Raw genomic sequence first — 57671 nt, 5'->3', positions numbered from 1 at the left:
ACAATTGCTTGGGCTAAGGGGTGCTCGGATTGACTCTCTAAACTGGCTACTAACGCCATGACACAAGACTCTTGACGTTGTTCAAACGTTGATATGTCGGTTACTTCGGGCTGGCCTTGGGTAATTGTTCCTGTTTTGTCCAGCAGCATAGTGGTGATTTTTGAGGCGCTTTGTAATGCCTCGCCATTCCTGATCAGTACTCCAGCCTCGGCCGCTTTACCAATTCCTACCATAACAGACATAGGTGTCGCTAAGCCGAGCGCACAAGGACAAGCAATAATCAGCACGGTAGTCATAGCCGTTATGGCATAGGCAATGGCTGGCTGAGGCCCAAAATTGAGCCAGGCCAAACCTGTTATCACTGCTAAAATCATGACAATTGGTACAAAGTAACCAGAAATCACGTCCGCTAAGCGCCCTATTGACGGCTTCGAATTTTGCGCCTTTTTAACCATATTAATAATATGAGATAGAGTGGTGTCTTTGCCCACATGGGTCGCACTAAACAACATACTCCCGGTCTTATTAATACTGCCGGCAACCACCTTGTCGCCCACGGTCTTGCTAATCGGCATGGGCTCACCGGTTAACATCGATTCATCCACTGTGCTTTGCCCATCTGTCAGTTCGCCGTCCACAGGGATTTTTTCACCGGGTCGCACGCGCACGATATCGTTAAGTTGAACTTGAGCTATGTCAACGTCTTCTTCTTCCCCATTTCTCACCACTCGTGCGGTATTGGGTTGCAAGCCAATCAGTCTTTTAATCGCCTCAGATGTGCGCCCTCTTGCCTTGACTTCAAACGCTAGCCCGAGATTAATAAGCCCTATGATCATTGCTGATGCTTCAAAGTAGACGTGTCTCGCCATTTCAGGTAGCAGGTTGGGTACTAGTATGACCAACATAGAGTAAGCCCAAGCAGTGCCCGTCCCAAGTGCTATCAAGGTATCCATATTTGCTGAGTGATGTTTGAAGGACTGCCAAGCACCAATATAAAAGTGTTTTCCCGTGCCTATCATTACGCTTAACGTAACAAGCCCTACAATCGCCCATCCGATGCGCTGATTAGACGTGTTAACACTCATATCGCCAATAAATAAGCCATACAGCATTAAAGGGATACCGAGGCCCAAAGCAATTACCATATTGCGCATCAAATTGTTGTAATGCGCTTCATCGGCTTGGGCTTTTTCAGCTAATGCATCCTGCTCTGACCCCGAATTCATCGGTGTGGCGTTATAACCAATATCCGTCACAGAATGGATTAATGAATGACTGTTTACATCGCCGTCAATCGTGACGGTTCGTTGCGCAAAATTCATTTCTACACCGGTCACTCCCTCTACACTTGCTAACGCTTTCTCAATCTTACTCACACAACTTGCGCAGCTTGCTCCCTCAATCATAAAGGATTGTGTTTTTACTTTGCTTTTACTGCTCATTTTGGGCCTCCATCGCTATGGGGTCGACAAACGATTCAATCAAACTACACACCTGTTCTGCACTGGCACCATCAGGTGCCTGGTCCCATTGTGCTACAGCTGATTGCATGCGATTACGCAGCGCTAACGTTTCGTTAAACAGCACCTCAGTTTCAGCTAGTCGTTGGGTAATGAGCTTTCTTGTTAACGGGCACGGACAATTGCCCAGCTCCGATTCGCTAATAATGCTGTGTATGTCTTTTACCGAAAATCCCAATTGCCTTGCACTTAAAATAAAACGCAAGCGGCGTAGATCGCTAGCGCCATATGAGTGATAGCCATTCGTGTCACTAATGACAGGGTTTAGTAGCTTCACCCGAGTGTAATAGCGCACTGTGTCGGATGTTACACCGACAAGATCTGCTAATTGCTTGACCAACATATTGTGCTCCTCTGCGTAGGCTGACTTTGAGCGAGTGAATGCATGTTAAACCTATGTGCCACTCATAGGTCAAGTACAAAGTGTTGGACGACAATCAGATCTATGCTGGAAGCCTAATGCACTGAGCCCCTCGAAGGTAAGACAGTGTGAGTGTGCTTGACTTAACAGGCCAGAATGCTTGAGACAACAAACGAGAATGAACAGCAGTGAAATGGTGAAGTCTTATACGACCTTGTTACGCCCTGTGTGTTTGGCTTTATATAGGTTTTTATCTGCTATAGAAATAAGATCACTAGAATAATTCTGGTCTGGCAAGATAGTAGATACACCTATACTGACCGTCAAAATTTGATGCGGTGACAGCCGATGAGAGATTTTAAGTTGGTCAACAGCCTGTTGAATCTTTTTAGCAACATGCTTTGCGCCGCGTTCGTCTGTGTTAGGTAACACGCACGTGAATTCTTCACCACCATATCTTGCCGCAATATCAGTTGGGCGATTTAAACTGCTCCTTACCGTTAAGGCCACAAGTTTCAACTGGTCGTCGGCCACTAGATGGCCGTATTCGTCGTTGTACTGCTTGAACAGATCAACGTCGACCATGAGTAAAGAAATTGGCTGATTAGTCCGTTTTGCTTGCGCTACCTGCTTCGCCAAATACTCGTCCAAATAGCGCCGGTTGTACACCCCAGTTAGGCCATCAAGGTAGGCTAGCTTCTTAAGAACATCAGCTTGAAATTTTAATGTGAGGTGCGCCCTAACACGGTTTTTCAACGGCAACGGATTCACCGGCTTGGTCATATAATCAATGCCACCGGCTTGCCAGCACGCGTTTTCTTCTTCTGAGCGCTGCAATGAGGTAATAAATACAATAGGAATGTCACTTATTTCAGGATCGTTCTTAATAATTCTACAGGTGGTAAGGCCATCTAAATTCGGCATAATAACGTCCATCAGGATCAGATCCGGTGCGTCACGTAAGCAAATATCTAACGCTTCTTGGCCCGTTTTAGCGAAGTTTAATTGGTAGCTATCCCCCAGTATCTGGTTGATCACCTGAATATTAATAGGTTGATCGTCCACCACTAAAATTTTTGCATTCGCTAACGAGTCGTTAGTCAGGAATGTAGTGGGTTGATTCAAAAGTAAACTCCTTTCTAGTGAATAAAAAACATCAGTTCTGCTTTTTCAATAGTAATTATTAAGCAAAATCCATTCCTAAACTTGGGAACAAAATAACACGGCAGTGGCTTATAAAAAATATCACGTTAACTGAATAAAAATCACTACAAGATATGCTAAAAGCGACGAGCAATTCATATTGTCGACGCTCTATTTGAGTAAGTTAATCTAAATATTATATAGATAAATCTTAAAAAAAATTATAATAAAAAGGACGAGTAAAAAAATGAGAAAATTGCTCACTATCAATTTGTCCGAACAGACAATGAGTACAATATTTTTTTGCTAACGGGTATCACGCTTAAGGAACAAATTGATGAAAATTGCTTTTTATAATACCAAAGCCTACGACCGAGAATATTTTACGCAAGAAAACAAAGAGCATCATCACGACATTCGCTATTTTGAACCGCATTTAAATGCTCAGACGGTAAACTTGATAACCGACGAAGTAGCAGTGTGTGCCTTCATTAACGATTGCCTAAATGCCGAGGTGCTTAGCGCGTTAAAAGACAAAGGCATTCAATTAATAGCTCTTCGCTCTGCGGGCTTTAACCACGTTGATTTAGCATCTGCAGAACAGCTGGGTTTAAGCGTGGTTCGCGTACCTGCATACTCACCTTACGCCGTTGCTGAACATGCTGTCGCCTTACTGATGACCCTTAACCGGCGGGTTCATCGAGCCTATAACCGCGTCCGAGAAGGTGACTTTTCACTTAATAATTTAATGGGTTATGACATTCATGGCAAAACGGTAGGCGTTATTGGTACAGGCAAAATTGGCCAAATTTTCAGCAAAATAATGCTTGGCTTTGGCTGTCGTGTTATCGCCTATGATGTGCAAAAAAATGACTCATGTATCGATGGCGGCGTTGAGTACGTGTCGCTAGAAACACTGTTTCAACGAAGTGATATTATCTCACTGCACTGCCCCCTTAATGATTCAACTCATCATTTGATTGATGAAGCAGCATTAACAAAAATGAAACCTAACGTAACGATTATCAACACGAGCCGTGGTAAGTTAATTGATACTAAGGCGGCGATTAAAGTGCTTAAAGCAGGCAAGATCGGGTTATTAGGATTAGACGTTTACGAGGAAGAAGAAGCACTCTTTTTTGAAGACTTATCAGACAGCGTCATTCAAGATGACGTGTTTTCGCGCTTGACTACCTTTCCAAATGTACTCGTGACTTGTCATCAAGCTTTTTTCACCAAAGAAGCAATGACAAAAATCGCACAGGTCACCTTAGATAATATCGATCAGTTTGAACACAATGGAGCCGTCGTTAATGGCGTTACTAACCCACAATAACCTGCGCGTTGGAATATTGACCGGCGGTGGCGACTGTCCTGGTCTAAACGCGGCGATACGTAGTGTCGCGAAAACACTTATGCTGACATCAAACGCTGAAATCGTAGGCATTGAAGATGGATTTTTAGGCTTTATTGAGCGTCGTAGTCGACCCATAAGCTATCAAGATTGCAGTGGAATCTTTGCGTTAGGCGGTACGATAATCGGTACCTGTAACCGTGCAGATCCCTTTAACTATAAAGGCAAAGACTGCTCTGGTGAGGTTAAAGCCTATTACGATCTACTGCAATTAGATGCTCTGGTTATCATAGGCGGAGATGGTACGTTAAGTATTGGCTATGAGCTGAGCAAATTAGGCATCAATGTCGTTGGCGTCCCTAAAACCATAGATAACGACTTGATGTGTACTGAGCGAACATTTGGTTTTGACACAGCGGTTAGTATTGTTACCGATGCTATTGACCGTTTACGCACCACAGGACAATCTCATAAGCGGATCATGATTGTTGAAACAATGGGACGTAACGCCGGTTGGATAGCCCTTCATGCTGGAGTTGCAGGGGGTGCAGACAGCATTCTTATACCTGAATATCCTTACGATATACAACGTGTTGCCAAAGCGTGCACTGAACGTATGGGCTCCCATCACTTTTCTATCGTGGTGGTTGCAGAGGGAGCAAGGCCAGTCAATGGCCAAGTAAGCGTAAGAGAAAATATTGTGGATAGTCCAGAGCCTTCCCGATTAGGGGGGATCGGAGAACAATTGAAGGTGCAATTAGGCGAGTTTATGGATGCAGAGATACGAGCAACTACCTTAGGCCATATTCAGCGTGGCGGCTCCCCTACATCTTTCGATAGAGTATTTGCCACTAATTTGGGCAGTTATGCCGCCAAATTAGTGGAAAGTAAACAATTCAACCGCGCTGTGATCCAAAAAGGCAATAGACTTTCCCACGTCGCACTTGAGAGCGTGGCAAACAAGACGCGTAATGTACCTGTTGATGACTTAACACTTCAAACCGCTATCGCGATGGGAATTTGCTTCGGCACCCCGGACTTGACACCCAACACAAGTCGAGACTTAATATTGGACTAAACGCCTCTTCCTCGAATGATCAAGCATGGGCCTGAATGATATTTTTTAATTCTCCAGTCACTACATAGAGATGGGTATATCCTACTCGGTGCAATTGCTCCGCACTCAGTGCTGCGCGCACCGCACTGGCACAATGTAAATATATAGGCCGGGATCTATTCGGCTCTAAGGTGAGCATTTTCATTTCTAATATGCCACGAGGAATATTTATTGCTCCTGTGACACTTTCTGTTTCATGCTCTGATGGCTCACGAACATCAATCAGTAAACCATTGTCTTTTGCTCGATTAACTGCAGCCGTATCGCAATCAAAATGTGGGATATGCTGTTTAATTTCTTCAACTATTTCTAATAATGTTTTAGCCATATCTAACCTTAAATTCATTGAAAATGATCTGATTAGCTTAACCCAACGTCCTTAGTGAGTCATTGATGGTTTTGGGTATTACTGGATCATGGCTTGCGAAGTATACGAATTCGCATGTAATAACGCCGTATTGGATTGCATAAATAATGAATCGTTTTCTTCTACTTCAAAACGACTCAATGCTTGTAATTTAGGTATATCCAACAAGGTAACTTGGCGTCTTTGAACTTGAATAAGGCCTTGTTGTTGCATCGTCGTAAGCAAACGACTAATGGTTTCGATTGCCATGCCAAGGTAATTAGCAATATCGATACGTGTCATACTTAACGTTAGCTGGTTGCTAGACAGCCCTCTTTTAGCGAGTCGAGCCGAGAGATCTAGTAAAAATCCTGCCACGCGCTGTGCAGATGTCATACAGTGATAGCTCATGGTTTGTTGTTGTTGCATCAGTAAGCTTCGGCTCATATTACCCAAAAGCTGTTGACGACCCTGCTCGGAATTCGCCAGCAAAGCATTCACTGAATGCAGACTGATATAGCACACACTGCTAGTTTCTAAAAATGTGACCGTTTGCGCGTGTTGCAGTTGTGCAAAGCCATCAGTACCTACTAAATCGCCCGGAAAGCAGAAGTCAACGATTTGCTCTTCAGCATCCATAGATGAAATACTCGCTTTAGCTGAGCCAGAGCGCACAATATATAAAGCGTTAAACGCATCACCAGCACAAAACAGTTTGTCACCCTTATGGTAAATTTTGTGGGTCAAAACCGGATTATTTGATTTATTTGCTAGTTGTTCCGCTTTTTCTGTACAGTTTCTTGATAGAGCGCAATGTTCACACGTTGGGCCTTGTATAGAATGAGACTGGGTCATAGTGAATTCCTTATAAACGTTCTGGCTAAGCAGGTAGTGTTTATTATAATAACCACCTGCTCAGCTATTCGATATGCGGTGTTGTGCGTAATCGGTTTCGGTTTATACCTATAAACTCAAGCGACGACTCTTTTAAACCCGCATGGTTCGATTTTATAAGGTATTACACGCCCAACTTTCGGCCTACTATAGACCATAAATGATCACTTAAGAATGAAGGTGTTTAGGCTGTGAATAACGTTGAATCGCATGCTCCCAGGGCGCTTGTTCCCGCAGGTTTTCAAGCATGTTCTGGGTAACCAATACAATGCCATTCGGACTTACCCTAAAGCCACGTGCTTGATCTTCGTCGTGATCAAACCCAATGTTCATCCCACTCGGAACACTGCAATTAGCAGCAATAATGGCGCGATGAATATTCACATCACGACCAATCTCTACGTTGGGCAAGATGACTGACTCTGTTATTTTGCTGTAGGAATGAACACGCACATCTACAAAAAGCAAAGAGCGGTCAATAGTCGCCCCCGAGATAACACAACCGCCCGAGACCATTGAGTCAGTTGCACTACCTCGTCGATTGTCATTGTTAAACACAAATTTTGCTGGGGGGGATTGTTTTTGATAAGTCCAGATAGGCCACGAATCATCATAAATATCTAATTTCGGTGTCACCTCAATTAAATCGATATTTGCCTGCCAGAAAGCATCCAATGTACCAATATCTTTCCAATAAGGTTTGAGTCCGTAAAGAGAGTCAGTGAAGCGAAACGCATGCACTTCGTAATCGGCAATACATTGAGGAACGATATCATTACCAAAGTCATGCTCCGAGGTTAAGGAATGAGCATCTTTTTGTAATTCGTTTAGCAGAAATTCAGTGTTAAACACATATATACCCATTGACGCCAATGCCAGGGCGGGATCCTCGGGCAAAGGCGACGGCGAGTCAGGCTTTTCATCAAAAGACACAACACGCCCTGATTTATTTATTTGCATCACACCAAAAGCATTCGCCGCCTCATGGACAGGTACTTCAATCCCCCCTATTGTAACGTCCGCACCACTTTGCACATGCTGAGCTAACATGTCTGCATAATCCATCTTGTAGATATGATCACCCGCAAGCACCAATACATATTTGGGGGACTGCTCTTTGATAAATTCAATATTTTGAAACAAGGCGTCTGCAGTACCTTGGTACCAACGCGATGAACATTGCTGACTCGCTGGCAACAATTCTACGAATTCACCCATATCACGATTAAGGTGGCTCCAGCCTTGTGACAAATGACGTAATAGTGAGTGCGATTTATATTGGGTGGCAATACCAATTTGCCGAATGCCTGAGTTAACACAATTTGACAAAGTGAAATCTATGACACGGAATTTGCCCCCAAAATGCAATGCGGGTTTTGACTGATGCTCAGTTAACTCTTTTAACCGCGTGCCCTTGCCACCGGCAAGCACCAATGCAAGCGTATCTTTCGTTAACTGACTAACATATCTCGATGCGGCATAAACCATGATTTAACCTCCTTTGATGAGCAATAAACACATAGCAGAATAAGCAGCCAACAGTATGCGCCTCTTCATCTTAAAGTAAAACGACACGACACATTCCCCTGCCCGTTAGCATTCTACCTATATAAAAACAACGTTTTAATGCCAAATACTGAACAAATCGTCTGTTCAATGTTATACCTGGTGAAGTTTATTTACCATTCATTTACTGCAATTTAATGCGCAGACCGTTAATGCTTGAATATGTACTGCGCAGGTGTTCTTAACCCAAGGCGTGAAACATACGCCTAAAGTACAAGTGACTATTTTGCGTAAAAGATTACTCTGAACGTAAGTAGATAGGAGTAGGTAATGTTATGCAGAGCTTAATAACAGTGTGTGTCGCTTTAATTGTTTTGAGTTTCCCTGCATCAGCAGATGATCACGGTAAGCATCGTGTTTCAATTAGGCAGATCAGTCATCAACTTAACCAGCAGTTCCCATTTGCATTGGATTTTAATGGCATTAAAGCCGCGTTTTTTGCTCCCAAATTAGTATTAAACGTTTTAGAACAACACGTGACCGTTGAGTTTTCAATGCTTGCTCAGCGCCATGGTGAGAGCATTAATATTCCGTTTAAATTAACCGGCAATATTGTGTTTGATCCAATCAATAGACAGCTAATTTTAAACGGCCTGTTATTCGACAATGCGCTAGCGAGGAGCGAACTGGTAAGTCAATCTTCCAAAGTAGTAGAGATGATTGAGCAAACCATTGTGGAGCATTTTCCTGATATCACGCTGGCTGATTTTAATTTTTTAGGCGCCTCACTGGCCCCCGAGACAGCGATTGGATTACTTATTCAGCCCCGTCACGTGCAGCTCAGTTATTAGCACTGACTGAGCGGTAATCAGCTCGACAACCCGACTACTGACGCCACTTGGATGACATATTTTGAATATTGAACACATTGTTAAACAAAAGATTAGGCGTTGCTATGTCATTTACGCAGTCGTGAGCTTGATATTACTTTGTCTGCCTTGGTTGTATGCTTATTCCAGCGCACAAGATAGAGCTAAAGCGAGTGAGTTTGTTCAATTATCCTCTCAGCAGTCACTGCTTGTTCGTGACATCACGCTAAATTTATATCGTTTTGAACAGCCGCTCGCCATTAAAGAAAAGCGCGTTTTGAGACGTCAGAGTATCGTTTTGATGAAGCAATTTAGTGATAATCACAGTTACTTTTTAATTGCTGACTTACCACGGAATGTCTTTCAAGGAGGTAATCACTCCGTTCATGATCTGTATTTTTCTAACTCAGCTAACATCGATAGCCTGTCAAAAGCGTTTTTTGCTTATGTTGAACAAATTATTACATCAGGATTGATCGAAACCCGAAACAACCAAGCCATTGAATCCAACAAGTATAATCCGCTAGTAGATCATTTAGATCAAGCAGAAGCACAATTTACTGAAAATGAAAAACAAGCCCGTCGACATATGGTTAACGTTAGCATTCTTGCTAGCATTATCAGTTTGATTGTCTTTGCAATAACGATCGTGGCCCTAATCTATCCTATCGAACAAATGCTTTTTAAACTGATAAATCGGTTTTCTCTTAATACCAAGCGCGCATATCGAGTAAAGCGAGATGCCGGATTGGACCAACAAACAAAGAATCAATTTCTGTCAAATATGAGCCACAAACTACGCTCTCCTATTAGTGGCATGTTTGGCATGCTCGAGCTAGCCAGCCAAGAAACAGATATAGATAATCAAAAAGCTTACATTCAAAAAGCGCAAAAAGCGGGCAATCAACTTTTGTCCCTCGTGGATGAGTTATTAGACATATCACGCATCGAAGCAAAAGTACTAACCTTTGACAAAATTGATTTTGAACTGCTGACCGTATTAGATTCAGTTATCGCCCCTACTGCTTCTAGTGCTGAAACGAAAGGCTTAACCTTTTCCTACAATGCGGCTTCCGCCCTTCCTCAATTCGCTATAGGAGACCCACTTAGGCTCACTCAAGCATTAAAGAGCCTGCTAGATAATGCAGTAAAATTTACGGTAAACGGTGGAATTTCAGTCAACGTTAAACTTAGTATCGTTAACAAGCATTACATGCTGGACGTTTTTATAAATGATACTGGCGTTGGTATAGAGCAAGACAAGCAAGATCAAATTTTTAATAAATTTTTCCAAGTCGACAAAACAAAAAACATTGCGATGAGCGGTGCGGGGTTGGGATTAACCATTGCGAAAGAATTTGCACAAGGAATGGGCGGGGATCTTGCGTTAAGCAGTACTTTGGGAAGAGGCAGTACGTTTACACTTTCTGTACCACTTGGGCGAAGTGAAAAGTGTGTTGGGTCAAATACGCCACTGAACCTTAATCCTAAAGCGAAGTTCGCCGTAATTGATGATCTAGAAACTAGCCGTTTACACATTTCACATATACTGCAAGAAGATGGTTTCACGGTAGATTTGTTTGACTCCGCTACCCAATTCTTGCTTATGAAAGACGAAATTTTAGATTATGCAGGGTTAATTATTGATATTCATATGCCTGGGTATAACGGCTATGAATTAGCGGAAACTATCCATGCGATGTTTGGTACCAGTGCCCCGCCCTTTATCTTCATATCAGCTTCGCCTGAGTCCATTCGTCATGATCGATTTAATACCGAACATATGTGGCAAGGTTTCGCAAAACCAATGGATAAAAATCGATTTATTGACTCAATCAGAGTGCTGTCTGACAAAAGCTCTTTAAAAACAGAAGCCTTTGAGCCTGCTAGCGTACTTCTTGTGGAAGACGAGCCAATTAATGCAGAGGTCGTTAAAACAATGCTCGAGCGAAACGGACACACAGTCGAAGTGGCAACGACTGGTGCAGCGGCTCTTCATTTAGCAACAACGGTACCTTTCAACTTAATCTTAATGGATATTAACCTGCCCGATATGAGTGGTATTGAAACAACAAGATGCATTAAAGCCCAAGGTGTGGATACTGAAATTGTAGCGCTTACCGGCAATGCCTACGAAGAAGACAAACTAAAAACAAAGGAAGCTGGCATGAGCTATCACTTGGTGAAACCCGTTATGTATCATGAATTGAACAACGTGATTAAATTAGCTCTACGCGTTGCACATTAAGCTAGTGAGGACAAAATGCGTTAGCATGCTTAGAATTTAAGCTAACCGCCCACTTTATCACGCAGAGCCATTTGCCCACTTCACTTATAACCAGTTGGTAAGTTTAACCCCAAGACCCAAGCGTTGAGTATGTTGATTGTAATAGATTAAGCTTTCTCCGTATCCATTGAAGTACTCCACATACCCTCTGAGATGACGAGTGATTGGAAAGGTCCAACCCAGTTGCACTGCGCCGCGATTATCACTTCTAAGGTTATTTCTCAACAAGAGTTCTAAGGTGTGATTGTCAGATATACTCCATACTCCGCCAATTTCACCATACCCCATGTAGCGCTCGATATACGGGTTGTCGTCTCCGTCTGGATCATCAAAAGACTGCTTATCTTCTTCTGGTATTCGCCACCATGTTCGTAAACCCCAAGTGACATTCGCATTCTGCGCAAAAACAACACCACCAATAATACGATTCCAACTTCTGGATAACTCGCCTGTTTGACCATTAGATTGATGGTTTAGCGATACGAAAGTTTGCTCTATCGGTAACCCGAGCAAACTCCATGGACGGCTATAGTTAAAAATAATTTCAGGCTCGTAATTTGTTTCTCGAAATGGTGCCGATATCTCCCCATTGTAAGCTTGCCAATAGCTAGCGACCGTAAAGGCAACTTGTACATCAAGTCCATCCCACATTAAATCTTCAACCGCTAAATATTTCAAAGAGATTTGAAATTTTGCTTCTGTGTCTTGGTATTTTTCAGCTTTAGGATCTCCCTCGTAGGGCCGCTTGCTGATATTGGCAAAAGTAACGGGTAATAAGTAATTCGGTTTGTGAGGTAAGAGCGCAAATGGATTGAGTGACGCTCTATGTTCGAGGCGATCTCGTTTCTGCACACGGTTGGCGCTGTCTTGTGAGCAGAGTGCTCGTATCTCCCCGAGCGTTATTTCATCGGCAGATAATTCCATTTGTTTGAGCATACATTGCTCCAACGATTTTTCACCAGAAGCAAGCTGCTGCGCCGTGCTTATGCATGGAATTAACGCTAAAGCGCAGGAAAATGAATAGGTTAAAAAGATTTGCACAATAAATACCTGTGTAGAGTTATCGTTTTATACAGTTCGCAATGTTAATGCTTATTCTGCAAATAGTATGTCATAAAAAAGGCACTCATTAGAGTGCCTTTAGCATAAATATCCATATCACGACTGCTTTTACAGTGCTAATTAGTTAATGCAGTGCACAGCAAAAGACAAACGTGTTTTATTTTGATACTGCAATCTTGACCGTTGCTGTGACATAAGCTTCTATACGACGGTTTTTCTGATGCGCTTCTCGGGTATTGGCCGAGTCCAATAATTTCGTTTCACCGTAGCCGACTGCTTCTAAGCGCGAGCCAGCAATGTTGTACTGAGCGACTAGATATTGACGAACATTTTGTGCTCGCTCAACTGACAATTTCATATTGTATGCATCCGTGCCTGGCGCTGAAGCGTAACCTTCTATTACAGCGTTGGTTGTTCCGTAACGGCGCATAAAATCAACAAACTCTTGCACGCTAGCACTATCAATATTCTTCAACTTACTTGAATTATTGTCGAACATAATTTTTAGCGACATTGTTTTAGACTCTTCAGTGAAAATACTGCAACCTTTGTCATCTACTTTGTCGTTCATTGGCGTGTTAGCACACGCATCTTTGGCATCGATTACACCATCATTGTCGCTATCAACCGCTGTCATCGGGCAACCATCAACATCAACGCTTGTTCCATAAGGTGTATTTGGGCATAAATCGCGTTGGTCAATGACACCATCGTTATCTGAATCTTTACTGACTCGCTTACCACCGGTTTTACCAAAACTATACGCTAAACCAAGTTTGGCGCTGTACTCAGGGTTACCTTGACCAAAGTCATAGTACCCTGCAAGTTCGGTGATCACTTTCCATTTGTCGTTCAACTGCCAATGGGCACCTAAACCTAGATCAGCCATACGGTAGCTTTCGTCAAAGCGCTGGTTTTTCAGACCACCAAAAATGTAATAGTTGCTCTGATTGATGAAGTACATCGCATCTACACCGATACGCTCACCGGTTATGTTGCCATTACCTGTGTCGGCATCTATGTCTAACTTAGCCACTTCAAAACGAAAACCCCAATCTGGATTTAGTTTAACTCCAATTTCGCCGCCCCAGCCTAACCCACTGTCATAATCAGTGTTAGGCTCAAATTTGTCAGGATAAACTGAGTAATACTCACCAAATACGCCGCCCCAAATCTCTTTTTCAGATGATGATTGAGCGTGAGCAGTTGCGCCAATCAAGGCACAAGAAATGGCTACTGCTAGCGTGTGTTTTTTCATTATTATTTCTCCATTAAGTGTTTATATTTTTATTTTTTAACGTCGCCAACACAGCTAAGGCTGCATTAGCGAGATAGTTGCTGAATAGACGCTGCCTATTCAAAAAAGTCACTGAATTGCCGTTTATTTTTTCTGGGGCAGTAATTTTCTAAATGGAACGAGGGCCCCTATAATAATGCCGACAAGCAGCGTGCTTAAAATTAAAAGTAATCGCGGCATCGCAAAATCCCAAAAGAGAAAAGATACATAATCTAACTGCATATTTTGCAACACAAATATGGCAAATAGGACGACCAACACTATGTAAGTGTTGCGTTTAAAATGGCCTTTGAATAAATTCACTGAATCACTCCTGTGCTAGTCAATATTGCGCGTTAACGTCGCGCAAAGGTTTCTATATACCCTTGCTGTTAACCTGCTTTGAGAAATAGACGCTGGTTGTAACCAAAAAGTCACAAATTCAATGTAAATGCAGAGGTTTATGAACAGAGGGGTTATTAATGGAGGAAGTTATAAACAGCGAAAATTATTAATCAATGTTCATAATATTATGACTTTGCTTAATGGTGATGGGTCTTATGAAGGCAGATGTCACTGCTGGGATAAATCGCTTTTCACTTTGTCGAGTGCGCGATAATAGCGCATCTTACTGGCACTTAACGCTAAACCTAACTGCAAGCTTATTTCGTCAAATGAGCACTCTAGTATCGCTTTCATGACCACTATTTCCCGGTCTAGGGGCTCCAAGCTTGCGAGCATTTGTTCAGTTGCTCCAAGGTCGAGCTCTTCCTCGGTTTCGGACTCTTCTTGATTTAACAGATGACTGATATCGTCTACGCGCTTTTTTTCACGTAATACATCCATAGCGGTGTTACGCGCGATGGTAACCACCCAAGGAAAAAACTTATCATGCTCTTTGAGTTGCTCTAGCTTGTGCCATGCAGTCATGAAGGTGTCTTGCAGTACATCGTCTACTAACGACGAGTTGTACAGAACCTTCGCTGCAATATAAGCGGCGATTTTCCCTTGATATCGTCCATACAGCTTAGCAAAGGCCATCGATGCATCGCCGCGGCGTTGCAAAGTACGTTTTACTAGTTGAACATCCGTTAAGTCATGCACATTAATTAACCGCTACATCAGGCTTAATGTATGGTCAGTCCGTCCAAAAACACTTTGTTATCAATTACTTTTAGGCTTTCGTCCGATGTACGAATAATGGTGACCACGGCCGTAATCTCTACCACGTTGCCCTTAATACCGTCCTTTGTAGTGACGGTATCTCCAACTTTGACCGTGTCTGATATATATAAAGAGTAAATAATGTTCTGCGAAGCTTCACGGCTTCCTAAACCTAACGAGATAGCAGTACCAACCCCTAGCGTCGCAAGGGCAATGGCGATGATCGTATCCAGTATCACAGTGTCAATATCAAGCTGATTGATAGTCAAAGACAAGGTTAAAATAGCGACCAATCCATATGCCGCTTTTGACAACGGCCGAGCGAAATCAAACTCTGCGGCTTTGGCGGCATTGAAAATAGCGTTTTTAATTAAGTTGGCAGCCGCAAGTCCAAAAAGCAGGATTAACGTGGCAGCAATGATTTTAGGAATAAAACGTAGGAACTGATCCATCGTTTCGCCCAATTGTGATAAGCCTAATGAATCTGCGGCGGTTACGATAAAGACCAAAAAAGTAATCCAAAATACCAACATGGCGAGTGTGCTAGATACAGACACGTCTTTACCAAACTTGGTCAACTGCTGATCTATACCAGTGGCCTTCGCTAATTTGTCTAGGCCCACTTTATTCAATACTGCAAAGACTGCGAAGCGCAAAACCCGTGATATAAAATAGCCCACAAGCAGAATGACGAGTGCTGCAAATAACGAAGGGATGAATGCGGCGATTTCTTCTAGCAGCGCTGCAAGGGAGCCCGACACCGCTTCAAACCAAATACTAATATTCTCTTTCATTGAGGTTTAACCTTTTTCTTTAATAGTTTTTTACTGTGGCTCATCATCAGTGGGGCAAAGAGCGTTAACAACATAGAGAAAACACCATGCACGCCTAAGCGCACGAGTTCTTTTGATTTATCGTGCTTCACCACTTTCGCTGCCATGGCCTCAGGCTCTGGAAGCACTTGATTGGTCAATGCACCTTTAGCAAGCTGACGCTCAAGTGCTTTATATTCATCATCACTCATGTATTTTCTCCTACGTGCAGATGTACACTTTATCACCCGAACAGATCCCAACTAGGAACGTGTAACACTTTCCAGATAAGCGCTAGAGGCGATGTATTATATATTGGACGAAGTGCGACGCTAAAAAGTCACACATTTAATTTAAATTTCTGCACTCATCAGCAAGTTACTCATTAAGGCAAGTAAATATGGCGTTGTGTGATTTTATTCCCGACTATGCTGTCTTACGACACCACTGCTATTATACTTGCTGATTAACGACACTGAACGGAGTGTCGACTGTATCATTTTAGCCACGTTTTCTGCGCGGTTAAGAATCAAGATACAATCATCAATTATTCTCATTTCTATTATCTATCTATATGAAATAAAAGGTTTTTTTTGATTTGCTCGCAATAGTATTCTATACTCCGCGCATTCGGTTACAGATAGGGCTGCTTTGCACCTTATCACACGATTCAATAGGTGAAATTATGTTGCGCAGCAAAAAAGTTGTTTCTGCATTAAACGATGTGTTAACTGGCGAGCTTACGTCAATTAACCAGTATTTTCTGCATGCTCGAATGTATAAAAACTGGGGCTTAAATGCGCTAGATAAAAAATGCTATAAGAAGTCTATTAAGGATATGAAACAAGCGGATGCAATCATCGAGCGCGTATTATTCTTACAAGGCTTACCCAACTTGCAAATGTTAGGCAAGTTGTTGATCGGTGAAGACACCGAAGAAATGTTGCAATGCGATGCAACGTTTCAAAAACATCAGATCCCTGTGCTCAAAGACGCCATTAGTTTATGTGAGCAGGAGCAGGACTATGTGTCGCGCGAACTATTAGAAGATATTCTAGAGTACGAAGAAGATCATCTAGATTGGATTGAGACGCAAGAATATCAAATACAACACATGGGCTTGCAAAACTATCTTCAAGCTCAAGTGATTGAAGGGGAAGACTAATGAAAGGTAAAAGTAACGTTATTTCAGGCCTTAATGCCCTACTCGCTTACGAATTAGCTGCGATGGATCAGTACTTTGTACATTCACAAATGTACTTAGACTGGGGCTTAAACAAATTATATGAACGTATCAATCATGAGTTTGATGATGAAAAAGGTCATGCAACTAAGTTGATAGAGCGTATGTTGTTTCTTGAAGGCACGCCGAACATGGTTGATCGTGACGGTTTGGTGATTGGTACTGATGTTCCTTCGATGCTGGAAAGTGATTTGCGCGTAGAATATGCAGTGGGTGACAAACTAAAAGAAGTCATCGCTCTGGCAGAAACTGAACAAGATTATGTCACTCGGGACATGTTAATGGTTTTACTCGATGACACGGAAATGGATCATGCCCATTGGCTAGAGCAACAACTTGGTTTAATTAAACGTATTGGTCTGTCTAATTACTTGCAGTCTCAGATGTAAACTACAGCAGCAAATTATTTCTGTCATCAATGCCTAGTCAGCCCCTGTCTAGGCATTTTTTTTGAGTCTGACGTGTACAACGAGTTCTCGGTTGCTTACTTTACACTTAACATTATCATCGTGCTTGAACCGCCCAATGACTAACCTTCGACATTATCAATAGCCACTCAATAATGTGTTTCAAAGTTAAAGAACACTCGTTTCTCATCCTCTGTGGCTGGATTGACAAAAAGTAACACTAGTTGCCAGCGCATATCTCGTTCACTGCATGCCCCTAGAAACAACAAATTTTCTGAGACGGTTTTATTGTCTACGGTCGCGACTCTGGTATTCAATAATGCAGTCTGCCCCATATACATATTCACACCTTGCACGTAACTCTGCTGTAAATCGTATTGACTTGGGTAGACCAATTCTATGCTCAGTTCTTCTTCAACTTCAGCATTTTGTAAAAAACGCCCAGAAAATTGAACGCCATTTAGATCTACTTTGCACTTGTTTGTGCCGCTTAACTGACACTGAGCTCCCTTTTGCGCACTCACATTAACGACTGAATTAACGTAAACAATACAAATGATGAGTAAAATTAATGCAAATGGCCAAAAACGAGTGATAATCATACGATTCACGAGCTGCTATTTTAATAACTTGATTTGTATCAAGTTTGCAATATAGAAACACGGCTTACAAGTGTGTTTGAGCCTATCTTTTTGGGCTCATTTTGATTATTATACGCGGGTTTTTAGTATGCTAATTTTGTGTATGGGTATTGCTTACCTTAAATGATGTACTTATACACAAAACGAACATGCTTTGAGACACACACGAGACACACATACATCCTTATTGAAGTGGAAGATTCATTAAAATGAGTGAAGCGATTCAAGTACACCCTGACTACAACTACAAAGTTGTTCGTCAGTTTGCAGTTATGACGGTCGTCTGGGGCATTATTGGCATGTCGTTAGGCGTGTTTATTGCGGCCCAGTTATATTGGCCAGCCCTTAATTTTGACACACCATGGTTAACGTTTTCACGTTTAAGGCCTTTACACACCAATGCGGTTATTTTCGCGTTTGGTGGGTGTGCATTGATGGCAACCTCATTTTATGTGGTTCAACGTACCTCTCAGGTACGTATATTCAGTGACAAGCTCGCAGCATTCACTTTTTGGGGATGGCAAGCGGTTATTCTTTCGGCGGTAGTCACCTTACCTATGGGTTTGACCTCAACCAAAGAATACGCTGAATTAGAGTGGCCTATCGATATCCTCATCGCCTTAGTGTGGTCCGCATACATGATTAACTTTTTCGGAACGATGATTATCCGCAAGGTTTCTCATATATATGTAGCCAACTGGTTCTTCGGTGCATTTATCCTTACCGTGCTTGTACTTCACATTGGTAACAGTATGGCCGTGCCCGTTTCGTTGTTTAAATCTTATTCAATGTATGCTGGTGCGGTAGATGCCATCATGCAGTGGTGGTATGGACACAACGCTGTTGGTTTCTTCTTAACAGCCGGTTTCTTAGGGATGATGTACTACTTCGTACCGAAGCAAGCTGGACGTCCGGTGTACTCTTACCGTTTGTCAGTTGTTCACTTCTGGGCTTTGATTTCACTTTACATTTGGGCTGGTCCTCATCACCTTCATTACACTGCCTTGCCAGATTGGACCCAATCTGTCGGTATGGTGATGTCCATCATCCTGTTCGTTCCTTCATGGGGCGGCATGATAAACGGTATTATGACCCTATCAGGCGCTTGGCATAAACTGCGCACCGATCCCATTTTGCGCTTCTTAGTGGTTTCATTGTCATTCTACGGGATGTCTACGTTTGAAGGCCCGATGATGGCAATCAAAACGGTTAATGCACTGTCTCACTATACTGACTGGACTATAGGACATGTTCACTCAGGTGCATTAGGTTGGGTAGCGATGGTGTCTATCGGCTCTATTTACCACCTTATTCCTGTGCTATTTAATAAACCCAAAATGCACAGCATCTACCTTATCAACGTTCACTTCTGGTTAGCGACAATTGGCGTGGTGTTATACATAGTAGCGATGTGGATGTCAGGTGTTCTACAAGGTCTAATGTGGCGCGCGGTGAATGCTGATGGCACACTTACCTATAGCTTTGTTGAAGCGCTTGAAGCGTCTAAACCTTTCTACTTTGTACGCTTCCTAGGCGGTGTCTTTGTTGTCGTTGGTATGCTGATTATGGCTTACAACTGCTACATGACCATCCGTTCTAAGTCTGAAGACGAGACTGCTCGTTCAGACGCCGAAGTTCAACCAGCGTAGGAGTCGCATAGATGAAGAATGCACACGAGATAGTAGAAAAGAACGTTGGTTTATTAACAATCTTAATTTTGGTCGCCATCAGTTTTGGCGCCATGGTTGAAATCACCCCGTTAATGTTTCAACAACAAACAATGAAACCAGTGGATGGTCTTGAGCCGTACACTGCCCTAGAAATGGAAGGTCGTGACATTTACATTCGAGAAGGGTGTGTTGGTTGTCATAGCCAGATGATCCGTCCTTTTCGAGCTGAAACTGAACGCTACGGCCACTACTCTGTTGCTGGTGAGTCAGTTTGGGAACACCCATTCCTGTGGGGCTCAAAGCGCACAGGTCCTGATTTGGCCCGTGTGGGTGGTCGCTACAGTGATGAATGGCACCGTGTTCATTTAAGAAACCCACGTGATGTGGTACCTGAATCGAATATGCCTGGTTTTCCGTGGTTATTTGAAAATCAGCTTTCGGGCGATTTAACGGCGAAAAAACTTGCTGTATTTCGTGACTTTGGTGTGCCTTACACCGACGAAGATATTGCAGGGGCGAAAGCTGCGGTTGAAGGTAAATATGAGATTGATGCGTTGGTTGCATACCTACAGTCTCTTGGAACTGCGTTGAAGTAATATGGATTACGCAATTACAGGAACCATATTTACCCTAATCGTATTCGTTGTATTTATAGGTATTGTTATTTGGGCCTACAGCAAACGTTCTAAGGCCGGCTTCGACGAAGCCGCCAATTTGATTTTTGCTGATGAGGACAAAAAAGAAAAGCGGGAGTCAGGCACACATGAGTAGCTTTTGGAGCATTTGGATCACAGTTATTACACTGGGAACAATTATTGGATGTTTTTTGTTATTGCGGTGGTGTTTAAGCAACAAAACCGGCGTTGCTGAAGGTGAAGATATGCATCATGAATTTGATGGCATCATCGAAATCAACAATCAGTTACCTCGCTGGTGGACAATTATGTTTTACGCCACCATCGTTTGGGGCTTCTTGTACTTCATACTTTACCCTGGGCTAGGTAGTTTTGAAGGTGTGCTAGGTTGGAAGAGTTCTAACCAAGATATACGTTCACTGGCGGAGTCTGAACAAGCTCGCATTGATGCAAAAGAAAATGGCGACATCGTTCAATACGACCGCGAATTAGATTTTGCCGAAGAGCGTTTCGCACCTATTTTTGATGCGTATGCAAAGCAACCTATCGAAACATTAGCGAAAGATCCTGAAGCGTTAAAAGTGGGTCAGCGCTTGTTTAGCCAAAACTGTTCACAGTGCCACGGTTCTGATGCTCGCGGTCAGCGCGGATTCCCTAACCTAACGGATCACGATTGGTTATATGGCGGCACGCCTGCCAAAATTATTGAAACCTTGACCTTGGGCCGCCAAGCAGCGATGCCGGCACAGCTAGCGTCTATGGGTGAAAAAGGCATTGAAGAAGTTGCTGCGTATGCATTGAGCCTAAGCGGACGTCAGGTTGACCCAGACTTAGCTGAGAAAGGTAAAGTTCGTTTTGCTATCTGTTCAGCGTGTCATGGTCCTGACGGTAAAGGTAATCAAGCACTTGGTGCGCCGAACTTAACCGATAATATTTGGTTATATGGCGGCAGCCACAAAGCGGTAACGGAAACCTTAACCTATGGTCGTAACGGTGTAATGCCATCATTCAAGAAAACCTTGGGCGATGAGAAAATTCACTTGGTTGCAGCATATGTTTACAGTTTATCGCAAGATAAATAGCACCGTTTTCGGTTAGAATAAGCCTCGCTTGTGCGAGGCTTTTTTATATACATCATTTATTTAAGGTTGTTATGTCCCCTACTTCTGAGCCGTCCATTACAGATAACAAAAAATGGTATAAACAATTCTGGCCGTGGTTTCTTATTACCATCCCAGTGTGCTCCATGATTCTAAGCTTTAATATGCTGCGTTTCGCGTTTGACGGACAAGACGCCATGGTAGTCGATGATTACTATAAACAAGGTAAAGCAATCAATATTAGCCTTGAGAAAATTCAAGCCGCAAAAGCCCTTAACATTCAAACTGAGCTCAATGTCACTGAAAAAGATGTCAGTGTACGTTTTATCAGCGGTGCTCCCCAAACCGGTGCAGCTTTGCGCTTAGCCTTTTATCACGTCACGCAGGCCCCTAAAGATCAAACCATTGATTTGTTTCGCGATGCTCAAGGTATCTATCGTGGCAGTGCTGAAAATGACTTGACCGGTAAATGGCAGGTAGCATTGATGCCACACGATCAAGTATGGAAGATTCAACAGACGCTTTCTTTTCCAAGTGACGACAGCATAGCTTTTAATCCCTAATGACTGACAGCGTATCTTGTTACCACTGCGGCCTACCTGCGGTAGATGGCGATAAATATAACGTCTCCGTTTTAGGCCAAGAGCGACAAATGTGTTGCCCAGGCTGCCAAGCGGTCGCTCAAGCCATCGTAGAGAATGGCTTAGACGATTATTACCGATTTCGTACCGAGCCTGGGGTAAAAGCCAGTGATAATATTCAAGACACACTCGAGCAATTATCCATATTCGACGAACAGAGTATTCAACAAGATTTTGTTGTTCATCAAGGTGATATCAGCGAAATTCAACTTAGCTTGAGTGGGATCAGCTGTGCTGCATGTGGTTGGTTAATTGAAAAGCAGTTATCAAAAGTCAGCGGCATTAAGCAAGTCTCTGTTAACGTTACGGCGAACCGCGCATTAGTCAGTTGGTATTCTGACGCGTTAAGCTTAAGCCAGATCATGGCATCCATTGAACGTATTGGTTATCACCCTAGCCCCTTTCAACAAGAACAGCACGAGGCCCTATTTCAACAATCTCACAAAGCACAATTGAAACGTATTGGGCTCGCTGGCTTGATGACAATGCAAGTTATGATGCTTGCAATAGGCGTGTATTTTGATTTATTTGGCGATTTAGAGAGGGAAACTAGCTCATTTTTCAATTGGATCAGTCTGGTGTTGAGCACGCCAGTGGTGTTCTATTCGGGTGCGGGGTTTTATCAAAGTGCCTTTAAAGCCCTAAGGGCCAAAAGCGTGAACATGGATGTCCCCGTGTCAATAGCGCTCCTCGCCACCTATTTTTCTGGCGTTTGGGCGACAGTATTCGAACAGGGGCAGGTGTATTTTGAGTCCGTTTGTATGTTTATCTTCCTGTTACTCGTGAGCCGTTTTATTGAGCATCAGGCGCGGCACAAAGCAGCACAAATTTCGGCTAATATGCTGCAATATATTCCCCTCACTGCAAATTTGATGGTAGAAAATGAAATTCAGCCAACGCTTGCAAAATCACTGCAGCTCGACGATGTTATTTTAGTTAAGGCTGGCGAAACCGTGCCTATCGATGGCACGGTGCTAAGCGGGCATGCACAAGTTGATGAATCACTGCTGACGGGAGAATTCTACCCAGTCAATAAAACTGTTGGCGATGCGGCATACGGCGGCACTATTAACAAAAGCGGCACCTTGACCTTAACAGTCACCTCACAATTTAAATACGCTTTAGTCAATCAAATTGCCCGTTTGCAAGAGCAAGCCATGGCCAACAAACCAAGAATTGCCGCCATGGCAGACCAATTCTCCCAGTACTTCGTTGTCGCAGTGCTGTTTTTTGCATCTGGCAGTTTTATTTATTGGTGGTTACAAGGTGATCCTGATGCTTTTTGGATTGCTATTTCGGTACTTATCGCTACCTGCCCCTGTGCGCTAGGCCTAGCAACGCCCTCGGCGTTATCATTTGCTATGGCAAATTTGAACAAACAAGGGGTGCTGTTGAAGCGCTCCGATGTCTTAGAACAACTGACGCAGGTCGATCATATTGTATTAGATAAAACCGGTACCTTAACCGAAGGCGAAGTGTCATTGGCGGCCATACATAATATTTCATCATTCGATGATGAAACACTTCTTATGTACGCTCACAGTGTAGAGCAATATTCTGAGCACCCTATTGCTAAAGCGTTTGAAGCATATCCGGTTTTCTCTGATGTAAAGGCATTCAGCTTTACCCTGGGTGAAGGTGTAAGTGCGATAGTTAATCACCAACAAGTCGAAATAAGTGCAGCGCATAGCCATGAACGCCCTAACGATCCGGCATTAAAAACTAGCAGTGTGCTTATGCATATCGACGGTGAGCTAGTTTGCGGATTTGAGCTAAGCGACACACTTAGACCTGATGTACCTGACATGCTATTGCGAATGAGCCGCAAGGACATCACGTTATTAAGCGGCGACAATCAAAAAAATGTAAGTCAAATCGCATCAGATATCGGCATTTCTAATTGGCTCGCTCAACAAACGCCACAGGATAAACTAGCTTACGTTCAAAAATTACAAGCAAACGAGCATAGCGTGTTGATGATTGGGGACGGTATAAACGATGCCCCCGTATTGGCCCAAGCTGATGTAGCTGTCACCTTAGGTGCCGGAGCTGATTTAGCAAAATCATCGGCAGATATTATTTTGCTTAAAAATGCGTTAGGTAAGCTGCCTGATGTATTCATTGTGGCCCAGCGCTGCAAGCAAAAAATCAGACAAAATATGGCTTGGGCCTTAGGGTACAATGTGTTGGTACTTCCCTTAGCAGTAAGTGGGGCTCTGACGCCTTGGATGGCAGTCATTGGTATGTCCCTTAGCTCCATTATTGTTGTGGTTAATTCCGTGCGGTTACTTAAATAAACACCTAAGGCTTCATCATGAGTATCATTTATATCCTAATCCCGCTCGCTATTATTATTGTTGCTCTGGCCATCGGAATTTTTTTCTGGGCGGTCAAAAGTAATCAGTTTGAAGATCTAGAGCGCCATGGCTACAGCATACTTTTTGACGATGACATAAAACCCGAATCAACCCAAAAAAACCAGTCGAGCCAACCGCTCGCCACCACTGAGCATAAGAACTGCTCCCAAGGCGAAAAAACCCAGAGTGGCAATGAACAGCCTTAGTATTGCTTCAGCCTTTTTAATCGGATTAGCGGGCAGTGTGCATTGCTTTGGTATGTGTGGCGGCGTTGTCAGCGCCTTCAGCTTTGCGGTGCCAAAAGGGGCAAAACAGTGGCCTTATGTATTAACCTATAATGTAGGTCGTATCGCCAGTTATACCGCTTTAGGTGCTCTGACCGGCTATTTAGGCAGTATTGTTGAGCGAGCTGAAATATTAAAAGCCACACCACTGCTACACACCATCAGTGCCTTATTTCTAATTGCAATGGCATGTTATGTGGGAAACTGGTGGCGGGGTTTACATTATGTAGAAAGAGTTGGCGCAAAACTTTGGGTTCACATTCGTCCACTTTCTAAAGCATTACTACCTTTTAAAAACCCGCTTTATGCGCTGCCCTATGGCATTATTTGGGGCTGGCTTCCCTGCGGCTTAGTCTACTCGACACTAACTTGGAGTTTAGCCAGCGGTAGCTTTATAAATGGCGCTTTAGTCATGCTGTTCTTTGGTTTGGGCACATTACCGGCTTTAGTGGTTATGGCGGCGGGCGTAGAATCGATTAAACAGATTTTAGCGGCCCCTAAAACCCGTCAAGTGGTTGCAATATGCTTGCTGGTGTTCGGGCTATATATGCTCTGGCAAGCTTATGCCTAATCTGTTGACGCCGATGACCATACTCGTTTTCACTTACCGTTTCTAACTAGCGCATCGCCTTTTATCAAAATAACTTGCGTTAAATCAGTAAAATAGTAACTTAAATGGCAATTATAACGTTACTCTCATACACTCAAAGTGTCACATCAGCGACGGAGAATAATGATGAAATATCAAAAAATACTCGCAGTTATCGATCCTGAAGACGAAGAGCAAAAATCGCTTTTGCGTGCCATCGAAATCGCGCAAATAACCCGCGCCAAAATCACTGCGTTTTTACCCATTTATGACTTGTCATACGAAATGACCACTATGTTGTCCACTGACGAACGCGAAAATATGCGTTTCGCTGTGATTGAAGACAAGAGCGCTTGGCTCGCTGAAATGGTAGCGCCCATTGAGAAACAACATGGAATTAAAATTGATCTGAATGTAGAGTGGCATAATCGCGCGTGGGAAAGCATTATTTGCCGTGTTATCAAACATGACTACGACCTGATCGTGAAAGGCACGCAACTCAATGACACCCTCAAAGCGGTTATTTTTACCCCCACAGATTGGCACATTATGCGAAAAAGCCCGGTGCCGGTTTTATTGGTTAAAGATCATGATTGGCCCACAGGGGGCAAAGTACTTGCGGCTGTTAGCGTGGGTGTTGAAGATGACGACCATACCGCCCTCAACGATTGCGTAACACGCACTGCCAAAGCGTTTGCTGGGTTACTCTCAGCAGAAGTGCATTTAGTCAATGCGTATCCCGGCACGCCAGTTAACATTGCCATCGAAATTCCTGAGTTTGACCCACAAGTGTACAGTGATTCAGTCAAAGACCATCATCAAGGTGCCATGACGCGACACGCTCAAAAACACGCCATTCCTGAAATATGTAGTCATATTGAAGAAGGATTACCAGAAGACGTTATCCCTGCCCTTGCTGAAAAAATTGATGCTGAGCTTGTGATCCTTGGCACTGTTGGGCGTCAAGGTATTTCAGGGGTATTGATCGGCAATACTGCTGAACATGTCATTGATAAGCTAAATTGTGACGTACTGGCCATCAAACCTGACGGCTACGAGTCCCCGGTGGACTGTTCTTGAAAAGAATAATGAGCGATAGTCCACTTCTTTAGACGCCGCGAAGGTTGCTTAGTATTACATTAGAATACCCTTTGTACTTGGGGTCCAGCGTGTTTTATCTAGGTCATCGGCTGTTAGCACGTACCGCTTGAGCGCACTTTCGGTAAAATGGTCAATTAAAGCGTGTTTCGCTTAAACTTAATGAAACTGAAATTTTCGAAATCGATTTGATCTCTTCAGAAAAAGTGCTCAAAAATTCGAGGATACGACAAGCAGCTTTGTGCTTTAGCAAGTGAATGTCGCTTAAATTAAACCAATAACTTCGCTATAATCCTTTGGTATTTTCTTTTTATTATCCAACAGTTGCCTAATCCATGAACCATGTTTCTAGTACCAAACCTGACACCGCGCCAAGTAAGCACCTCACCTCATCACACATTGATGCGACAGACCAAAACAACAAGCGCCTAAAAAAACTCACAACAAAACTTCGTCGTAAAACCGGTCAAGCCATCGCTGATTTTAATATGATTGAAGAAGGCGACAAAGTCATGGTGTGCTTATCAGGAGGTAAAGACAGTTACACCATGCTCGACATGTTGTTACATATGCAAAAGGCTGCCCCGATTAGCTTTTCGATTATTGCTGTAAACCTAGACCAGAAACAACCTGGCTTTCCCGAGCACGTTTTACCAAATTATCTTGAGGGCCTAGGTGTAGACTTCGCCATTATCGAAGAAGATACTTACTCAATCGTCGTAGATAAGGTGCCTGAAGGAAAAACGACCTGCTCGCTTTGCTCACGTTTGCGTCGCGGAATTTTGTATTCCAACGCGATTAAAATGGGCGTCACAAAAATCGCTTTGGGTCACCACCGGGATGATATGCTCGAAACATTGTTCTTGAACATGTTTCATAATGGACGTTTAAAATCTATGCCACCCAAGTTAACCAGTGATGATGGCCGCAATGTGGTGATCCGCCCCCTTGCCTATTGTGCTGAACAAGATATTGCGGATTATTCGATTTTATCAGGCTTCCCTATTATCCCCTGTAACCTATGCGGCTCTCAAGAAAACTTACAACGTAAGCAAGTCAAACTAATGTTAGCGCAATGGAATACGCAATTTCCTGGTCGTATTGAGACCATGTTTAAGGCGCTTCAGAATGTCGTGCCGTCACATCTAGCAGACCCTGGTGCGTTTAATTTCAATGATCTTGACCACAGCAACAGCACAAGCATTGAAGGCGATACCGCGTTTGATCCCCTTGAATTAACGCCCGTAACAAAAGTGGATACCTTGGCAGTCCCCATTACACGAATAGATTAGGAGCCACACATTGAAGATAGGAATAGCCCTCGGCAGTGGAGCCGCTCGTGGCTGGGCACACATAGGTGTGATCCAAGCGCTTGAAGAGCTAGGGATAAAAATTGATGTGGTTGCCGGTTGCTCAATTGGTGCTTACGTTGGCGCAGCCTATTCGTCGAACAAACTAGACCCATTAGAAGAGTGGGTTCGCAGTTTAACCGAATGGCAAGTGTTTGCTTTAATGGGTGTCGGCTTATACCGCGGCGGTTTAGTCAGCGGTTTGAAAGTTTTCAAAGCATTGCAAGATAACTTCAGTGAAGAAACGTTTGAAGAGCTATGTAAACCGTTTGCTTGTGTCGCAACCGATTTATACAGCGGCCGAGAAATCAATTTTTTAACTGGCTCTGTGGTTGATGCGGTGCGCGCGTCTTGTGCTATTCCAGGCTTATTCCCCCCTACAACCTTCAACGACCGCTGGCTAGTCGACGGTGGTGTGGTTAACCCGGTCCCCGTAAACTTATGTCGTCATTTAGGTGCAGATATCGTTTTTGCCGTTAACCTCAGTGCTGATTTTCGGCCACAAGCTATGGATAACAACGAAAAAGAACGTGAGCGCAATCAACAAAAAATCTCAGACATGTTCAGTAAAAGTCAAAACTCACTGTCAAAATGGTTCAAAAGCGATAAGAAAGACAAAGACAACAAGGACATTGATGAAGACAGCAAACCTGATGATCAAGATGATGTGGAGCTTCACAGTGAAGCAGCTCGCCCCCGGGCGGCTAAAAACCATCCCCCCAGCATGATAGGTGTCATGGCTGGCTCTTTAGATATATTACAAGCACGTGTCACCCGTTCACGTTTAGCCGGTAATCCCCCTGATATTCTGATAGAGCCACAACTACGTGATTTCGGCATGATGGAGTTCTACCGGGCGGGAGAACTAATTGAAGAAGGTCGAAACAGTGTAAAGCGTATTGCTGATCAAATTCGCTATCAATTACGCTTAGATTAGTTCAGACAACACACTACTAATGAGCCGTTTACAGTGGTTGCGTTAACGCGTTTACCTGAAGCAATTTGGCATCCGATTTATGACTAAATATGTTAGCTTTGTTGCCTAGCATGGTGTCGACTGTATGCTTTTTTGCTTCATAGCATCACAGATTATCCGCTTATAAGGCTAGCATCTTCACTAACCTTTATAAAACAGACATTTAATGTAAAAACCAGCTTACTTAGTGGTCTTAGCGGTTATGCGTAACGGTAAAACCGGTAATTCCAAGCTGTGTTTCTCGTTCAACCAGTCCTTAGAAAGGTGCAAACTGCCATGTTCGATTACAGCACCGTCCGCAAGCGTTTTGTTGAGGGAAAGGTCAGAGAAGTGCACGGCTAGCCCATCGACAGAGGGCATCAGAAACGACAGAAAACTGCCCATGTCATCAAAGAAAGTTTGGTATTGAGTGAACAAGGTTGCTAGTTCGTCAGCAGTATATTGCTTTTTTAGCCACTCTGGCTTGGTTTCAAGCTGCACTGACATATCACATTGATTCGCAGGCTCAGTCAACGTTAACGCGACTTGGGCTTTCGCCATATTCAAGGCTTTTTCGCTAGGTACAGTAAAGCGTTGTTCGTTTGTAACCGTGAGTGGAATATCCTGCTTCTGAGTGTGGATATACGCCTGAGTAATATGACAAAGCGCTTTGCTCTGCACGTGCTTGAAGCCAAACGCAAATTGTAGAGCACTGGTATCTTTGTCATCCAATTTGCGCACATGACTGTAAAAACTGCTGTACTCAACATTTAATGTAGACGTTTTCGCGATTGATGATTGATTGTGACTTTGTTGTTGCGCTACTGCGAAGCAGCTTGGTATGACCCAAGCGGCTAATAACCACTTTTTCATAAATTCATGTACTCTTTATTGACTCTCATCATGCTTAATAATTCATCGATATAATCTTGGCCGCGCTCTGAATAGCTTTGCAAGCCATGCACTAACGCGCTAGCGGTAATTGTTTTATCTTGAGCGCGGAGGTCAGCGCGAATATCCCGTAGTTCCTTATAAGCATAATGTCGGTTTAGGTTTCTGATATAGGTTTTAACTGCGTGGGATAAGTCTTTAAATTTTGCCACTTCGTGCACAGTGCCTTCATTTCTGCGCTTAGGAACAAAACCGCAACCTTTTTTAAAACACCACAAGCCAAAGAAGTTATAGCCCTTTCTGGCGAAGCGAGATGTGCCCCATCCTGATTCGTTAGCCGCTTGAATGAGCACCAGCTCAGGGGGGATCATATCTACCCGATGCAGCAACACTGCTGTCGCTTGAAGATCTGTCAATCCCTTGTCAATCTTGTACTCGCGTCGCATATTTTTCAGCAATTTAACAGTAAAGGGGCTTAAAGTATGATGCGCTTCAAGTTGTTGGGCGATGCTTTTGACCGCGCGGCGCTTAATCAATGTTACCGTATTTTGATGTTGTATTTCAGGTAATAAATAGGCGAAAAATGCACGCTTCTTCTCAATGACGTCATCATATTTTTTGAAGTTCGGGATTTTTTTGGCCTCAAGGGAATGAGGAGACGCCTTAGACTGCCGGCCAATATCATCAATTAAAATACGCATCTCATCGTCACTGAGTTGCAGTGCAGTATCAGGTAATTGGTTTTTAAAATAATCATCGGCAATATACATAATGGCGAACAGGCCACATGCGACTGCAAAATATCGAAATTTTTGATATGTTTTATGGGTGTTATGCATAAAAAACCGAGTCTTTATTGTCTGTTTTATTCGAAGGTTGGCCACTGACTTCAACACCAAACAAAGTACGGTACAACACGCCTTTAGTATGAAGGTACCAAGGCACAATCCAAACAAGTGCAATACCAAAGGTAAACAGGCCTGCAATAAAGAGGACAAAAGAAACAATATAAAACTGGCTCAACGGCAACCAATAGCGATTAAACACGCGCATTGATACCAATATGGCTTGGCTGGGTCGGTATTTCTTCTCAACCAAAAGAATTAGGGTAAATCCGGTGGACATAGCCAGATATATCCCAGGCAAAATATATAAGCCCAATCCCAAATTGACTAGAGCACCTAGCATCAAAGCACAGAAAATCAACATAGCCGACCCCGCCATTCGCTTTACCAAGTTCATAAAGGCTACTTGTAGGCCAACGCTATGGCCAATCCCCATCATCATTAGCGCAGTGATAAGCGGCGTGGTAATGAGTGTAAAAAGCAAGTTTAGGCCGAAACTGAGGGACACCGACGGGTTTTGTAATTCTTCAATGCTGACGAATCGACCTATCAACATCAGTAATAGCAGGATCATGCCTAAGGTGAATAATGCCCCTTGCAAAATACGATAAAAGTGACGTTTTGACAGTAACCAGCCTTCTTTAACGCATGCATTGAGATCAAGCTGCGTATCGCCAGACAACGATTGATTAATGTCACCGCCCAGTGTGTTTTTATTGTTTTGTTCCACCAAATTGCCTTTTGCTCTTACGACTTAATTATTTTATCTGAAATGCAGAAAAGTTGCGAAGATAGACGCGTCAACGATGAACGCCAACGCGCGCTTATCTAACTTACGTCATGACTAATTTTGCTGCCAGCAGCAAAAGAACTCCCCCCATGATGCGGTCAAACCAATGGCTATATTGGCGAATAAAGGCACGGACTTTTCGCGTGCCAAGTAAATATGACAAGAAGCAAAACCATACGCCTGTAGCTACTGCGAGATACAATCCATAGACCAATTTGATACTGCTTGGCGTTTCGGCTGATACAGCCACAGCAAATACCGATAAAAAGAACAACGTTGCCTTGGGGTTCAATCCGTTCGTTAAAAATCCCACAGCAAATGCTTTTTTGTCACTGATGGTGCTTTGTGTCACGTTGGCCGACACCGGTGCAGTGTTATCTGGCGCCTTACTTTTAAGTGCGCCTATCGCGATATAGACTAGATAAGCCGCTGCTAAATAACTAAATATGGTGTAAACCAAAGGGTTCGTTTTAAGCAGCAGACCAATACCCAGCAAAGAGTAAGTCACATGCAAGAGTATCGCAGTGCCGACGCCCACACTGGTGATCATCGAGATGCGCCGACCATAATTGATGCTGTGCTTTAGCACAATTGCGAAGTCTGGACCTGGACTTGCCACTGCCAACAAGTGTACCCCGGCGATTGTTAAGAACTCGCCCCAATAAAGACTCAGCTCCATTTAATTACCCTTAATATATTTTTTATGTAGTTAGGTACGACATCACTGGCTAAACCGTAGTACGCCTCTAAAAAATTATCGTTCCCCTCACTTGGCGCTAAGTTCAACTCAACAGTATGTGCTCCATATTCATTCGCTATTTGCACTAAACTCGCTGCAGGATAAACGTTGCCTGACGTACCGATGGATATAAACACGTCGGCCTCTTGCACTGAACGCTCTATCTCCTGCATATAAAAGGGCATTTCACCAAACCAGACAATATCCGGTCTAATATTTTGGCTTGGTGTACAACATTTACATCGGCTGTTGCCATCAAACTGGTTTTTCATCGAAAAGCGGCGTTGACTATGGCAGCAGCGAGCAGATAATAACTCACCGTGCATGTGCAATACATGTTTACTTCCTGCCCGCTCATGCAAGTCATCAACGTTTTGGGTAATCACCAATACTTGACCAGGTAATACAGATTCTAATTGAGCAAGTGCAATATGTGCTGCATTCGGCTTTACATTGTCACTTTGCAATTGCGCTCTGCGCTGGTTGTAAAATCGATAGACTAATTCAGGGTTTCGAACAAAGGCTTCTGGCGTTGCAACATCATGTACTGAATGCTCTTCCCATAATCCGTTATTATCGCGGAACGTCTTCAAACCTGATTCCGCTGAAATGCCTGCCCCTGTTAAAATAACGATTTTTGGCCAACCCTCAGCTGCCATCGTAGGGCTAAATTGAGATCCTCTTTCAAACACTAGGAACGCTCTCTATTAGGTGTATCTATATGAATGCAATGGCCTATTTTAACCTTATGGCTTTCTTAGCGCTATCATCGCGTGGTTAGGGTAGCTGCGTTTTATCGACCTAGGGATACAATTGCCGTCAAATACACCAAAAATTCTAATGGTCATTTATAGGGTATCGATCAAATTACCGGGCGAATTCTTCAAGCTGCAAAGAGCAACTGAGTGGAGCAATGGTTCCTTTATAACAACAAATTGGTATAAGCTATACAGCCACTTATTATAATGAACACGACATTTTGGCAAAAATACCCTTCATTGAGCGCATTGAACAGCAGTATCAAGGCCTTTCTCCAAATGCCCGATTAATTGCCGATCATTTACAGCATACCCCGTTAGATGTTCTTAGTTGTTCTGTGGCGCAAATCGCCGAAAAGACACAAACGTCTAAAGCCACGGTGAGTCGTTTTTTTCGCCAATTAGGCTATGACTCACATCATGACGCCAAACAAGAGCTGAACACGTTTCGCGCCAATGGTTACCCCATGTATATGGAGTCTGATCAGGGAGGAGCACTTAATCGGGAGATCCAGCGCATAGAGCAGACGTGGAGCAATCTTGATCAGACTCAGTTAAATGGCTTGATCCAATCTATTTGCCAGGCGTCTCGAATTACCCTCATTGGTTTTCGCAATAGCTACCCAGTTGCACTGCATTTTAGGCAGCAATTGCTGCAGATCCGCAGCAAAGTGCGCTTATTACCCCAACCAGGGCAAACTTTAAGTGAAGAATTACGAGATATAAGTGAAGACGAATTGGTTATTCTGGTTGGCTTTCGCCGCCGACCTAAAATATTTAAACCCTTACTGGATAAAATTCAACACCACAACGTGGCCTTATTAGCCGATCCCTCGGGGCAAATTTATGCTGATCAAGTGAAGCAATTGATAATCTGTCAACTAGGGCAAGAGCAAGCCTTAGATAGCTATGCAGCGCCCATGAGTGTGATATCAATTATCTGCAATCAAGTCTTCACCTTGCTTGATAAAACCGCTGATCGTCGCATCAGTGAAATCTCTTCTTTGTATGAAGAGTTAGACGAGCTAGAAAAGCGCTAAAGACTACGTGGTGGGCTGCATGATGGCTTGGCTTTGAGGCTGACAATGAGTAAATAAGTAATTGCTCCCTTGAAAACCGTCTATTCACACCAAGGTCTACTGTAGATAATTTTTATTCCCCTACAGTACTGTAAGGAACACCTATGCATAGCCCACGTGACAAGAACGCTGATTCATCTCCAGAACATCCAACTTCACTAAGTTCATCATCCGAGACCATATCTGGCGACTCTCAAGCACCCGAGATGCTATATAAAGAGCAAACTTCCCTCGCGTTAGATAATTTCAAAATAAGCGGCACGCCCATGCCAAGTGAGTTCATTCATGCGTTAGCGTTACTAAAAGCAAGCGCGGCGTATGCCAATGCTGAAGTGGCTGGTTTAGACAGTGAAATAGCCATCGACATACAGCGCGCTGCTATGGAGGTTGCACAAGGCGATCACGATAACGCATTTATGGTGGATGTGTATCAAACAGGATCTGGCACCAGCACCAATATGAACGCCAACGAAGTTATTGCGACCTTAGCCGAACGAAAACTTGGCAGGCATGTACACCCCAACGATCATGTTAACATGGGGCAAAGTTCAAACGATGTTATCCCCAGCGCTATTCATGTAAGCGCAACATTAGCCCTAAGCCAGCACTTAATACCTGGATTGCAAAGTTTACAATCAGCCATTGATGCCAAAAGCATTTTGTATCGAGATACGGTGAAAACAGGTCGCACTCATTTAATGGATGCTATGCCGATTACGCTGGGCCAAGAATTGAGTGGTTGGAGCAAGCAAATTCAACAATCAATTAGCCGTCTAATTGAAGTATTACCGCGTATTTCCGCATTGGCATTAGGGGGCACAGCCGTCGGCACTGGGATCAATACCCACCGGGATTTCGCCGCCACTGCGTGTCGCCATTTAAGTCAATTAACTGGCCTGCGTTTTATGCCAGTGGATAATTATTTTTCTGCCATCAGCAGCCAAGACACAGCGGTTGAAGTCAGCGGACATCTCAATACGCTGGCAGTAAGCTTAATGAAGATATGCAATGACCTCAGGTGGATGAACAGCGGCCCACTGACTGGACTTGGGGAAATAGCGCTAGATAAACTGCAAGCAGGAAGTAGCATCATGCCGGGGAAGGTGAACCCCGTGATACCTGAAGCTTTGGCTATGGTGTGCGCACAAGTCATGGGGTATCACCAAAGCATCACGATTGCAGGCCAGTCAGGTAATTTTCAACTAAATACCATGCTACCTCTTATTGGGTACAACTTGTTAACCAGCATTTCCATCTTAAGTAACGGCATTAACGCCCTCACCCATAAAGCGATTGTCACTATGAGGGCCAACAGTGATCGTATGGCCGAATCGATCAGCATGAACCCCATATTAGTTACAGCATTAAACAATAGAGTGGGTTATGAGAAAGGCGCATTGATTGCCAAAGCGGCGTATGAGGAAAAACGCCCAGTCATTGATGTTGCCGCACAAATGACAGACATTCCTCGGGAGGAACTTGAAAAATTACTCGATCCAAAATCGATGACTTAATTAACGTATCGACGAAACCGTGCAGGTTTAATGAGGCCTTCCTCAAGCGGCGCAATCCACAGTAGCGCCTGCGCGGTGTCCCCATCTCTTGTGAGTAGCCCTCTTCGCTAAGAGCAGCGCGCACTCAGTATGATCTCAACCTAATAAACGATGATTTATGCCTATTTCGTTTCAAGCCTTGTGGCTCGTTCTCGGTTCAGTCCATTGCTCTTTAGCCGCTGATTTATCGCGGTAATTTTATATGCAGCGCATAATGATCCCGATATAGTAAATATTACACATGTTTCTCTTGACTATTTGATGAAACATTTGTTTCATATAGGACCATTTGGTCAACTTTCTAAGTTTATATGAGTAACGCTGCATCGCATTTTATCAGTCAGACACCATACGTATTACAACTAAACCAAGAACCAGGCCAAGAATCAGACCAAGACAAGCAAAGCAGCGATGCATCCCTCAACGGTGTGTCGTTAGCGGTTAAAGACTTATTTCATATAAAGGGATTACCCACCACCGCTGGGAATCCTGATTGGTTAGCGAGCCACCCTGCACCGCAGCAAACGTCACCTGCAGTTAACGCTCTTTTACATGCCGGTGCATCTTTAGTCGGTAAAACCATCACCGACGAATTGGCGTATAGCTTAAATGGCCAGAATATTCATTACGGAACGCCATTTAATATATCCGCACCAGATAGACTGCCCGGAGGCTCATCAAGTGGATCGGCAGTGGCTGTGCGCGAAGGCAGCGCACAAGTAGGTTTGGGCACTGATACCGGTGGCTCAATACGTGTACCGGCTAGCTATAACGGCTTGTTTGGTTTGCGCCCCACGCATGGGCGTGTTAGCTGTGAGCATATGGTCAGCCTTGCACCGAGTTTTGATACTGTGGGTTGGATAACCCGGGATTTATCGACCTTAGATAAGGTCGCGCAGGTATTGCTTAACAAGGACGACGACCAAACACCTTGCCCAGTGAAAGACGCTAAAATCGGCTTCGCTGAAGAGTTAGCCGCCCAATGTGAATACTCTGACACACTGGGTACTGCGTACAATAGAATGGTTAAGCGCCAGTGCACTTTATCCTCCGGTTTATCTTCGGATTTATTAACTCAGGCCAGCGGAACCTTTCGTATCTTGCAAGGCTATGAAATCTGGCAAACCCATGGGCAGTGGATAACAGAGCTAAAACCTACCTTTGCTCCTGATATACAAGAGCGATTCGAATGGTGTGCCACTATCACTGAAGATCAGCAGCAAAATGCAAAGAAAAAACAAAAAGAATTTATTTCTCACATCCAGCATCTATTTAGTCAATGCGATGTGATATTTTTACCAACAACGCCCGGCGCCGCGCCACTGATAAATACGCCGAGTGAACAATTAGCCACCTATCGGAATACCCTGATGAACCTTACCTGTATTGCAGGTCTATGTGGTCTACCTCAGTTACATATTCCGCTAGCCATTAACCCGCAGGCGCCTATTGGATTTTCATTAATTGGCCAAAAAAATCATGACAAACAGTTAATCGAAATCGCACGCATGCTTTTAGAGAATGAATAATAATGAGTAACACATCAAAACCTGTCGCATTTACAGCGCCACATTACGCAGCGAGTCAAGTTGGACAAAACGTCTTGCAACATGGTGGTACCGCCATAGAAGCCATGGTGGCTGCTGCTGCGTCTATTTCAGTGGTCTACCCACACATGAACAGCATGGGCGGTGACGGCTTTTGGTTAATCAGTGAGCCCGGAAAAGCCCCCATAGCGATTGATGCCAGCGGTACGGCGTGTAAAAACGCTACTCTTAGTTATTACGCTGGGCAATCTGCTATTCCTTCAAGAGGTTCTAAAGCCGCGTTGACCATGGCAGGCGCTGTCGCAGGTTGGCATAAAGCATTGGAGATCAGTAAAACATGGCAAACACCTCTGCCGCTGAGTGAACTACTCGCCCCAGCGATAGGCCAAGCTGAATGGGGTATTGAAGTCACACAAAGTTTGCAAGACGCCAGTGAAAAAACATTCGAGGACTTATCAACCATCCCTCACTTTGAACAATTCTTGATCAAAGGTAAGAGTTTGAAAAAAGGGAAGATCCTAAAACTGCCAACCATCGCAAAAACCTTGAACAAATTAGCAGAAAATGGATTGCAGGATTTTTACCAAGGCGAAATAGCCCAGGCGTTAGCAGAAGATTTGCACGCAGCGGGCTCCCCTATCACCCTTGAAGATATTAACGCTTACGAAGCTAAAATTGTTGAGCCGCTCTCGGTAACCACATCCGTAGGTACCTTATACAACTTACCGGCCCCTACTCAAGGCGTTGCTTCGTTATTAATACTGGCCTTATTCGATAAAGTACAACACTTGGCCACAACAGAAGCCGAGTTTGTGCATTTGTTAGTGGAGTGCACAAAGCAAGCCTTTATCAAGCGCAATCAATTTGTCGGTGATGCCAGTCGCTTGAACGTCGATTTGCAAAGCCTGCTATCGGCAGAATCACTAGATAGTATGCTAGCTGACATCACCCTTGAACACGCGTTACCTTGGCCACATCAAGCGAAACCCGGAGACACAATATGGATGGGAGCATGTGATGGTGAAGGCCGAATGGTTAGTTACATCCAAAGTATTTACTGGGAATTTGGTAGTGGTGTTGTCTCGCCACAAACGGGGATTGTGTGGAATAACCGTGGCACATCATTCTCGTTAACCCCTGATAGCTTACAAGAACTGGCCCCAGGCATGAAACCATTTCATACCTTAAACCCTGCCTTTGCTGAGCTGAAAGACGGTCGGCGTTTAAGCTATGGCACCATGGGCGGCGAAGGCCAACCTCAAACACAAGCCGCCTTGTTCGCGCGCTATATTTATCAGCAAAAGTCGTTGCCTGAATCTATTCGCTTAGGTCGCTGGTTACTTGGCAGAACTTGGGGGGATGAGAGTCACAATTTGAAAATTGAGCAAGACTTAGCAGAGACTATTCAAAACGAACTCATAGCTAAAGGTCATGATATTGCGCTGGTTGATTCATGTAATGAGTTAATGGGTCACGCTGGCGCGGTTGTTAAACGACCTGATAATACGGTAACAGCTGCCACCGACCCTCGCAGTGACGGAAACGCATTTGCAGCACACACTTTAGACTAATCGCGCTACACGCATAACTGAAAACATACTTTACAACTTGATAGAGACGAATAATAAAATGATGGAATTAGTGTTAAACAACCTGCCAACAATCGCCGCATTGATCGGCACAGGCATTTTCGCGGGTTTACTGGCAGGATTGCTTGGTGTGGGCGGCGGAATAGTGATCGTACCCGTGTTGTTTTTCTTGTTTCAGTCCTTCGGTGTCAGCCCAGAAAGTGCCATGTATATTGCAACAGGCACCTCTTTAGCAACCATTATTCCGACCTCGATCAGCTCGATTCGCTCACACCGCAAAAAAGGCAATGTTGATGCAGACTTACTCAAGCAATGGGGGTTATTGATTTTAATTGGCGTACTGATTGGCAGTTGGCTTGTGACCAAGGTAGATGGCCGATACCTAACAACCTTATTTGGGATCGTAGCGACGCTATCTGCCCTTAACATGTTGTTTAGAACAGGGAAATCAGCGCTAGCCAATAGCTTACCTGGCCGTATAGGTCAATCTATTATTGCAGGTTGTATCGGTTTTTTCAGTTCAATGGTGGGCATCGGTGGCGGTACGTTATCCGTGCCGATTTTAACCGCTTTTAATTATCCTGCCCACAAGGCCGTGGGCACGGCCGCTGCGATTGGCCTGATCATCTCGTTTCCTGCTGCACTTTACTTACTGATTTTCGGCCAAACACCGCAAGATGCACCACTTGGCACTTTCGGTTACATCAATCTTGTAGGCTTCGCTTGCATTGTGCCGTTAACCGTTATTTGCGCGCCTATCGGTGCAGGTATCGCCTCTAAACTTGATGCCAATATGTTGAAAAAAATCTTCGCCGTGGTGTTACTCATCACCGGCACACGCATGCTTGCACAGTTATTTATATAACGGTGTGAGTAAAACCCATTTTTAATTTTATCTTTTAATGTTTACCTTGGAGCGCAACGCATAGTGAAACACCTTACTCCCCCTCCTCGCCTGCTAATGGGCCCAGGACCAATAAACTGTTATCCCCGGGTGTTGAGTGCCATGTCTACGCAACTGATCGGTCAGTACGACCCAGTTATGACCGGTTATATGAACGAAGTCATGAGTTTATATCGTGATGTGTTTATGACCAAAAATAAGGCAACACTATTGATTGACGGTACCTCAAGAGCTGGAATTGAAGCTGTTTTGGTGTCATGCATCGAACCAGGAGATAAAGTTCTGGTACCCATTTTTGGTCGTTTCGGGCATTTACTTAAAGAAATTGCCGAACGAGCAGGCGCAGATGTGCACTGCATTGAAGCCACATGGGGCGAAATATTCGAGCCTGAGCAAATTGAAGAGGCGATTAAGCGCGTTCAGCCTAAAGTCCTCGCTTTAGTGCAAGGTGACACCTCTACTACCATGTTGCAGCCGCTTGAGCACATAGGTGAAATTTGCCGTCGCCATGATGTCATTTTTTACTCAGACGCCACAGCCTCCATAGGCGGCAACCCCTTTGAAACCGATAAGTGGCAATTAGATGCAGTGTCCGTTGGTTTACAAAAATGTTTAGGCGGCCCTAGTGGAAGTGCGCCTATTACACTAAGCGAACGTTACGTCGAATTAGTCCGCGGGCGACAACATGTTGAGGCCGGCATAAAAGCCGATCATCATAATGCCGGCAATGGCAGCCGCATTCGTTCGAACTACTTTGATATTCCCATGATCCTTGATTACTGGGGAGAAGAGCGCTTAAACCATCACACCGAAGCAACGTCCATGCTTTATTGTGCCCGCGAATGCGCGATAAATTTGTTAGAAGAAGGCGTTGAAGCGTCCATCGCCCGTCATGAATTACACGGAAATGCCATGCTGGCTGGTATTCAAGGGATGAACCTAAAACCTTTTGGGGACTTACGTCACAAGATGAACAACGTGGTCGGGGTCTATATTCCACAGGGTGTCGATGGTGAACAAATTCGTCATCAATTACTGCACGATTTTAATATAGAGATCGGCACGAGCTTTGGGCCGCTACACGGTAAGATTTGGCGTATCGGCACCATGGGTTATAACGCTCGTCAGGACACGGTATTGCATACGTTGCAATCCCTTGAAACCTTACTGCGCAGAGCCGGCCACACATTACAGGCTGGCCAAGCCATTGATAGCGCGTTCTCTGTGTACAGCGGGAAAGGTTAATGACCACATTAGCCCCCTACGCTATTCAAACATACGAGCGCTGTGATGTGCTCGCCCATATTAGTCAAGACCCAGATTGTATTGACCGGCAGTACCTAACGCCTGAGCATTTACAAGCTAACCGCCAGGTGGCTTTATGGATGGAACAAGCAGGCATGGAAACCTGGCAAGATGCAGCCGCCAATCAATGGGGGCGTTATCCAAGTAGTCATCCTGATGCCAAAACGTTAGTCATAGGTAGCCACTTAGATACCGTGCCCAATAGCGGAAAATACGATGGGATCTTAGGTGTATTGGCGCCATTGAGCTTAATTCATTATCTACATGATCATCATATCAAGTTACCTTTTCATCTAGAGTTAGTGGGGTTTGGTGACGAAGAAGGCACACGATTTGGAGCAACCTTATTAGGTAGCTGTGCGGTCGCCGGTACGTGGCAAGAAAAATGGAACGATTTGACTGATGAAAATGGTGTGTCGTTGACCCAAGCGTTTCTCGATGCTGGGCTTGATATTGCCGAAGTACACAACGCATCCCGCAGCCAGTCTAATGTCAGCGACTTTTTCGAGTTTCATATCGAACAAGGCCCAGTACTTGAAGACAACGATTTAGCCGTTGGTGTGGTCAATGGCATTGCTGGAGCAAAACGTTTTGCTATCACCCTAAAAGGCTTAGCAGGTCACGCGGGGACAGTCCCCATGCCCATGCGCCAAGATGCACTTGCTGCAGCGAGTGAAATGATTTTAGCCATTGAGCGTTTGGCCACAGAAAAAGGCATAGTGGCGACTGTGGGTCATCTAAAATGTTTGTCAGGTGCGGTTAATGTTATATCAGGCGCGACCACTTTTAGCTTAGACATACGCAGTATTGATGACGCCCTAAGGGATGAGACCTTAAAACTCATCATTGATGAATTAAACCTTATCGCACAGAAAAGACGTGTAAAAATGGATATCGCGCCAACGCACCAAGCGCCAGCGGTAAAATGTGACGAGAATTTGCAGCAACAATTGTTGGATGCGTGTAAAACTAGTGAAGTTCTGCCTTTTACGCTCGCATCTGGTGCTGGGCATGACACCATGGCCATGGCTGATGTATGCCCCGTTGCTATGCTGTTTATGCGCTGCGAAAAAGGATTAAGTCATCATCCTGGCGAAGCGATAGAGGTGCCAGATATAGAAATCGCACTGAAAGTCATGTTTGCATTCTTACAAAATTATGCATAAGCAAGCCGCCCGAGTCGTCGCCTCGACTTGGGCTTAGCATTACACTAGATAAACCTTAAATACTGCCTTCAGTTTCCACCACTAAAATACGTGCTTCTCCCACCGGGCTGGCGACATGCTCGGTTCCCTCATTGGCATAAAAAATATCACCTTGATTGAGCAAACTGGTGTGCACCACCCCGTCCTTCATGTATTGCATTTCAACCATGCCATCGAGTACGGCAAACACTTCCTCACCTTCATTAACATGCCAGCGATAGGGTTCGTTTGCCCAATGCAGCTTAGTGGTTATCCCGTTCATGTTAGCTATTTTCATTGATCCCCAAGGAAGTGATGCGGTAAATTTTTTACTTCTGATAATTTCCATATTTCCTCTATATCAAGTATTTCATTAGCTTCTTTATTATGGCCTAGATAAGGTAAATTTCTGTGCGGGATCGATTTTAAAATAATCCCCGGCTCCACCGCCTCGTAATACGGGCTTTGCTAATGCTGTGTTATAATCGCCATCAACAATGAATGCTGTATCAATATGTACACCGACTACTTCACCCATTACCATCCATGTATCGACCAACTTCCCATCGGCACCAGTCAACTGAATGATTTGACTTTTTCGGCACTCCAAAACAGATGGGCTCGCCGCGACGTGAGGTACATCAATCACATGTGATTCACCTAATGCCAAGCCAGCGAAGTCAAATTCACTCTCGTGGCTTGGCAGGGTTGCGCTGGTCTGATTCATCGCTTGAGCAAGCGATTCCGTCACTAGGTTCCAGCAGAACTCGCCACTTTGTTCGATATTTTTAATGGTGTCTTTATAACCGATACTGGCAAAACCGATGATAGGTGGATGATAGTTGAACGCATTAAAAAAGCTGTAAGGAGCGAGGTTTAATTCCCCCGAAGATGCTCTGGTAGAAATCCACCCAATAGGACGCGGCGCGACAATCGCATTAAACGGATCATGTTTTAATGCGTGCCCTTGATGAGGCTGATAAAAATGACGATGGGTTGACATGCAGTTTTCCTAACGAGGCACAATAAAAAAGCAGGTTATAGCTAGAGTGCTACCTAAAGCCGTATCTCCTTATTTTATATACTATTTTTAGAAAAGGTAGTGTCTTAGTGGCCGAAAATGGACCAACCAGTTTCTTGTACTAGCATTTCCAACGCTTCAGTACCTAATTTACTGTTACCAATCTTGTCTAACCCAGGGGACCACACTGCGATAGACGCTTTGCCAGGGGCAATGGCCAAAATACCACCGCCTACTCCACTTTTACCCGGTAAGCCTACTCGATAAGCAAACTCCCCTGAACCATCGTAATGACCACACATCAACATTAATGAATTAATGCGCCTGGCACGATGCTCAGGTACAACACGCATACCCGTGCAGTGATTAGTGCCGTTTGACACTAAAAACATGCCAGCTCTGGCCAATTGTTCTGTGGTCATGGATATCGAACAATGATGAAAATAGGTGCCCAGTACCTTGTCTACTGGGTTTTCTAAGCGCTCAAAAGACGCCATAAAATGCGCTAGAGAGGCATTTCTGCTGCCCGTCATCATTTCTGATTGAGCGACCTTCTCATCAATTGAGATACTGTCATCATTTGCCACAAAACGTACAAAATGCAGGATTTCAGCTAAGGTTTCTTTAGGTTCATTGTGGCCCATAATAGCATCAGCGACCGCAATGGCCCCGGCGTTAATAAATGGGTTTCGCGGGATCCCGCCTTCATGCTCAAGCTGAACAATGGAGTTGAATGGGTCACCAGAGGGCTCTCTTCCTACTTGTGCCCATAAAGCATCGCCTAGTTTGCCTAATGCCATCGTTAGGGTAAACACTTTTGAAATACTTTGAATAGAAAACAAAGTCTGAGCACAACCAGCACTAAACACCTCTCCTTCTTGAGTGACCACAGTCAGCGCGAATTGGTTGGGATCAACACAGGCTAGTTGCGGTATATAATTAGCGACTTTGCCGCGATCCGTGCGACTACGCATCTCTTGGTAAATGCTATCCACAATATTTTGCATTTATAGCCCTTCTTATTTTCTCTTTATTCTGCTTTTTTATTGCGATTTTATCGCGCCATTGCAGGTGTTTGACATACCTGTAAGCAGTAGTGTTAAAACGCGCTTACGCCTTCTTTATGTGTCGCTAGGTAAAGTAATCCCATACCGATGAGCAAGGTACCTCAACAGCGGGACAAGTCACAGCATTGCATAGAGACTTTTTTATATGTTTTGACATTAATCTCATCATCAGTCGTTAATGTCGCCGTGCTGCTCTTATTAAGAGGCAACCATTGAAAACCCACTTCTTTGAAACCTAATCGTTGATGAAATTTGGCTGATGGCAGATTCGGTGGCATCACATTATATTCGCACACGACATGGATAACGTTTTGTTCTTGAGTCCATGAAAATAGATCTTGATATAATAGTTGTCCCAGTCGCTTACCTTGGTATTCGGCATCAAGCACAATGCGATCGATGTACATACAGCTAGGATAATGCACTTTAAACCATGCATAATTGTCATTTATGTAGGGGCTCTTAGGCCCCATAGCGAGTAAAAAACCAGCAATGATATCGTCAAACATTATGACTCGGTGGTAGGCTGATATGGCATGCAAACGCGCTACGTCTTCAATGCTCATGGTGCTGGTATGTGCCACTTCAGCAAGGTTAAGTTCGACAATTCGCTCAAAATCTTGTTCGCTGACATCTCTGATCTCAATATTGCTCATTTTTCTTTATCTCTTTTGTTCATTCGCGCTTTATCCAGCGACTTCTGCTCTGCGTTCTCACTATTTGAAAGGGAACAACCATTACTACATAGTAACGCCTCAATCAAAAACGCTGGACGCATTCTGAGGGGCATTTATTAATGCGGATTGGTATAAACTCCTAGGGTCAGATCTTTAGTTATGCATCACTGCAGGCATAACGAACTTCACAGTCAGGAGAATCGCCATCCAGTAAAATGTGGTTAGTGATACCATCAATCACGTCATCACTGTGATGATTGACGTAAATAACCGATGTACTAGTAGACTTAGCGATAGTTTCAATGACCGCGAGAATACGTTGACGATTGATTTCGTCAAGACCATTACACGGCTCATCTAAAATCAACAAAGGTGGGTGTTTGACCATAGCCCTTACAATGAGGGCTAACCGCTGATCGCCAAATGATAATTGCTGAAAAGGCGTGGCTTCGTGATCGGCTAAGCCAATCACGCCTAACCATTGTTGCGCTAACTGTATTTGTTTTTTCGTCGGCTGTTGATACAAACCGATACTGTCATAAAACCCAGAAAGCACCACATGCACCAAGCTGCAATTTACTCTGTATGAAAGGTGAAACGCATTGGAAAGAAACCCTATGTGCTTCTTAATGTCCCAGATACTTTCACCACTTCCACGTTTAAAACCGAACACAAAAATATCGTTTATATAACACTGAGGATGATCGCCAGAAATAAGCTGCAAAAGACAAGTTTTACCCGAGCCATTAGGGCCACTTAACTGCCAATGTTGCCCCAATTTTATCTGCCAAGACAAATCTTCGATTATAGCTCCTTGTGGATAATTGATGGCGACTTTATTAAGGGAGGCTATTGTATCTCCTGGTACGAAAGAGTTACGCGTAACATCAGAATCAGCTTCAGGCAGCACAAAATTAGACTGCTGAAGGGACAATAAGCGCGATAAATCCCCAACGGCTGATGTATCTTTCGCTGAGATAGTCGCCTGTAATTCCCCCCGGGAAACCAGTGCGTAATGAGAGACAAATTGAGGAATTTCCGACCAACAATTGAGGACAAAAACTAGGGTAATATCCACTGAAAGCTCATCTAATAACTGACGTAATCTGAGCTGCATATCAGCGTCTAAACCATCAAAAGGTTCATCCAAAATAAGCAAATCTGGTTTGGCCAATAGTGCTTTAATAAGCAATAGTTTTCGCGTTTCTCCAGTCGACAACGCCACGAAATCTCTTGATAAAAGGCCGTTAAACTTAAACAGTTCAATCAGCCTAAGACACAAGGGTGACTGCAAGCTGCTGCACCCACTTCCATCAGCGGCACACAGTAGTTCATGCACCTTGGTGGGAACCGCTATGACATCTAAAATATCAGCAGAGTCTTTTTCTCGTTCTTTTTCAATCAACGCTTGTTGGCTTTCATAGGACACGAGCTCGATACGTTTGAAATCTGAAGTTAGCGCTCCGTCTTGCAGCTCCCCATAGCCTGCAAGCAGCGCAGCTAAGGCGGACTTTCCCGCACCGTTATGGCCTACGAGCACCCAATGTTGACCTTTTTCAATGGACCAATTGATTTCATGCAACCCAAACGTTGATGAAAACTCGGCGCTAACGTTTAATAAACTGATACTCATGTACGTCCTTTCTCTTATCCCATTGTCATTCAATGTATCTTTGCAAAAATTGGCGAACAGATGCGCTTTTGCTTAAGAAAGTTTTTTCAACACCTCTAATACGGTTGATAGCTGCTTAGGGCTGATATCTTTAACGGCTTCATCAAACGTATTTTTACAACTGAGAAATGCGTACTTGTATATGTCACGCCCTGTGAAAGTCAGTTTAACTAAACTGACCCGTGCATCTCGATTGTTTTTTTCTTTTTCAACGAGATGGATCTTCTCCATCGGTATCAATAGGCGTGTCACCCCAGACGCAGTGAGGTTGACAGCATCAGCAAGCTCGGTGCGACTCATCACTTGATTCTGAGCATAATGTAAATGATGCAGCACCATAAATTCACTCAAACTAATGCCGTGTACACCAAGCGCACGGTCTGCTTTTTTACTTAATTTCCCAACCGTTCCCGACAATGAGAATAGTAACGCTAAAGAGGAAGGAAGTTGTTCCATGCCGTTTTCTCCAATTGAAAAAGTACTCGTTGAGTACCCCTAGACGAATACTTTACAACAAAGAACGATGAATGACAAATACTTGATCAATCAAGTATAAGTCAACTCTATATCAATGACTAAATTAGCAGCAGTGCGATATTTTAGATTGATTAGAAATATGCTAACGATACTTATAGCCAGCTATATTAGAAGCAATACCCCGTAGTTAGTGCTCGCTTTCAAATTTAATACAAATGTAAATTAAATGTTTTATGTCTGATTTAATTTGTAATCTTTCAATTCTGTTAGCGTTATTTTCATGCGGAATATCTGGGTTCTGACATAATTCAAAAACAACTCATTCTGTATAATCTGGGGTAAAAATGTTTCAGCATTTTATTATTACGCGATTTAACTTACGTAAGGTAGATTGGACGTTGTCGAAAACCAACGCCCCTGTGTTGACCGACACTTGGATGAGCAATCGCCTAGCATTGTTTGAGAATTATTGCTTCTCTTCCCTTACAGCACAAACTCAACAAAATTTTACGTGGCTTGTGTTTTTTGACGTTACGACCCCTGATAAATTTCGGCGTGAAATAGCAAGACTCGAACAGATATTCCCCCAGTTTACGCCCGTTTTTATAGATGGTATGGATGCGTTTCAGTCGCAAATTCGTGTTCAGATTAAACAACGTCTCAGACAACCTTATGTCATCACATCTCGTTTAGATAACGACGATAGCTTGCACCAAGATTATGTCAGAGAAGTCCAAAGTCATTTTGCTCAGCAGTCGTTTATGGCAATTGATATTGTAGATGGCTATACCTTGCAAGTTGAACCGCAAGTGTGTTTTGCAAAACGCTCACATGTGCATAACCCTTTCATCAGCTTAATAGAGAAAGCAGGTGAGATAAAAACAGTGTGGTTTTTAGATCGTCACGGACAGTGGAGCGATGTTAAAGCGCTTAAGTCTGTTCGAAACAAACCCATGTGGATGTCAGTTATTCATATGGAAAACAAAGTAAACACATTCTTGGGGTTTGATAATGTGCCATGGAGCTGTATAAAGTCGTTTAACTTAGTATCAGAGGTAGAACAAAGGCTTGCAGAGAAATGCATATCTTATAATAGTTGGAAACCAAGAAGTTTGAAAAACAAGCTAAAAACAAAATGGAAAGTGAACATGAAATTATTTAAACGCCAATTGGCCAATTGATTTTTTAGCGCATATTAAAATGCAGGAAGTGATGATGAATATGCGCGCCCTGAGTAAGGCCACGCATATTTAGTCGTCTGGGTATTTATCGGTTTAACACGCGTGTGAGTGCACTCACGCAGTAATCAACGTTTTTCTTGTTGCTACCATATCCCATCAGGCCGATACGCCATACTTTTCCAGCCAACTCCCCTAGCCCGGCACCAATCTCTAAGCCAAATTCATTTAGCAATTGGCCGCGGACTTGTGCATCGTCCACGCCGCTTGGAATGCTCACCATGTTGAGCTGCGGTAAACGATAGGCTTCATCAACAACAAACTCCAGGCCAATGCCTTCAAGGCCTGTCTTTAATGCTTGATGCATGTCTGCATGGCGTTTCCATGCCTGCTCAAGCCCTTCGTTATGTAAAATGCGTAACGATTCGTGCAAGGCATATAAACTATTTACTGGTGCTGTGTGATGATACGCGCGTTTGCCGCCCTTGCCCCAGTACCCCATCACTAAATCCATATCCAAAAACCAACTTTGCACGGGTGTCTTGCGATTTTTGATCACTTCTACGGCAGCCGGGCTGAATGAAACAGGTGATAGGCCAGGTACACATGACAGACACTTTTGAGTTCCTGAATAAATAGCATCAATATTCCAACCATCAACGTCCAGCTCAATGCCGCCCAATGAGGTCACTGCATCGACTATGGTTAAGCAATCGTATCGCTTGGCAAGCTCACAAATTGCCTTGGCATCGTTACGCACACCGGTGGATGTTTCTGCGTGAACGAATGCCACAGCTTTTGCATCAGGATTTGCCTTAAGGGCATCTTCGACCTTGTGTAAATCGGTTTGCTTACCCCATGTATCCTGAACCATTACAGCTGTCGCGCCGCAGCGTAGAACATTTTGCTGCATACGGCCACCGAACACGCCATTTTGACACACAATGACTTTATCTCCTGGCTCAAGCAAGTTTACAAAGACGGACTCCATACCTGCTGATCCGGGCGCAGACACGGGCATTGTGAGTTGATTGTCGGTTTTGAATGCAAATTGCAGTAATGATTTAACTTCGTCCATCAACTGAATAAACGCTGGGTCTAGGTGCCCAAGTGTCGGACGAGAAAGTGCGTTTAAAATACGAGGATCGACATCTGATGGCCCTGGGCCCATTAATGTCCTAACAGGTGGAATAAAAGTATTGAATTGCGCTGTCATGATTATCCTTAGCCTTATATAAGTTGGTATAAGGCCATGTTACCTATAAATAAGTTCGCAACAAGAGGTGGATAATCGACATAAACAGTATGAATAGATTGTCAGGTAGAGTTTCGTTCAGTGAATATACCTTCGAAAAAACATGAAAATCACTCTAGCGCTGAGGGCGTGTCAACCCACACTGGTAGTGAATTAGCGCTTCATTGAGAAATTTATTTGCTCGTACATAAGTTAAATGGCAATAAAATAGTAAATTCCAGTAACTCTTCTACACTCTATAAGTACATTGGATATAGTTAGCGCAAGGCTCTATATGAGCCATACCCTCTGCTCGGATCTATCCTTACGATCCGAGCATTTTTTTGTCTGCTACTCCTGCTCTTGTACTTTTAGGTCTACCAAAAAACGCTTAGCATTCTCAACATAATGTTGACCAGAGGCTTCAAGCATCTTTTTCTGAGGATCAGGAATACTCTTTACTACTTTGGCTGGCGAGCCCATCACTAATGAACCATCGGGTATCACCATATTCTCTGTGACTAGACTATTGGCACCAATCACACAGTGCTTGCCAATTTTAGCGCCGTTTAAAATCACGCTATTGATACCTACGAGCGTGTAGTCACCTACTTCGCAACCATGCAACATAACTTTGTGACCAATGGTAACGCCCTTACCAACGATCAGAGGCACACCAAAATCGGTATGCAGCACACTGCCGTCTTGCACATTACTGCCCTCACCAATCGAAATAACGTCACAATCGCCACGAAGAACAGCATTAAACCAAACACTGGCATTGTCTGCTAAAACCACTTTACCCATAACATGACTACCAGGCGCGATAAAAACATCTTTACCAACGCTAACGGTGTCCTTTCCTAATGAATACAACATGATTCCTCCTTAGATTAAATTTTGCGCATTAAGCCTTCTTGCATACTTGACGCAACAAGCTTGCCCTGACGATTAAAGAATTGACCACGCACCAAACCACGTGCACCGCCGCTAAACGGGCTTTCAGCGCAATATAAAACCCAATCATCAAAATCGAATGGATGGTGAAACCACACCGCATGGTCGATTGTCGCCATAATTAGATTTTTATCTCGAACGGACACACCGTGGGGCTGAATGGCAGTAGACAAAAAATGATAATCTGACGCATATGACAGCATCGCTTGGTTCAAATGAACATTACCAAGCAACGCCTCCTCCGCTTTCATCCAAATATAGCGTTTTGGCTCATGCACACCTGGATTCACCGGATCAATTTGCTGAACAGAGCGCATATCTAAGGGTTTATGATAGGCAATGGCTTCGCGCATGCGTGTTGATAACTTTCCCAATTCCTTATCATCGAATGTGGTGTCTCTGGGCAAATCTTCTGGCATGGGTACATCTGGCATTTGGGCAAACTGGTGCTCTAATCCTTGCTCCGGTTGCTGAAAAGACGCTGTCATATAAAAAATACTGCGACCATTTTGAATAGCTTTTACCCGACGAGTCGAGAAACTGCGCCCGTCACGTACGGTTTGCACATCAAACACCACTGGTTTTTTAGCATCCCCTGGTAACAAAAAATAGGCATGAAATGAATGCGCAACTCGCCCCTCTGGCAAGGTTAATTGCGCCGCTGCTATAGCTTGTCCCATCACTTGGCCGCCAAATAAAGCGCGAAAGCCAAGATCCCAGCTTTGTCCGCGAAATAACCCGTCTTCTATTTTTTCTAGGGTGAGTAAATCTACTAATTTAATATCGCTCATAATCTCTCAAAGGTATGCATAATGTGTGTTGTGTTAACAAACTCACGAGCCTGCTGCTCGGTCAATGTAAGGGTTTCGTGGATAAAATTTATCAGGTAAATGGGCTTGATGCTCGAAAAAACGCGTATCTTTGTAGGGTAGCTTCATAAAACCTGACATGCCGATCCCTTCAATGGTCGGTACTAAGGCAATAATTTCACTCAGTAAATGAGCAAATTCGACTTCTGATGTGTGATCAAGCAAGGTGTAATAACTGTGAATTTTAAGGTGGGTCGGCAAGGCCTCGAAAATGATACAACCAGTGTGATGAATTGCGTTTAGCTGGTGAATAATTCTCATTAACTCATCGGGCAAAGTTAGCAGCTCATCAGGATCAGCCCCATCTTCGAAATAGGAATGCATGCGACTTTCATCTTCTTGCACTGATATGTTGTTAAGCTCATAAGCTATACGCATGTTGGTCTCTGGGACAAAGGGCGTGTTCTCATCATCCCGTTCAATATGTAAGGTATCACGTGCGTTGAACATGCAACTTTTAAATACCCCTACCCGATGAATAGAGCGCGCTAATGTCACAATGTTATTCACCGTGGCATCAAATGCGCTTTTTAGCTGTGGGTCGTAAATGTTTAAGCTGGAGTCGATATACACCCCTTGCGGAGTCCAGCGCACGGCTAAACCGCCCACTACTGGGTATTTACCTAAGCGACTGACCTCTGAAATAAAGGCTTTTTCAGTTTCACCCATCCCTTGTAAGTAATTCTTATAATAGCGTTCAAATTGTTCGTCGTTGAGATAACGCAATTCTTCAGTGCTTTGGTATGCTTCGGCGCGCAAAAATGACTTTCTTGAGCTGTATACGACCGTGTCTATCTCTCGAGATTTTTGATGACTCCAACCTGGGATCATAGCTGTGGATTGTGGAGGATCCTGCGGACTAAACACCAGATTTTTTAAATACTGAATATTGTTGAGTAAATAATCACCACCCTGAGCGCGCTTTTGCTTATCATCACTGAGCATGGCGGTTAATATCTCAGCCAACATTTTAGGTAATCCCAACGCGTTCGGCCTGATAACTTGTGCCCCAAAACGACTAGATTGACCAGACGCCAACGCGTATAAGGTACTTGCCAAACCTTGTTCATCAAATCGAGGGGATGATAAATTACCGCTCAGTTGTTCTGGTCCGATGAAGTATACATCCCCTAACCTAGCATTGGTCTGCTGCATATCATTGGACATAAGGTCCATCACATTATTTGCCAAATAATTGCCCTGGGCATCTAGTTGAGCAAACACAGATGAGCCCCAATCGATTAAACCCACTTCTTCGGTCGTAGGGTCAAACACAATGTTAGACGGTTTTATGTCCCCATGTACTATCGGCTTTGGGTGTCCATTTTGGCTAAACGTGCGCAATGTTTGCAGAATATCAGCTAACTGCACGGCAATTTTTACTACCAGCCTTGGGGATAATGGCCCGTGTTCTAGAGACACTTTTTCCAGATCTTTACCTTGGGCTCGTTGCATCACTAAGATAGATTGCTTTTTGATACGCTGGAAAGTGACTAAGCTCGGAACGTGAGCGTGGGCAACATGACCCAACATATACGCTTCTTCTTCGAGGCGATCTTGAACGTGCTGAGGTAAGTTGGCCCGGGAGAACTTAAACACATAATGTTTTGACGGATCATGCGTTGGCTTACCCGCAAAGGCAAAACCAAACGCGCCTTTACCGATAAGCTCTATGTCTTGATATCCCAATCGTGTTAGCTGTTCAGTGCACAGCTTGAACCAATCTTTTAGCTTTTGCGCGTCCTTGTGGGATAACAAATAGATAGACTGTTCATCAGGGATATAAAAGTGTTTAAGATCTGTTTGGGCAACCATAGATTCCTTGAGACTGCGAGCGCCTTAGGCCTCTTCCACCAGCCAGTTAACCACAAATGAAGCGTGTTTGTGTTGAGCCATAACAGGTGTTAGTTCGCCCAAGCAATCACGAATTTGCGCGTCTAACTGCCACGGCGCATTGATGATCGCCATACCTGAGCCATACATTCCGGCAAATGTATCAGGGTTTTGAACCGCCAGCTCGACTTGCAGTACATTCTTAAAGCCATGCTGAGTAAGATCGTCGAGCATTTTTTGACTTTTCTTATGCTTAGTCGTGGCCCGTTCAAAACCATCATTTTGGTCTTCATCGCGTTTCGATAGCAAAGGATACCAAATAGCATAAATAGCAGTCGGCCAACGTTTATAGGCCTTACTGATAGCGTCAACCACTAATTGATAATCTTCTGATGTTTCGTATGACGGATCTGTCAGCACGAGGCCGCGCTTTAGCTTTGGAGGCGTCAACGCAATCAAGCCTTCGTAGCCATCTCTGTGATGAACTGAAATATGCGTGCCTTTTATTTGGCGCTTCAGATTAATCACCTCTTGATTATTCCACTCCATCAGGTGCAGCTGGTCTTGATCTCGCATTAACACACGGGCAATTTCAGGTGATCCAGGATATTGCTGATGCTTTAAATAACTGCTGGTAAGCGCTTGATATGCCAAAACCGTTGGTTCAGCCCCCGAATAATCAGCTAACCGTGAAATACCTTGCTGAAACTCATTGGTCTTTAAAGATTGTTCAGAGGACAAGTCGTACAAGCCCGCGCCACTGTGGGTATCAATATAAGTGAACCCTTTATCTTTTTGTTTTAACTTGTCGATGATCAACATCTGGCAAATATGTTTCAACACATCTGCGTGATTACCTGCATGGTAGCCGTGGCGATAACTAAACAACTGATTGACTCCTTGATAACTCGATACTTTTTTTGGCGTGATAGTTTTGGCGTGATAGCCAATAGGGCCTAGTTTACCTTGTCATTGACGTTAAGCAAAAACAAACCCGCATGTAGCGGGCTTGGGTTTGGCCATTTTCTCAGTATCTTACTTCGCTGATGTACACGCTAACGCAGTGTGCCTAGCATTTTTATTGGTTGTTCAATATACGACTTCCATAGGTTATTAAACCTGACCATAGTGGCGCCATCGATAATGCGATGATCACCTGACCAACTTACATGCATGATGTTCACAGCTCGCACCTGATCGTTTTCATCAAAGCGCGGCAAGCGCTGAATTTTCCCTAAGGCCACAATCGCGGCTTCAGGATGATTGATCACCGGGGTTGCGACGGTGCCACCCAGTACACCGATATTTGAAATACTAATAGTACCACCAGAGATATCAGCCGTTCTTAAACGCCCTTCTCTTGCCTGCTCAATCAACTCAGAAGCACGCTTGGCAATATCGAATATCGACATATCTTGCACGCCTTTGATGTTAGGTACCATCAAACCGAGTTTTCCGTCCACCGCAAACCCAATATTGTGCTCGTTGAAATAAGTTAGCTGTGTACAGTCATCGTTAACTTGACTGTTGATCACAGGATAGGCTTTCAATGCCAATGATAAGGCTTTGATGAAAAACGGCATAAAACTTAATTTTACACCCTGTTCACTAAAGTCATCTTTCAATTGACTGCGAAGGGCAATTAAAGCATCCATTTGGATCTCTTCACTGACCGTAAAATGCGGAATAGTCGACACACTGTGCTTCATCTGCCTAGCCATCGCGGCCTTTATCCCGCTAATACGCTCTACTCGCGTTCCACCTTGTACTTTACTCTGGATGACGCCTACAGAATCACTTTGCGTTTGCGCGCTAACAACACTAGCCTTCGATGGTTGCTTCGTTAAATCGCATTTCAAAATACGCCCTTTTTCTCCTGACCCTTGCACGTTAGATAAATCAATGTCTTGCTCTCGGGCCACACGACGAACCGCTGGGCTAGCCAGAACTTTGTGATTTACCTTTGACATCTTAGACGAAGTATCCTGCTTCGCTTGGACGCCAGCCAATGGGGTTGACGTCTGTGTTATCTCAGTTGTTGATGTCAATGGCGTAGCGCTTGCCAATGGCGGCAGCGCTTTGTCGTCAACTCCAGCCACACGCATGGTAAAAAGTGCTGAATGAACGTTAGCGATATCACCTCGCTGGTAACACAGGCTAACAATCGTACCACTGTGCTTAGCCGGAATTTCCACCAATGCCTTGTCGGTCATGACTTCCACCACGGGCTGATCTTCAATTACGTCTTCACCTTCGCTTACCAGCCACTTGACGAGTTCGCACTCTACAATTCCCTCCCCAATATCTGGCAAAATAAAAGTTTCTAAGGGACCATCTGGAGCTGCTTCAAACGCTGTCGCCTGGCCATTTTTGTTATTTTGTTGATTAACGTTACTGGTTTTTTTACTGGGGTCATTGTCGTTAGCATGATCAGTAGCGCATTTATCTGTAGTGTCGTGTAAATCGATGGATGGGCTACTTTCGTGCCCTTCAATATCCATGGCAAACAAAGGTTTGTGGACCTGGGCTATTTCACCGGCTTGATAGTAGAGTTTCTTTACCGTGCCACTGTACATAGCGGGAATTTGCACTGTGGCTTTGTCTGTCATGACCTCAGCGACGGGCTGATCTTCTACTATGCTATCGCCTTCACAGACGAGCCATTCTAACAATTCACACTCTACGATCCCTTCACCAATATCTGGCAAAATAAAGTCTTTCATTTCATTTTCCTCGATATGGTTGATTAAAAATTCACGCAGCGCTTAATGGCTTCGTAAGTTTTAAGACGATCCGGCATGTATTCTTTTTCATGTGCCAGCGGATATGGCGTGTCTAATCCGCACACTCGGGTTATCGGTGACTCTAAATACAAGAAGCAACGCTCTTGTACGGTAGCGGATATTTCACTGGCAAACCCGCCCGTTTGCGGTGCTTCATGGTTGATAAGTAATCGCCCGGTCTTTCTCACCGACTCGCTCACCGTTTGGGCATCCCAAGGCAAAATGCTGCGTAAATCGATAATTTCACACGAAATGCCATCGTTTTCGGCCATTTCAGCTGCTTTTTCGATGACCTCAACCTGAGCCCCCCAGGCCAGTAAGGTAATATGCTCACCTTTTCTAACCACCTCGGCTTTGCCTAAAGGTAGCTCATAATCGTCCTCAGGTACGTCACCTACAGACGCGCGGTATAAACGCTTAGGCTCCATGAACAAAACAGGGTTATCGTCACGAATAGACGCCAACAGCAAGCCTTTAGCTTGATATGGATTACGCGGGATAACGATTTTCATGCCGGGTATGTGAGCAAAAAAAGCTTCTGGAGATTGTGAGTGATATAAGCCACCAGCAATACCACCGCCATATGGAGTACGAATGGTCAGGGTGCCACAGGTGAACTGACCACCAGAGCGATAGCGAAATTTAGCAGTTTCATTCACAATTTGATCAAACGCAGGGAAGATATAATCACCGAATTGAATTTCAGCCACCGGCACAGAGCCTTGCGATGCCAGGCCATTAGCAAAGCCTATAATCCCCTGTTCAGTTAACGGTGTATTAAAACAGCGACCTTTACCAAATTGGTGCTGTAAATTACTGGTCGCTCTAAATACACCACCGAAGTGACCTACGTCCTCACCAAATACCATGACTTTCTCATCACCGGACATGGCCGTAATCAAGGCATTATTGATCGCCTGTAACATGTTCATTTTAGTCATGGCGGATCCTCCCAGCTGTTTTCGGATACGCTTCTGGGTACAAACTGATGTGTTGTTTCAATTGGCTCAATTGCTCCTTTAAATGCCAAGGGGGGGCGTCATACACATCGTTAATCAAATCATCAATGTCACAAATATCGACTTGCTCCGCTTTTTTCATTGCAGCGAGCACGTCTTGACGGGTTTGTTCAACAAATTGCTTGTGTTGCGCTTCGTCGATCCAATCTTTGCTTTTCATCCAGTTTTCGAAGCGTTGAACTGGGTCTTTCTCGCGCCATTTTTGTTCTTCTTCTTTTGAGCGATAACCCGTTGGATCGTCTGACGTAGAGTGCGCCGCCAATCTGTACGTCATGGCCTCAATTAATACTGGGCAATGCTCTTTAAGGGCTATTTCCCTGGCTTTTTGTGTTGCGAGGTATACGGCAAGTACATCATTACCATCGACTCGAATCGTTTTGATGCCATAACCTAATCCGCGAGATGCAATACCATCACCGCTGAACTGTTCATTGGCCGGTGTCGAAATCGCGTAGCCATTATTTCGGCAAAAGAAGATTACGGGGCAATTTAACACCGAAGCCATGTTCAGGCCGGCGTGAAAATCCCCTTCAGAAGCGGCGCCCTCGCCAAAATAACAAATGGTTAAGGCTTCATTTCCTGCCATTTTTTGGCCATAGGCATAACCTGCTGCTTGGGGAATTTGCGTACCTAATGGTGATGATATGGTCATAAAGTTAAGGGCTTTATCACCATAGTGAATCGGCATCTGGCGACCTTTGTTAGGGTCAAGTTTATTACTAAACATCTGATTCATGAATTGTTCAGTACGATAACCTCGATAGGCTAATGCGCCTTGCTCACGATATTGCGACATTATCATATCGCTATCACTCAGGGCTGCTGCACTCCCTATGGTAGATGCTTCTTCGCCGCTGCACGCTAGATAAAAACTGATACGACCTTGGCGCTGAGCCCCGACCATTCGCTCATCCAGAACGCGTATATAGTGCATAGTTCTGAAAATCTTTAACGCTGCCTCTTTATGAATTTCAGGCATGTCTGCGTCACTGTGCACACTGCCATCTGGCCGCAATATTT

The 57671-nt window shown here is 44.0% G+C and carries 56 protein-coding genes (2 of these 56 running past the window's edge); 25 read left to right on the top strand and 31 right to left on the bottom strand.

The features are described 5' to 3' along the window. The 3 genes from PATL_RS10675 to PATL_RS10665 all read right to left on the bottom strand — a co-directional run. Positions 1–1442, bottom strand: partial view of a heavy metal translocating P-type ATPase gene (locus PATL_RS10675; RefSeq protein ID WP_011574897.1) — the 5' portion only. It extends 811 nt beyond the left edge of the window; only the first 1442 of its 2253 coding nucleotides appear in the window; the start codon lies at positions 1440–1442; the stop codon falls past the left edge of the window. Then, positions 1432–1863 (bottom strand): MerR family transcriptional regulator, encoded by a 432-nt coding sequence (locus PATL_RS10670; RefSeq protein WP_011574896.1) that lies wholly within the window; start codon positions 1861–1863, stop codon positions 1432–1434. The genes PATL_RS10675 and PATL_RS10670 overlap by 11 nt, the downstream gene beginning before the upstream one ends. A gap of 222 nt (positions 1864–2085) precedes the next feature. Continuing rightward, a complete protein-coding gene (locus tag PATL_RS10665) occupies positions 2086–3006 on the bottom strand; it encodes a diguanylate cyclase (RefSeq protein WP_011574895.1) in 921 nt (306 codons plus the stop codon). A 355-nt stretch (positions 3007–3361) separates the two neighbouring features. On the opposite strand from PATL_RS10665, the gene PATL_RS10660 reads away from it, so the two are divergent. Together PATL_RS10660 and PATL_RS10655 are read left to right on the top strand one after the other, a co-directional pair. After that, entirely contained in the window at positions 3362–4360 is a 999-nt protein-coding gene (locus PATL_RS10660; RefSeq protein WP_011574894.1) for a 2-hydroxyacid dehydrogenase, read from the top strand. Beyond that, a complete protein-coding gene (locus PATL_RS10655; protein WP_011574893.1) occupies positions 4338–5456 on the top strand; it encodes a 6-phosphofructokinase in 1119 nt (372 codons plus the stop codon). The genes PATL_RS10660 and PATL_RS10655 overlap by 23 nt, the downstream gene beginning before the upstream one ends. Before the next feature lie 19 nt (positions 5457–5475). On the opposite strand, the gene PATL_RS10650 is transcribed toward PATL_RS10655, so the two are convergent. The 3 genes from PATL_RS10650 to glgC form a co-directional block, all read right to left on the bottom strand. Then, the gene (locus tag PATL_RS10650) at positions 5476–5823 is read right to left on the bottom strand and encodes a rhodanese-like domain-containing protein (RefSeq protein WP_041714400.1); all 348 of its coding nucleotides are present in this window, start codon (positions 5821–5823) and stop codon (positions 5476–5478) included. Between the two features lie 78 nt (positions 5824–5901). Further along, positions 5902–6696: a helix-turn-helix domain-containing protein gene (locus tag PATL_RS10645; protein WP_011574891.1), complete on the bottom strand. Its 795-nt coding sequence runs from the start codon at positions 6694–6696 to the stop codon at positions 5902–5904. Between the two features lie 207 nt (positions 6697–6903). Further along, on the bottom strand, positions 6904–8223 hold the full coding sequence (glgC, locus tag PATL_RS10640; protein WP_011574890.1) for a glucose-1-phosphate adenylyltransferase: 1320 nt from the start codon (positions 8221–8223) through the stop codon (positions 6904–6906). A 353-nt stretch (positions 8224–8576) separates the two neighbouring features. Between glgC and PATL_RS10635 the strand changes: the two genes are divergently transcribed. Next, the gene (locus tag PATL_RS10635; RefSeq protein WP_011574889.1) at positions 8577–9092 is read left to right on the top strand and encodes a hypothetical protein; all 516 of its coding nucleotides are present in this window, start codon (positions 8577–8579) and stop codon (positions 9090–9092) included. 61 nt (positions 9093–9153) lie between these two features. Next, complete coding sequence (locus PATL_RS10630; RefSeq protein WP_041713688.1) at positions 9154–11358, top strand: response regulator; 2205 nt, start codon at positions 9154–9156, stop codon at positions 11356–11358. A gap of 84 nt (positions 11359–11442) precedes the next feature. On the opposite strand, the gene PATL_RS10625 is transcribed toward PATL_RS10630, so the two are convergent. From PATL_RS10625 to PATL_RS10600, 5 genes are all read right to left on the bottom strand, one after another. Then, a complete protein-coding gene (locus PATL_RS10625; RefSeq protein ID WP_232283316.1) occupies positions 11443–12438 on the bottom strand; it encodes a phospholipase A in 996 nt (331 codons plus the stop codon). A gap of 178 nt (positions 12439–12616) precedes the next feature. Continuing rightward, on the bottom strand, positions 12617–13717 hold the full coding sequence (locus PATL_RS10620; protein ID WP_011574886.1) for an OmpA family protein: 1101 nt from the start codon (positions 13715–13717) through the stop codon (positions 12617–12619). A gap of 591 nt (positions 13718–14308) precedes the next feature. After that, on the bottom strand, positions 14309–14839 hold the full coding sequence (locus PATL_RS10610) for an RNA polymerase sigma factor (protein WP_011574885.1): 531 nt from the start codon (positions 14837–14839) through the stop codon (positions 14309–14311). A 23-nt stretch (positions 14840–14862) separates the two neighbouring features. Then, on the bottom strand, positions 14863–15693 hold the full coding sequence (locus tag PATL_RS10605; RefSeq protein WP_011574884.1) for a mechanosensitive ion channel family protein: 831 nt from the start codon (positions 15691–15693) through the stop codon (positions 14863–14865). Continuing rightward, positions 15690–15923 carry a hypothetical protein gene (locus PATL_RS10600; RefSeq protein ID WP_011574883.1) on the bottom strand — a complete coding sequence of 78 codons (234 nt, stop codon included), beginning with the start codon at positions 15921–15923 and terminating at the stop codon, positions 15690–15692. Before PATL_RS10600 ends, PATL_RS10605 begins: the two co-directional genes overlap by 4 nt. 473 nt (positions 15924–16396) lie before the next feature. Here PATL_RS10600 and bfr (PATL_RS10595) point away from each other — a divergent pair, with 473 nt between their 5' ends. Beyond that, positions 16397–16876, top strand: coding sequence for a bacterioferritin (gene bfr, locus PATL_RS10595; RefSeq protein WP_011574882.1), 480 nt, complete (start codon positions 16397–16399; stop codon positions 16874–16876). Continuing rightward, a complete protein-coding gene (gene bfr / locus PATL_RS10590) occupies positions 16876–17343 on the top strand; it encodes a bacterioferritin (protein WP_011574881.1) in 468 nt (155 codons plus the stop codon). The genes bfr (PATL_RS10595) and bfr (PATL_RS10590) overlap by 1 nt, the downstream gene beginning before the upstream one ends. Positions 17344–17510: 167 nt before the next feature. On the opposite strand, the gene PATL_RS10585 is transcribed toward bfr (PATL_RS10590), so the two are convergent. Beyond that, positions 17511–17963, bottom strand: a complete 453-nt coding sequence (locus tag PATL_RS10585) for a hypothetical protein (protein ID WP_011574880.1) — start codon at positions 17961–17963, stop codon at positions 17511–17513. Positions 17964–18211: 248 nt separating this feature from the next. Between PATL_RS10585 and ccoN the strand changes: the two genes are divergently transcribed. From ccoN to PATL_RS10530, 11 genes are all read left to right on the top strand, one after another. Beyond that, positions 18212–19651, top strand: coding sequence for a cytochrome-c oxidase, cbb3-type subunit I (gene ccoN / locus PATL_RS10580; RefSeq protein WP_011574879.1), 1440 nt, complete (start codon positions 18212–18214; stop codon positions 19649–19651). An 11-nt stretch (positions 19652–19662) separates the two neighbouring features. Continuing rightward, entirely contained in the window at positions 19663–20268 is a 606-nt protein-coding gene (ccoO, locus tag PATL_RS10575) for a cytochrome-c oxidase, cbb3-type subunit II (RefSeq protein WP_011574878.1), read from the top strand. A 1-nt stretch (position 20269) separates the two neighbouring features. Continuing rightward, on the top strand, positions 20270–20443 hold the full coding sequence (locus PATL_RS10570; RefSeq protein ID WP_006993928.1) for a CcoQ/FixQ family Cbb3-type cytochrome c oxidase assembly chaperone: 174 nt from the start codon (positions 20270–20272) through the stop codon (positions 20441–20443). Beyond that, positions 20436–21389: a cytochrome-c oxidase, cbb3-type subunit III gene (gene ccoP, locus PATL_RS10565; protein WP_006993929.1), complete on the top strand. Its 954-nt coding sequence runs from the start codon at positions 20436–20438 to the stop codon at positions 21387–21389. Before PATL_RS10570 ends, ccoP begins: the two co-directional genes overlap by 8 nt. A gap of 71 nt (positions 21390–21460) precedes the next feature. Next, positions 21461–21970 carry a FixH family protein gene (locus PATL_RS10560; protein WP_011574877.1) on the top strand — a complete coding sequence of 170 codons (510 nt, stop codon included), beginning with the start codon at positions 21461–21463 and terminating at the stop codon, positions 21968–21970. Continuing rightward, positions 21970–24345 (top strand): heavy metal translocating P-type ATPase, encoded by a 2376-nt coding sequence (locus PATL_RS10555; RefSeq protein WP_011574876.1) that lies wholly within the window; start codon positions 21970–21972, stop codon positions 24343–24345. Before PATL_RS10560 ends, PATL_RS10555 begins: the two co-directional genes overlap by 1 nt. Positions 24346–24362: 17 nt before the next feature. Then, on the top strand, positions 24363–24611 hold the full coding sequence (gene ccoS / locus PATL_RS10550; RefSeq protein ID WP_011574875.1) for a cbb3-type cytochrome oxidase assembly protein CcoS: 249 nt from the start codon (positions 24363–24365) through the stop codon (positions 24609–24611). Beyond that, positions 24598–25260, top strand: a complete 663-nt coding sequence (locus PATL_RS10545; RefSeq protein ID WP_011574874.1) for a sulfite exporter TauE/SafE family protein — start codon at positions 24598–24600, stop codon at positions 25258–25260. Before ccoS ends, PATL_RS10545 begins: the two co-directional genes overlap by 14 nt. Positions 25261–25422: 162 nt before the next feature. Beyond that, on the top strand, positions 25423–26358 hold the full coding sequence (uspE, locus tag PATL_RS10540; protein WP_011574873.1) for a universal stress protein UspE: 936 nt from the start codon (positions 25423–25425) through the stop codon (positions 26356–26358). A 353-nt stretch (positions 26359–26711) separates the two neighbouring features. Then, positions 26712–27668 carry a tRNA 2-thiocytidine(32) synthetase TtcA gene (ttcA, locus tag PATL_RS10535; protein WP_011574872.1) on the top strand — a complete coding sequence of 319 codons (957 nt, stop codon included), beginning with the start codon at positions 26712–26714 and terminating at the stop codon, positions 27666–27668. Between the two features lie 10 nt (positions 27669–27678). Beyond that, positions 27679–28662, top strand: a complete 984-nt coding sequence (locus tag PATL_RS10530) for a patatin-like phospholipase family protein (RefSeq protein ID WP_011574871.1) — start codon at positions 27679–27681, stop codon at positions 28660–28662. A 219-nt stretch (positions 28663–28881) separates the two neighbouring features. On the opposite strand, the gene PATL_RS10525 is transcribed toward PATL_RS10530, so the two are convergent. The 5 genes from PATL_RS10525 to cobB all read right to left on the bottom strand — a co-directional run bounded on the left by PATL_RS10525 (position 28882) and on the right by cobB (position 32604). Further along, the gene (locus PATL_RS10525) at positions 28882–29553 is read right to left on the bottom strand and encodes a DUF2987 domain-containing protein (protein WP_011574870.1); all 672 of its coding nucleotides are present in this window, start codon (positions 29551–29553) and stop codon (positions 28882–28884) included. After that, a complete protein-coding gene (locus tag PATL_RS10520) occupies positions 29550–30410 on the bottom strand; it encodes a glucosaminidase domain-containing protein (RefSeq protein WP_011574869.1) in 861 nt (286 codons plus the stop codon). The genes PATL_RS10525 and PATL_RS10520 overlap by 4 nt, the downstream gene beginning before the upstream one ends. Next, entirely contained in the window at positions 30403–31146 is a 744-nt protein-coding gene (locus PATL_RS10515) for a hypothetical protein (RefSeq protein WP_011574868.1), read from the bottom strand. The genes PATL_RS10520 and PATL_RS10515 overlap by 8 nt, the downstream gene beginning before the upstream one ends. Positions 31147–31249: 103 nt before the next feature. Further along, positions 31250–31885 carry a LysE family translocator gene (locus PATL_RS10510; RefSeq protein ID WP_011574867.1) on the bottom strand — a complete coding sequence of 212 codons (636 nt, stop codon included), beginning with the start codon at positions 31883–31885 and terminating at the stop codon, positions 31250–31252. Next, a complete protein-coding gene (cobB, locus tag PATL_RS10505) occupies positions 31876–32604 on the bottom strand; it encodes a Sir2 family NAD+-dependent deacetylase (RefSeq protein WP_011574866.1) in 729 nt (242 codons plus the stop codon). Before cobB ends, PATL_RS10510 begins: the two co-directional genes overlap by 10 nt. 320 nt (positions 32605–32924) lie before the next feature. Between cobB and PATL_RS10500 the strand changes: the two genes are divergently transcribed. The 7 genes from PATL_RS10500 to PATL_RS10470 all read left to right on the top strand — a co-directional run bounded on the left by PATL_RS10500 (position 32925) and on the right by PATL_RS10470 (position 41846). Next, complete coding sequence (locus PATL_RS10500) at positions 32925–33743, top strand: MurR/RpiR family transcriptional regulator (RefSeq protein WP_011574865.1); 819 nt, start codon at positions 32925–32927, stop codon at positions 33741–33743. 245 nt (positions 33744–33988) lie between these two features. Then, positions 33989–35296, top strand: coding sequence for a class II fumarate hydratase (locus tag PATL_RS10495; RefSeq protein ID WP_041714397.1), 1308 nt, complete (start codon positions 33989–33991; stop codon positions 35294–35296). 350 nt (positions 35297–35646) lie between these two features. After that, positions 35647–36864 (top strand): amidase, encoded by a 1218-nt coding sequence (locus PATL_RS10490; RefSeq protein WP_011574863.1) that lies wholly within the window; start codon positions 35647–35649, stop codon positions 36862–36864. 2 nt (positions 36865–36866) lie between these two features. Beyond that, positions 36867–38453, top strand: coding sequence for a gamma-glutamyltransferase family protein (locus tag PATL_RS10485; RefSeq protein ID WP_011574862.1), 1587 nt, complete (start codon positions 36867–36869; stop codon positions 38451–38453). Between the two features lie 61 nt (positions 38454–38514). Beyond that, positions 38515–39336: a sulfite exporter TauE/SafE family protein gene (locus PATL_RS10480; protein ID WP_041714396.1), complete on the top strand. Its 822-nt coding sequence runs from the start codon at positions 38515–38517 to the stop codon at positions 39334–39336. Between the two features lie 96 nt (positions 39337–39432). Continuing rightward, complete coding sequence (locus tag PATL_RS10475; RefSeq protein WP_198136287.1) at positions 39433–40620, top strand: pyridoxal-phosphate-dependent aminotransferase family protein; 1188 nt, start codon at positions 39433–39435, stop codon at positions 40618–40620. Beyond that, positions 40620–41846: an allantoate amidohydrolase gene (locus PATL_RS10470; protein ID WP_011574859.1), complete on the top strand. Its 1227-nt coding sequence runs from the start codon at positions 40620–40622 to the stop codon at positions 41844–41846. The genes PATL_RS10475 and PATL_RS10470 overlap by 1 nt, the downstream gene beginning before the upstream one ends. 55 nt (positions 41847–41901) lie before the next feature. On the opposite strand, the gene PATL_RS10465 is transcribed toward PATL_RS10470, so the two are convergent. The 6 genes from PATL_RS10465 to PATL_RS10440 form a co-directional block, all read right to left on the bottom strand. Then, positions 41902–42213: a cupin domain-containing protein gene (locus tag PATL_RS10465; RefSeq protein ID WP_006993949.1), complete on the bottom strand. Its 312-nt coding sequence runs from the start codon at positions 42211–42213 to the stop codon at positions 41902–41904. A gap of 36 nt (positions 42214–42249) precedes the next feature. Further along, positions 42250–42867 carry a flavin reductase family protein gene (locus PATL_RS10460; protein WP_011574858.1) on the bottom strand — a complete coding sequence of 206 codons (618 nt, stop codon included), beginning with the start codon at positions 42865–42867 and terminating at the stop codon, positions 42250–42252. A gap of 104 nt (positions 42868–42971) precedes the next feature. Further along, positions 42972–43892, bottom strand: a complete 921-nt coding sequence (locus PATL_RS10455; protein ID WP_011574857.1) for a glutaminase — start codon at positions 43890–43892, stop codon at positions 42972–42974. A gap of 161 nt (positions 43893–44053) precedes the next feature. Then, positions 44054–44608 carry a GNAT family N-acetyltransferase gene (locus tag PATL_RS10450; protein ID WP_011574856.1) on the bottom strand — a complete coding sequence of 185 codons (555 nt, stop codon included), beginning with the start codon at positions 44606–44608 and terminating at the stop codon, positions 44054–44056. A 178-nt stretch (positions 44609–44786) separates the two neighbouring features. Then, positions 44787–46262 carry a molybdate ABC transporter ATP-binding protein ModF gene (gene modF / locus PATL_RS10445; protein ID WP_011574855.1) on the bottom strand — a complete coding sequence of 492 codons (1476 nt, stop codon included), beginning with the start codon at positions 46260–46262 and terminating at the stop codon, positions 44787–44789. Between the two features lie 72 nt (positions 46263–46334). Then, on the bottom strand, positions 46335–46757 hold the full coding sequence (locus PATL_RS10440) for a MarR family winged helix-turn-helix transcriptional regulator (RefSeq protein ID WP_011574854.1): 423 nt from the start codon (positions 46755–46757) through the stop codon (positions 46335–46337). Between the two features lie 365 nt (positions 46758–47122). Between PATL_RS10440 and PATL_RS10435 the strand changes: the two genes are divergently transcribed. After that, positions 47123–47959, top strand: coding sequence for a glycosyltransferase (locus PATL_RS10435; RefSeq protein WP_011574853.1), 837 nt, complete (start codon positions 47123–47125; stop codon positions 47957–47959). 85 nt (positions 47960–48044) lie between these two features. Here PATL_RS10435 and PATL_RS10430 read toward each other — a convergent pair whose 3' ends face one another. The 8 genes from PATL_RS10430 to PATL_RS10395 all read right to left on the bottom strand — a co-directional run. Further along, positions 48045–49172 carry a pyridoxal-phosphate-dependent aminotransferase family protein gene (locus PATL_RS10430; RefSeq protein WP_011574852.1) on the bottom strand — a complete coding sequence of 376 codons (1128 nt, stop codon included), beginning with the start codon at positions 49170–49172 and terminating at the stop codon, positions 48045–48047. A gap of 369 nt (positions 49173–49541) precedes the next feature. After that, entirely contained in the window at positions 49542–50069 is a 528-nt protein-coding gene (locus PATL_RS10425) for a gamma carbonic anhydrase family protein (RefSeq protein ID WP_011574851.1), read from the bottom strand. 14 nt (positions 50070–50083) lie between these two features. Next, on the bottom strand, positions 50084–50938 hold the full coding sequence (locus tag PATL_RS10420) for an acyl-CoA thioesterase domain-containing protein (protein ID WP_011574850.1): 855 nt from the start codon (positions 50936–50938) through the stop codon (positions 50084–50086). 42 nt (positions 50939–50980) lie between these two features. Beyond that, complete coding sequence (locus PATL_RS10415) at positions 50981–52831, bottom strand: protein kinase domain-containing protein (RefSeq protein WP_011574849.1); 1851 nt, start codon at positions 52829–52831, stop codon at positions 50981–50983. A gap of 24 nt (positions 52832–52855) precedes the next feature. Continuing rightward, the gene (locus PATL_RS10410; RefSeq protein ID WP_011574848.1) at positions 52856–53737 is read right to left on the bottom strand and encodes a 23S rRNA (adenine(2030)-N(6))-methyltransferase RlmJ; all 882 of its coding nucleotides are present in this window, start codon (positions 53735–53737) and stop codon (positions 52856–52858) included. Between the two features lie 167 nt (positions 53738–53904). Beyond that, positions 53905–55572: a dihydrolipoyllysine-residue acetyltransferase gene (locus tag PATL_RS10405; protein WP_011574847.1), complete on the bottom strand. Its 1668-nt coding sequence runs from the start codon at positions 55570–55572 to the stop codon at positions 53905–53907. A 23-nt stretch (positions 55573–55595) separates the two neighbouring features. Beyond that, the gene (locus tag PATL_RS10400) at positions 55596–56573 is read right to left on the bottom strand and encodes an alpha-ketoacid dehydrogenase subunit beta (RefSeq protein ID WP_011574846.1); all 978 of its coding nucleotides are present in this window, start codon (positions 56571–56573) and stop codon (positions 55596–55598) included. Then, positions 56566–57671 carry the 3' portion of a thiamine pyrophosphate-dependent dehydrogenase E1 component subunit alpha gene (locus tag PATL_RS10395; RefSeq protein WP_198136286.1) on the bottom strand. It continues 88 nt past the right edge of the window, so 1106 of the gene's 1194 nt are visible here — the last part of the coding sequence; its start codon lies beyond the right edge, outside the window; its stop codon occupies positions 56566–56568. The genes PATL_RS10400 and PATL_RS10395 overlap by 8 nt, the downstream gene beginning before the upstream one ends.

Source organism: Paraglaciecola sp. T6c, assembly GCF_000014225.1.
Classification (GTDB): Bacteria; Pseudomonadota; Gammaproteobacteria; order Enterobacterales; family Alteromonadaceae; genus Paraglaciecola; species Paraglaciecola atlantica_A.
Note: the sequence above shows the minus strand (reverse complement) of the source record. Positions and strands in the feature narration are given on the sequence as shown.

What these genes read in the sequence shown, in the direction of transcription:
- PATL_RS10650 (WP_041714400.1), bottom strand. Translation starts at nt 5,823, where the DNA reads ATGGCTAAAACATTATTAGAAATAGTTGAAGAAATTAAACAGCATATC.
- PATL_RS10600 (WP_011574883.1), bottom strand. Translation starts at nt 15,923, where the DNA reads ATGAGTGATGATGAATATAAAGCACTTGAGCGTCAGCTTGCTAAAGGT.
- PATL_RS10490 (WP_011574863.1), top strand. Translation starts at nt 35,647, where the DNA reads ATGAGTAACGCTGCATCGCATTTTATCAGTCAGACACCATACGTATTA.
- PATL_RS10570 (WP_006993928.1), top strand. Translation starts at nt 20,270, where the DNA reads ATGGATTACGCAATTACAGGAACCATATTTACCCTAATCGTATTCGTT.
- PATL_RS10470 (WP_011574859.1), top strand. Translation starts at nt 40,620, where the DNA reads ATGACCACATTAGCCCCCTACGCTATTCAAACATACGAGCGCTGTGAT.
- PATL_RS10430 (WP_011574852.1), bottom strand. Translation starts at nt 49,172, where the DNA reads ATGACAGCGCAATTCAATACTTTTATTCCACCTGTTAGGACATTAATG.
- ccoN (WP_011574879.1), top strand. Translation starts at nt 18,212, where the DNA reads ATGAGTGAAGCGATTCAAGTACACCCTGACTACAACTACAAAGTTGTT.
- PATL_RS10435 (WP_011574853.1), top strand. Translation starts at nt 47,123, where the DNA reads ATGTTTCAGCATTTTATTATTACGCGATTTAACTTACGTAAGGTAGAT.
- PATL_RS10660 (WP_011574894.1), top strand. Translation starts at nt 3,362, where the DNA reads ATGAAAATTGCTTTTTATAATACCAAAGCCTACGACCGAGAATATTTT.
- PATL_RS10585 (WP_011574880.1), bottom strand. Translation starts at nt 17,963, where the DNA reads ATGATTATCACTCGTTTTTGGCCATTTGCATTAATTTTACTCATCATT.
- PATL_RS10670 (WP_011574896.1), bottom strand. Translation starts at nt 1,863, where the DNA reads ATGTTGGTCAAGCAATTAGCAGATCTTGTCGGTGTAACATCCGACACA.
- PATL_RS10605 (WP_011574884.1), bottom strand. Translation starts at nt 15,693, where the DNA reads ATGAAAGAGAATATTAGTATTTGGTTTGAAGCGGTGTCGGGCTCCCTT.
- PATL_RS10460 (WP_011574858.1), bottom strand. Translation starts at nt 42,867, where the DNA reads ATGTCAACCCATCGTCATTTTTATCAGCCTCATCAAGGGCACGCATTA.
- cobB (WP_011574866.1), bottom strand. Translation starts at nt 32,604, where the DNA reads ATGGCAGCTGAGGGTTGGCCAAAAATCGTTATTTTAACAGGGGCAGGC.
- PATL_RS10525 (WP_011574870.1), bottom strand. Translation starts at nt 29,553, where the DNA reads ATGAAAAAGTGGTTATTAGCCGCTTGGGTCATACCAAGCTGCTTCGCA.
- PATL_RS10520 (WP_011574869.1), bottom strand. Translation starts at nt 30,410, where the DNA reads ATGCATAACACCCATAAAACATATCAAAAATTTCGATATTTTGCAGTC.
- PATL_RS10440 (WP_011574854.1), bottom strand. Translation starts at nt 46,757, where the DNA reads ATGGAACAACTTCCTTCCTCTTTAGCGTTACTATTCTCATTGTCGGGA.
- PATL_RS10465 (WP_006993949.1), bottom strand. Translation starts at nt 42,213, where the DNA reads ATGGAAATTATCAGAAGTAAAAAATTTACCGCATCACTTCCTTGGGGA.
- PATL_RS10495 (WP_041714397.1), top strand. Translation starts at nt 33,989, where the DNA reads ATGCTATATAAAGAGCAAACTTCCCTCGCGTTAGATAATTTCAAAATA.
- ccoO (WP_011574878.1), top strand. Translation starts at nt 19,663, where the DNA reads ATGAAGAATGCACACGAGATAGTAGAAAAGAACGTTGGTTTATTAACA.
- PATL_RS10425 (WP_011574851.1), bottom strand. Translation starts at nt 50,069, where the DNA reads ATGTTGTATTCATTAGGAAAGGACACCGTTAGCGTTGGTAAAGATGTT.
- PATL_RS10485 (WP_011574862.1), top strand. Translation starts at nt 36,867, where the DNA reads ATGAGTAACACATCAAAACCTGTCGCATTTACAGCGCCACATTACGCA.
- PATL_RS10635 (WP_011574889.1), top strand. Translation starts at nt 8,577, where the DNA reads ATGCAGAGCTTAATAACAGTGTGTGTCGCTTTAATTGTTTTGAGTTTC.
- PATL_RS10455 (WP_011574857.1), bottom strand. Translation starts at nt 43,892, where the DNA reads ATGCAAAATATTGTGGATAGCATTTACCAAGAGATGCGTAGTCGCACG.
- PATL_RS10655 (WP_011574893.1), top strand. Translation starts at nt 4,338, where the DNA reads ATGGCGTTACTAACCCACAATAACCTGCGCGTTGGAATATTGACCGGC.
- PATL_RS10405 (WP_011574847.1), bottom strand. Translation starts at nt 55,572, where the DNA reads ATGAAAGACTTTATTTTGCCAGATATTGGTGAAGGGATCGTAGAGTGT.
- uspE (WP_011574873.1), top strand. Translation starts at nt 25,423, where the DNA reads ATGATGAAATATCAAAAAATACTCGCAGTTATCGATCCTGAAGACGAA.
- PATL_RS10545 (WP_011574874.1), top strand. Translation starts at nt 24,598, where the DNA reads ATGAACAGCCTTAGTATTGCTTCAGCCTTTTTAATCGGATTAGCGGGC.
- PATL_RS10415 (WP_011574849.1), bottom strand. Translation starts at nt 52,831, where the DNA reads ATGGTTGCCCAAACAGATCTTAAACACTTTTATATCCCTGATGAACAG.
- glgC (WP_011574890.1), bottom strand. Translation starts at nt 8,223, where the DNA reads ATGGTTTATGCCGCATCGAGATATGTTAGTCAGTTAACGAAAGATACG.
- PATL_RS10420 (WP_011574850.1), bottom strand. Translation starts at nt 50,938, where the DNA reads ATGAGCGATATTAAATTAGTAGATTTACTCACCCTAGAAAAAATAGAA.
- PATL_RS10560 (WP_011574877.1), top strand. Translation starts at nt 21,461, where the DNA reads ATGTCCCCTACTTCTGAGCCGTCCATTACAGATAACAAAAAATGGTAT.
- PATL_RS10400 (WP_011574846.1), bottom strand. Translation starts at nt 56,573, where the DNA reads ATGACTAAAATGAACATGTTACAGGCGATCAATAATGCCTTGATTACG.
- ccoP (WP_006993929.1), top strand. Translation starts at nt 20,436, where the DNA reads ATGAGTAGCTTTTGGAGCATTTGGATCACAGTTATTACACTGGGAACA.
- PATL_RS10480 (WP_041714396.1), top strand. Translation starts at nt 38,515, where the DNA reads ATGGAATTAGTGTTAAACAACCTGCCAACAATCGCCGCATTGATCGGC.
- PATL_RS10450 (WP_011574856.1), bottom strand. Translation starts at nt 44,608, where the DNA reads ATGAGCAATATTGAGATCAGAGATGTCAGCGAACAAGATTTTGAGCGA.
- ccoS (WP_011574875.1), top strand. Translation starts at nt 24,363, where the DNA reads ATGAGTATCATTTATATCCTAATCCCGCTCGCTATTATTATTGTTGCT.
- PATL_RS10620 (WP_011574886.1), bottom strand. Translation starts at nt 13,717, where the DNA reads ATGAAAAAACACACGCTAGCAGTAGCCATTTCTTGTGCCTTGATTGGC.
- bfr (WP_011574881.1), top strand. Translation starts at nt 16,876, where the DNA reads ATGAAAGGTAAAAGTAACGTTATTTCAGGCCTTAATGCCCTACTCGCT.
- PATL_RS10555 (WP_011574876.1), top strand. Translation starts at nt 21,970, where the DNA reads ATGACTGACAGCGTATCTTGTTACCACTGCGGCCTACCTGCGGTAGAT.
- PATL_RS10510 (WP_011574867.1), bottom strand. Translation starts at nt 31,885, where the DNA reads ATGGAGCTGAGTCTTTATTGGGGCGAGTTCTTAACAATCGCCGGGGTA.
- PATL_RS10475 (WP_198136287.1), top strand. Translation starts at nt 39,433, where the DNA reads ATGGGCCCAGGACCAATAAACTGTTATCCCCGGGTGTTGAGTGCCATG.
- ttcA (WP_011574872.1), top strand. Translation starts at nt 26,712, where the DNA reads ATGAACCATGTTTCTAGTACCAAACCTGACACCGCGCCAAGTAAGCAC.
- bfr (WP_011574882.1), top strand. Translation starts at nt 16,397, where the DNA reads ATGTTGCGCAGCAAAAAAGTTGTTTCTGCATTAAACGATGTGTTAACT.
- PATL_RS10645 (WP_011574891.1), bottom strand. Translation starts at nt 6,696, where the DNA reads ATGACCCAGTCTCATTCTATACAAGGCCCAACGTGTGAACATTGCGCT.
- modF (WP_011574855.1), bottom strand. Translation starts at nt 46,262, where the DNA reads ATGAGTATCAGTTTATTAAACGTTAGCGCCGAGTTTTCATCAACGTTT.